Origin of the sequence: Rhodanobacter fulvus Jip2 (assembly GCF_000264315.1) — a bacterium.
Classification (GTDB): Bacteria; Pseudomonadota; Gammaproteobacteria; order Xanthomonadales; family Rhodanobacteraceae; genus Rhodanobacter; species Rhodanobacter fulvus.
In genome coordinates this window covers 171,616-228,251 of sequence record NZ_AJXU01000028.1, presented here as the reverse complement: position 1 = coordinate 228,251, position 56,636 = coordinate 171,616, and the positions used below count along the sequence as shown (strand labels likewise).

Here is a 56,636-nt window from a genome sequence, read left to right as displayed (position 1 = left end):
CAGCTGTTCTTCTGCCTTTACTACTTCATCACCGGCTTCCACAGCCTGCACGTGGGCATCGGCGTGATCCTGCTGCTGGTGATGGCCCGCCGCACCTGGCGCGCGCGATTCAGTGCGCAGTACTACACGCCGCTGGAACTGTCGGCGCTGTATTGGCATCTGGTCGACATCGTGTGGATCTTCGTCTATCCGCTGATTTACCTGGTGGGGCGCGCCGGATGAACGCGCCGACGACATCCGCCTCGCCACCTTCGCTGCGCCTGCACCTGATCGTGCTGGCGGCCTTGCTGGCGCTGCTGTTGACCAGCGCCGGCTGCGCGCTGTTGCCCCTGGGCGTGTTCAATACATTGAGCGCGCTGGGCATTTCCGTGATCAAGACGCTGCTGGTGATGGCGTTTTTCATGCGCCTGCGCCGCGGCCCGCCGCTGCTGCGGATCGCCGCGGCGGTGGGCTTTGCCTGGCTGGCCGTGCTGATCGGCATGACCGTGGCGGATGTGCTTACCCGAGTGGTGCTACCTTCGCCGTGGTGAAACGCCCGATGTGCTGACCCTCGCCCTTACATGACCCAAGGAAATGGAAATGAATCAGCCGCTCGACATCGCCCCCATCGTTGACGCGTGGAACCATTTCCACGCGGTCTCGCACGTCGGCCACATCGCGGATGATCAGGACCATGAGGCGTCCATCCAGCTGGTCGATGCGCTGATCAGTGAAGGTGCGATGGAGGAGACGCATCCACAGCATTCGCTGTTCATGATGCTCAACGATCTCATCTATGCCTACGACCAGCGGCACAACGCGATGTCGGCGCCGCAGAGTGCCCAAGTGCTGCGTTTCCTGATGGAGCAGCACGGCCTGAAGCTGGCCCAGCTGCCGGAAATCGGCCGCCAGAGCGAAGTCTCCGAGATCCTCGCGGGGCAACGCAGCCTCACGGCGCACCACATCCGCAACCTGTCCGCCCGTTTCGGGATCAATCCGAACGCATTCTTTTGATGCGCATGTGCGGCCGCGGGCAAAGGCCGCTGTTGGCTCATGAACAGCCATCCAGCCGTGCGCGCAGCCTGATGGCATCGAACGGCGCCTTCACCTTCATGTCGTTGTCGAAATAGCAGTAAACGTCGCGCGATTTCCGCGCCGGCGGCGGATCGCTGCTGGCACGGCGGGCACCGCGCGGCTGGCTGCCCCGCATCCATGCGCGAATGCGCCGCGCCCAGTCGTCCAGCGCTTCATCGCTGTAACCGCTGGCGTACAGTTTCTTGTCGCCGTGCAGGCGCAGGTACATGAAGCCGGCGGTCACGTCTTCCAGCAGCGGCCATTTGCCGGCGGTGTCGGCCACCACCAGGGCGACGCCGTGCTGGCGGAGCAGGGCGATGAAGTCCGGGTCGACAAAGCTGTCGTGTCGGATCTCCACCGCATGCCGCAGGCGATGCGATGTCTCCGGGAAACTTTCGGCAGGATGCTTCAGGTGGTTGTCGTGCTTCGCCGCCAACTGCACCGCCCGCTTCGTGGTGCGTGGCAGCAGCGCCAGGAAATCGCCGAACTGCTTGCGGTCATAGCGGAAATTGGGCGGGAATTGCCACAACATCGGCCCCAGCTTCGGGCCCAGGTTCAACACGCCGGAGGCGAAGAAGTTCGCCATCGGCCGTTCGATCTCGCGCAGGCGCAGCACATGGGTGATGAAGCGCGGACCCTTGACCGCAAACACGAAACCGCGCGGTGTCTGCTCGTGCCACTGGGCGTAGCTTTCCGGCCGCTGCAACGAATAGAACGAGCCATTGATCTCGATCGTGGGCACCTGCCGCGACGCGTAGTGCAGCTCGTCGCGCTGCACCAGCGATGCGGGGTAGAACTTGCCCCGCCACGGTGCATAACGCCAGCCGGAAATGCCGATGCGCGATTTGGCCATCACTGTTCCCTGTCGTCGATACCGCAGCCATGCAACGCGAGCCGCGGTGAGTCCGTGGTGAAAACGGCGGTATTCGCGCGCATTGAACGGCGCGTACCCGACAATCCGCCGCCCATCCTCGCCGGACCCGACGCCCATGGCGGATTGCCGATGAGGACGCTGACCTACCTGGGGTCGTCTCGGAAAACGGAAAATAAAGCACGCTAAGGACGTGCTGCTGGTGGAATCGGAGCACGACAAGATCGTGCCGCATCCCGTGCTCGGCAATTACCGGAACGCATGCATCGACGCGCTCTCGGTCACCTACCGCAAGATCCTCCTCGCCGACCATGCGCTTTCCGAGGAGCGCAGCCGCAGCAGCTATATATCGATCCTGGTGCATTGGCTGGAGGAGATGATGCTGGGCGCGCGCGGCCATTTGCGCAGCAAGACATCAATGGTCCCGGACAGCGCCGGACCCATCCATTCATCATCCCGACCGAAGCCCGGCGCGTAGACAGAAAACGCATGCGCTCTTAACGATACTGATTGCACGCTGCAACCTCCCGCCGAAGGAGCCACCATGTCCACCAACGACCGCAAAGATTCCCCGTGCCCCGACGAGAACCAGCCCAAGCACAACGAGACGGAGGCGGAACGCGCCGCGCGCAAAAAAGAGGAAAGCGAGAACCAGGACCACGCGCTGGAAGAAACCTTTCCCGCCAGTGACCCGGTTTCGCCGTTCATCCCGGCCAAGGCTCCCAGCGAGGATTGAGCGCGCCAATCCACCCACGCCGCGCACCGGCGTGGGTGGCCTGTTCATGCCGGCGCCCGCACGCTGGCGCCGGGCCCGATAGCCCGCATCTGCCAGCTCTTTCGACACGATCCGTGAACGACGACGTTGCCTTTCCCCGTTTCGCCAGCCGTGGACGGACCTATGTCTACGTGTTGCCATGCCGCGACGAGGACATCCTGAAAGTCGGCTTCTCGCGCGATCCCGTGGACCGCTTCCGCACCTTGCATCCGCGCTTTTTCGAGTTCTTCGACCTGGACCGCGGCCTGCTTATCCACACCGACCGCCTGCGCGACGCGCGCCGGATCGAACGGTTGTTCATTACCACCTTCGACGATTTCCGCGCACCGGCGCCGCTGGTGGTACCGCGATCGGCCGCCGGTCACACCGAGTGGTACCGCGGCGCCTACCTGCCCATCAGCATGCTGGCGCACAAGCTCTGCGTGCAGGAGGGGTTGACCCTGCACGCGCCGCTTGGCGATTGGGTACGTGCCCGCTTCGACGAATGGAGCGATCTCCTGTACGGCTGGTCGTCGCGCATGCTGGAGCTGATCGAGTACCAGCACTTCAATATCCCGCTGGACCAGCGCACCGGTCGCGGCGAAAAAGTGTTGCGTGACGTCCTCGACGCTTACGTCGCACTGGGAAGCGACTTGCAGGCGCTGGTGCCCGAGCCCGTGCTGGACTGGTATTACCGCTGCGGCTTTCCGGAGACGACGCGTTGGGATGATTGAGTGCGAGGCCGCGCTCGATGCCACAGGGATCAGTCGGCCTCGAGAAGGTTGAATGCCGTCATCCCAGCGAAAGCTGGGACCCAGCGCCCTTATGTGGCTAAGGAGGCACTGGATTCCAGCTTTCGCTGGAATGACGAGCAAAAAACCAGGCCGGCGTCGGCACAACGGCCGGCCGTATCAACCATCTCGCCAAACCAGCCAAGCTCGTCGGCCATCGTCGCTACCTGGCCGATGATCAGCAGGGCCGGTGCTTCGATGTGGTGCGCCGATGCCAGCGCGGGTAGGGTATGCAGTTCACCCCTGAGCACACGTTGCCGCGGCAGGGTCCCGTTTTCTATCAGCGCAAACGCGGTATCCGGATCGCGACCGTGAGCCAGCAGACGCTCGGTCAAATGAGTGAGCTGGGCCAGGCCCATGTACACCGCCAGGGTCTGTCGCTCGCCCGCCAGCGCGGCCCAATCCAGCGTGTCCATCGAATCCTTGCAGTGGGCGGTGAGCAGCCGCACCGACTGCGCGTGTTCGCGGTGGGTGAGGGAAATGCCCGCGTAGGCGGCGCAAGCCACGGCCGCGGTCACGCCGGGCACGATCGTGCAGGCCACGCCATGGCGGCGCAGGTACTGCATCTCCTCGCCGCCACGACCGAACACGAACGGGTCGCCGCCTTTCAGGCGCACCACGTAACGCCCGGCGCGGGCGTGTTGCAACAACAGCGCATTGATCTGCGCTTGCGGTGTGTGTCGACCGCCACCGCGCTTGCCGACGTCGATGCGCTCGGCATCGCGCCGCGTCATCGCCAGGACCTCGGGGCTGACCAGTTGATCGTGCAGGATCACATCCGCCCGGTTGAGCGCGCGCAACCCGGCAAGCGTCAGCAAGCCCGGATCGCCGGGGCCGGCTCCGACCAGCACGACCGAACCGGGAACCAGTGGGGCACCGTGATACAGCGCATCGAGCAATGCCGCCTCGGCTTCGGCGTGCCGGGCGTGGCGCAGCAGCTCCAGCACCGGGCCGTCATACAACGCATCGTAAAACCGACGCCGCGCGGCAAGATCGGGGAACGCGTCGACGATGGCCTTGCGATGCCGTTGCGCCAATGCCACCAGCGGGCCGATCGCCGGGTCCAGGTGCGACTCCAGCGTTTCGCGCACGCGGCGGGCGAACATGGGCGCGGCGCCCGCGGTGGAAATGCCGATGGTCAGCGGCGCCCGATCCACCACGGCTGGCACCTGGAAAAGCGACAGTGCCGGGTCGTCCACCACGTTGCTCAGGATGCGCCGTTCGGTGGCGCGGACGGCGATCTCTGCATTGAGCGCACGGTTGTCGGTGGCGGCGATCACCAGCCAGACATCGTCCAGCCATGAGGGCTTGAAGTCGCCGTCGAGGTGCGCGATGCGTCCATCGGCCACCTGTTCGGCCAGGGCCGGGAGCAAGTGCGGTGCACCAATACGGACCACGGCACCGGCCTCGAGCAGGGCGGCGACCTTGCGTTCGGCCACGTTTCCGCCGCCCACCACCAGCACCGGCAAGCCGTTCAAGTCCGCAAACAGGGGATACAGGCGCATGTCGTGTCTCCGGGCGGGGCTTTCCCCAATTCGGGGATTGCGTTGGTGTATTCGGGTGCATTTAAAGAAAATCATTTGGCCATCCATACGTCCGTATACGGATGCCAGGCAAGTGTGCAAAATGACACTCGCGCCGTGCTTTTCTTATAGCAGATCAATCAATAAATGTGGCAACGCAGCAATATGGATCGAGCCGGATTTGGAACATGGTCGTGCCGGCTTTGACGAATGGTGTTTCGCCGGCTGATGCGCGTGCTGCGTAGCAATAACACCGCCGGATGTTTAAACGCGTCATCACGGTCTGATGGAAATCGCACCTACCGATGTCCCTGAAAATCCTTCTCATCGACACTGACGCCGGCCGCGCGCGCGCGCTCGAGGCGATCCTGTGCGAGTCCGGTTTCGCCCAGGTGGTGCGGGTGCCGGAAGGGGCGGGGCGCATTGCCGCCGTCGAGGAGATCAAGCCGGATCTGATCATCGTCGACATGGCGTTGCCCGATCGCGACGCGCTGGAAGACTTGCGCCTGGTGTCGTCCGGCCACCCGATCGTGATGTTCGCCGGCAGCGACGATCCGGCGTTCGCCGAGGAGGCGATCGACGCGGGCGTGTGCTCGTACAACCTCTCCGGCGTACCGTTGCAGGACATCAAGCCGATCATGGCCTCGGCCATCGCGCTGTTCCGCCGATTGCGCAAGGTCGAGGGCGAACTGGCCGAGGCGCAAGCCATGCTGGAGGAACGCCGGCTTATGGAGCGCGCCAAGGCGCTGCTGATGCAGGGCCGCAGGATGACCGAACCGGAAGCGTATCGCTGGCTGCAGAAAACGGCGATGAACCAGAACCGGAAACTTGCCGAGGTGGTCGCGTCGTTCGTGACGCAGCATGACGCGCCCACGGATTCGCACAGGGAAAAGGGGAGACAGCCATGAACGCGCCGACACCATCGGGCAGCGGCACCGCGCCGAAACTGCGCATAGGCATGTTGCGCCTCACCGACAGCGCGCCGGTGGTCACCGCGCATGAGTTCGGCTTCTTTGCCGACGAAGGCGTGGAGGTGGAGCTGATGGTCGAGCCTTCGTGGGCCAACATCGCCGACAAGCTCGCCTTCGGTGCGCTGGACGCGGCGGTGATCGTGCCGCCGCTGGCATTTGCGGTGCAGTTGGGCCTGCGCGGCGTGGCGCAGCCCATGCTGATTCCCTACACGCTCAGCGTGGGCGGCGTGGCCATCACGCTGGAGCGCGAACTGGCGACACGGGTACGCGCGCTGGGCGAAAGCGATGACCTTGACCCGTTGCCCGCGCTGGCCGCCTGCCTGCGCCAGCAACCACTCACGCTGGGCGTGGTGCACGCGTTTTCCACCCATAACCTGCTGTGCCGCTACTGGCTTGCCAGCGTCGGCATCGAGGTGGACCGCGACGTGAAGCTGGCGGTGGTGCCGCCGTCGCGTGCGGTGGAAGCGCTGCGCGAAAAGCAGATCTCCGGTTTCTGTGCGGGCGCACCGTGGGGCGAGGTGGCGCGGCGCAACAGCGTGGGCCATTCGATCGCCGGCTCGCAGCAGATCTGGAGCAACGCGCCGGAGAAGGCCTTCGCCGTGAGCGCGCGCTGGGCCAACCAGCATCCGGAGGCGTTGTCCGGCGTGCTGCGTGCGCTGCACCGTTCGTCCCGCTTCTGCGACGACGCCGAAAATACGGCCTACATCGCCTCGCTGCTATCGCGGCGGCGTTATCTGAACCTCGGGTCGCACGCGATCCTGGCAAGCCTGCCCGGTGGTGCCGAGACATCGAACGGTTGCGTGTTCCATCGTGGCGCGGCCACGTTCCCCTGGCGCTCGCAGGGCCTGTGGTTTCTCAGCCAGATGCGGCGTTGGCAGTTGATCGACGACAGCATCGACCTGCGCAGCCTGGCCGAGCGCGTGTATCGGCCCGACCTGTATCGCGCTGCGCTGTCGGCGCTGGGGGAATCGCTGCCGCTGGCCGACTGGAAAGTGGAGGGCGCACATGCAGCACCGTGGTCGCTCGATGCCACGCCGCAGCCAATCCCGATGCCGCCCGACCGCTTCTGCGACGGCGCGATTTTCGACCCTGCCGCGTTGCCATCGCTGGGCGAGAGTGCGATGCCCATCCGCGCACGCAACGACGAGAACGACGCCACGCGTTGAGCGTGGAGACGAGTGACATTCGCGACGTAAAAAACGCTTGCCTTTGATGATTTGTTGCACTACAACATAAACCGTCGCCCGCGGTTTCCACACCGCCGGCACGATCGAGGAAGACAGCCTAATGGCGGGCTGCTCTGGCAACTGACAATGCAGTTCCTCGCGAGCTAATGGCGGTTCGCAACCGGTAGATCCGGCAGCGCTGCAAGCGCTGAAACCGCGAGCCATTGCCATGAGCAAAGCCTTCTTCAAGGCCGGTCATTTCCCCACGCTGGCCGTTTGCTTCCTGTATTTCGATCTCAGCTTCGCCGTCTGGGTGCTGCTTGCGCCGCTGGCGGTGCTGATCGCCAACGACCTGCATCTGCAACCGGACCAGAAGGGCCTGATGGTGGCCACGCCGGTGCTGGCCGGTGCGTTGTTGCGGGTGCTCAACGGCGTATTGATCGGCCAGTGGAAGGCGCGCCGGGTCGGCATCGCGATGCAGCTGGTGGTGATCGTCGGACTGCTGCTGGCATGGTGGCTGGGCCTGCATTCGTTCGGCCAGATGCTGACGCTGGGCATCGTGCTGGGCGTGGCCGGCGCTTCGTTCGCCATCGCCTTGCCGATGGTGTCGTACTGGTATCCGCCCGAACGCCAGGGCGTGGTGTTGGGGCTGGCGGGGGCGGGCAACTCCGGCACCGTTTTCGCGGCGCTGTTCGCACCCGCGCTGGCGCTGGCGATCGGCTGGCGCAACACCTTGGGCCTGGCGGCCTTGCCGCTGCTGGTCGTGCTGCTGGCGTTCGTGCTGTACGCCAGGGATAGCCCGACCTCGCCGCCGCCGAAGACGCTGGCGGATTACCGGCGCGTGCTGCGTACGCCCGATGCGTGGTGGCTGATGTTTTTCTACGGCATCAGCTTCGGCGGCTTCGTCGGCCTGTCCTCGTTCCTGCCGATCTACTTCAACGATCAGTACGGTCTGTCCGCGGTGACCGCGGGTTACTTCACGGCCGGCTGCGTCTTCGTGGGCTCATTCGTGCGACCGCTGGGCGGCGCACTGGCCGACCGCATCGGCGGCACCCGCGCGCTGTCGATGGTCTACGCGCTGGTGGCGTTGATGCTGGCGATCATCACCTTCGGCAACCAGCCGGCCTTCGGCGCGCTGGCTGCGCTGGCGCTGGCGATGACGGCGCTGGGCATGGGCAATGGCGCCGTGTTCCAGCTGGTGCCGCAACGCTTCCGTGGCGACGTCGGCCTGCTCACCGGCCTGGTCGGCATGACCGGCGGCGTCGGCGGCTTCTGCCTGGCTGCCGGGCTGGGTTATGCCCGGCAATTCACCGGCAACTACGGCTACGGCTTCGGCACGTTCGCGCTGCTGGCGCTGCTGGCCTGGGGCGGCATTGCCAGCGTGCGGCTGCGCTGGCGTGGCGCCGCGGCACTCGGCGGCGTGCGCGTCTGAGGACGCCGCGCATGGCCAACACCAACCTCATTCTCCCCAGCCCAACTCCCTCACCCAACCGGAGCGACTCCATGTACATCAACGACGATCTCGCCCGCCTTCCACCCGTCGCACAACTGGTGGTGATCGGCAATGGCATGGCCGCCATGCGCACGGTGGAGGAGCTGCTCAAGCATGAAGGCGGCAAGCGCTATCGCATCACCGTGTTCGGCGCCGAGCCCCACGTCAATTACAACCGCATCATGCTGTCCAGCGTGCTGGCCGGCGACAAGCAACTCGACGAGATCGTCATCAACCCGCGCGAATGGTACGAGGAAAACGGCATCCGCCTGATCACCGGCGACGAGGTCACCGCCATCGACCGGGATGCGCGCACGGTGACGTCGGCAAACGGTATCTGCGTGCCTTACGATCGCCTGCTGATCGCCACCGGCTCCAAGCCATTGGCGCCGCGCATTCCCGGCCTGGAGCTGCCCGGCGTGTGTGCGTTCCGCGACATCGCGGACGTCGACAAGATGCTGGCCGCTGCGCGCACGCACAGGCATGCGGTGGTCATCGGTGGCGGGCTGCTGGGACTGGAGGCGGCGTGGGGTTTGCGCCAGCGCGGCATGTCGGTGGCGCTGGTGCACTTGATGCCGACCTTGATGGAACGGCAACTCGATGCCGCCGCCGGCCAGTTGCTGCAGCGTGATCTCGATCGTCGCGGCATCGCCTTCTTCACCGAGGGCCAGACCAAGGAGATTACCGGTGTCGATCACGCCGAAAGCGTGCTGCTGGAAGACGGGCGCGAGATTCCCGCCGACCTGGTAGTGCTGGCGATCGGCATTCGTCCGCGCATCGAGCTGGCCGTTGCGGCCGGGCTGGAGATCAACCGCGGCATCGTGGTGGGCGACGACATGCGCACCAGCGACCCGCTCATTTTTGCCGTGGGCGAGTGCGTCGAACACCGCGGCCAGGTGTTCGGCCTGGTGGCGCCGATCTGGGATCAGGCCAAGGTATGCGGTGCGCGGCTGGCGGGCGACCAGGCGGCGATCTTCGCCAGCAAGGCGTTGTCGACCAGCCTCAAGATCACCGGCGTGGAAGTGTTTTCCGCCGGCGCGCTGATGGCGGCGGACGAGTCCGACGAAGAGATCATGCTGCGCGACGAGTCCAGCGGCGTCTACAAGAAGATCGTGCTGCGCGATGGACGCCTGGTTGGCGTGGTGCTGTACGGGCACGTCGTCGATGGCCAGTGGTATCTGAAACTGATGCGCGACAAGGAGGATGTTTCCGCCCTGCGCGAACGGCTGGTGTTCGGCAAGGTCTTCGCCGAGGCGGAAAGCGGCGGCGCGAAAGCGGTCGACTACGAGGCCATGCCCGATGACACCCAGATCTGCGGCTGCAACGGCGTGTGCAAGGGCGACATCGTCAAGGCGATCCGCACGCTCAAGCTGACCACGCTGTCCGAGGTTCGTGCGCACACCAAGGCCTCGGCCTCCTGCGGGCAGTGCACCGGCCAGGTCGAGGAGATCCTGGCGTACGCCGCCGGCGTGGATGCCAAGGCCACGAAGAAGACCGTGTGCGACTGCACCGAGGCCGACCACGACGAGGTGCGCGCCGCCATCCGCACGCAGCAGCTCAAGAGCATGGATGCGGTGCGCGCGGCGTTGGCGTGGAAGAAACCCGAGGGCTGCCACAAGTGCCGCCCCGCGTTGAACTACTACCTGCTGTGCGAATGGCCGGGCGAATACCACGACGACGCTAGCTCGCGCTTCGTCAACGAGCGCCTGCACGCCAACATCCAGAAGGACGGCACCTACAGCGTGGTGCCGCGCATGTGGGGCGGCCTGACCACGCCGGCCGAGCTGCACGCAATCGCCGACGTGGCGGAAAAATTCAACATCCCCACGGTCAAGGTCACCGGCGGCCAGCGCATCGACCTGCTGGGCGTGAAGAAGGAAGACCTGCCCGCCGTGTGGAGCGACCTGGGCCAGGCCGGGCTGGTCTCGGGCCATGCGTATGCCAAGGGGCTGCGCACGGTGAAAACCTGCGTCGGCAAGGAATGGTGCCGCTTCGGCACGCAGGATTCGACCGGGCTGGGTGTGAAGCTGGAAAAGATGTGCTGGGGCTCGTGGACGCCGCACAAAGTGAAGTTCGCCGTCTCCGGCTGCCCGCGCAACTGCGCCGAGGCCAGCATCAAGGACCTGGGCGTGATCTGCATCGATGCGGGCTACGACCTGCTGGTCGGCGGCAACGGCGGCGTCGACGTGCGCGTCACCGACCTGCTGGTGCGCGTATCCACCGAGGACGAGGTGTTGCAGTACGCCGGCGCCTTCATGCAGCTGTATCGCGAAGAGGCGCACTACATGGAACGCAGCGCGCCGTGGATCGCCCGCGTCGGCATCGACTACGTCAAGCGGCGGCTCGTCGAGGATGCCGAAGGGCGCGAGCAGTTGTGCCAGCGCTTCCTGTATTCGCAGACCTTCGCCCGGATCGACCCCTGGCACGAACGCGCCAGCGGCGCCGCGGCCGCGGCCTTTCAACCGTTGCCCGAACTTGCGGGAGCCTTGGCATGAACGCACACGACTGGAAGAACATCGGCCCGCTGGAAAGCATCCCGCGAAGTGGCAGCCGCCGCCTGTGCCTGCGCCAGGCTGGCCGGCCGATTGCGGTGTTCCGTACCCGCGACGACGAGGTGTTTGCGCTCATCGACGAATGCCCGCACAAGCGCGGGCCGCTGTCCGAAGGCATCGTCTCGGGCAAGACCGTCACCTGTCCCTTGCACAACTGGGGCATCGCGCTGGACTCCGGCGAGGCCGTGGCGCCGGACGAGGGCAGGGCAGGGTCGATACCGCTGCGCGTGGTGGACGGCAACATCCACGTCTACCTGCCCGAGCCGGCGGTTGAGGCCATCGCGTGAGTACGACCCGCACCACCTGTCCCTATTGCGGCGTGGGCTGCGGCGTGACGGTGGAGGGCGGTGTGCCGCGCGGCGATCGCGAGCATCCGTCCAATTTCGGGCGGCTGTGTTCCAAAGGCGCCGCACTGAAAGACGCGCTGAATCTGCCGGACCGCTTGCAGCAGCCGATGATGGATGGACGCGCCGCCAGCTGGGACGAGGCGCTGGATCGCATCGCCACCGAGTTCACCCGCATCCGCGACACCCACGGCCCCGATGCCATCGGCTTCTACGTCTCCGGCCAGTTCCTCACCGAGGATTACTACGTCGCCAACAAGCTGATGAAGGGCTTCATCGGCTCGGGCAACATCGACACCAATTCGCGGCTGTGTATGTCGTCGACAGTAGCCGGCCACGTGCGTGCGTTCGGCGAAGACGTAGTGCCGGGTTGCTACGAGGATCTGGAGGAGGCCGACCTGGTGGTGCTGGTCGGCAGCAACATGGCGTGGTGCCATCCCGTGCTGTACCAGCGCCTGATGGCGGCGCGCGAAAAGCGCGGCACGCAGTTGGTCAACATCGATCCGCGGCGCACCGCCACCGCCGACATGGCCGACCTGCATTTGCCGCTGGCCCCCGGTGGCGACGTGATGCTGTTCAACGGATTGCTGGTGCATCTGGTAGACGCGGGGAAGGTCGATCGCGACTGGGTGAGCGAGCATGTAGCCGGTTTCGACGAGGCGGTCGCCGCCGCCCGCGCCACGGCCGGCTCGGTAGAGCTGGTGGCCGCGGCCACCGATCTCGACCCCACCGACGTGCTGCGTTTCTACGACAGCTTCGCGCGCACCGAGCGCGTGATGACGCTTTATTCGCAAGGCGTGAACCAGTCCGCCAACGGCGCCGACAAGGTCAACGCCATCCTCAACTGCCACTTGGCCACGGCGCGCATCGGCCGCGCAGGCATGGGGCCGTTTTCGCTCACCGGGCAACCCAATGCGATGGGCGGCCGCGAGGTGGGCGGGCTGGCCAACCAGCTGGCCGCGCACATGGGTTTCGAGCCGGAAAGCGTGGATCGGGTCGGCCGTTTCTGGAACGCGCCGCAAGTCGCCCGCACGCCCGGCTACAAGGCGGTGGACCTGTTCGAGGCCGCGGCGGATGGGCGGCTGAAGGCGATCTGGATCGCCGCCACCAACCCGGCCGTGAGCATGCCGCGGGCGGATCTCGTGCGCGATGCCTTGCGCGCCTGTCCGCTGGTGATCGCCTCCGATGCCTGGCCCACCGACACCACGGCGCTGGCCGACATCGTGCTGCCCGCCGCCGGCTGGGCCGAGAAGGACGGCACCGTGACCAACTCCGAGCGCCGCATTTCGCGCCAGCGTCGCTTTTGCGCAGCACCGGGTGAGGCGCGCCCGGACTGGTGGATGTTTGCCGAAGTCGGCAAGCGCATGGGGTGGCGCGAAGCGTTTGCATTCGAGACGCCGGCGGCGATCTTTCGCGAGCATGCCGCGCTCACCGCGTTCGAGAACAACGGTCGGCGCCGGCTCGATCTGGGTGCGCTGGCCACGCTGGACGATGCGGCCTACGAGGCGCTCGAACCGGTGCAATGGCCGTGTCCTGCATCAGGGCAGGGCGCCGGCAATTCGCGGCTGTTTGCGCGTGGCGGTTTTTCCACTGCCGACGGACGCGCGCGCATGCTGCCGCTGGCGATCCGCGCCGACGCAAAACTGGCCGGCTTTCCGCTGATCCTCAACACCGGGCGCGTGCGCGACCAGTGGCACACCATGACCCGCACCGGGCGCATCCCTCACTTGATGACGCACAGCCCCGGCCCGCGACTCGCGCTGCATCCGCGCGATGCGATGCTGCGTGGCATCGTCGATGGCGGCCTGGCGCGGGTCACCAGTGCGCAAGGGCAGACCAGCCTGCGGGTGGAAATCGAGCCGGGCCTGCGCCAAGGCCAGGTGTTCGCGCCAATGCACTGGACCGACCAGTTCGCCTCCAGCGGCCCCACCGATCGACTGGTGCATGCGCTGACCGATCCGGTATCGGGCCAGCCGGATCTCAAGGGCACACCGGTACAGGTCGTGGCGCTGTCCGAAACCTGGCGCGGTGTACTGCTGCGGCGTCGCGACGGGCAACTGTCGCTGGGCGACGACGGGCTCTGGAGCAAGGCGCCGATCGCCACGGGTTTCCGCTACGAGCTGTCCGGCCTCACCGCGTTGCAGGCGCTGATCGATTCCGAACGGACGCTTCGCCAGCTGCTGCAGATCGATGCCGCCGCCGAGCTGATCTCCTACGCCGACCCCAAGAAATCCGTCTTCCGCTACGCCGGCCTGGTCGATGGAAAGCTCGGCGCCTGCGTGTTCTTCGCCGCGCCGCAGGCAATGTTTCCCGAGGCCGACGCCGCCAGCGCCTTGCTCGGCCAGCCGCTCGACGCGTTGAAGCGGCTGGGCCTGCTGGCTGGCCTGGAAGCAGGGCCGCAAACGCCGGGCAACATCGTTTGCTCGTGCATGTCGGTCGGCGAGGCCAGCATTCGCAAGGCCATCCGCGAACATGGTTTGACCAGCACGGCCGAGATCGGCGCATTGCTGGGCGCTGGCACCAACTGCGGTTCGTGCCTGCCCGAGCTGAAGAAAATGCTGGCGTTGAACGTCATCGAGAACGGAGTGCAGGCATGACCAGCGGACCGCTCGCCCAGTTGCGCATCCTGGTGCCGGAAAGCCGCGAGCTGGATCTGTTCGCCGGCATGCTGGAGAAAAAGGGCGCCACCACACGCCGCTGTCCGCTGGTTCAGATCCTCGATCTCGAGGACAGCACCGAGGCCGAGGCGTGGATCGGGCAACTGCTGGCCGGCGATTTTCGCGACGTGATCTGGATGACCGGCGACGGGCTCCATCGGCTAATTGGCATCGCCGAAAAAATCGGCCGGCGCGATGCGGTGATCGCCGCACTCAAGCGCAGCCGCGCCATCACCCGCGGCCCCAAGCCCACGCGTGCCCTGCGCGAACTGGGCCTGCCCGCACCGTGGCTGCCGGCACCGGAGCCCACCTCGCAAGGTGTGTTGCAGGCGTTTGCCGCGGAGGACCTGACCGGCCGACGGCTCGGCCTGCAACTCTACCCGGGCGACGGCGGCCAGCCGCTGCTCGACGGTTTGCGTGCGCGCGGCGCCATCGTGTTTCCGGTGACGCCTTACCGCTACGCCTCCGACAGCGACACCACCGAGGTGCTGCAAGCCATCAAGGAACTGGTCGGCGGACAACTGGACATGGTGGCGTTCACCAGCTCGGCCCAGCTTACCCGGCTGCTCGGCGTGGCCAGGGACGCTGGCCTGCGCGACACGCTGCTGCACGCGCTCATCCGCATGCCGATCGCTGCTATCGGCCCGGTGATCGAGACGACATTGCGCGAACTCGGCGTCCGCACCATTCTGCGCCCCGAGCGCAACTTCCACCTGAAACCGCTGGTCAACACGATTGCCGCAGCATGGCAGACGTCGCGCTTGCCGCACGGCGGTGCAGCTTGATGAAGAACCTGCTGAGCGCGGCCAAAGCGGAGCAGCGCATCCACGCGCACATGCCGTCATTCGGCACCGAGCGCGTGGCGCTGGATGCGGCGACGGGTCGCGTCCTGCGCCAGACCGTGCAGGCCGAGCGCGACCAGCCGCCGTTCGACCGGGTGATGATGGACGGCATCGCGATCGCTGCCGGTGCCAGCCCTTTCTCCTCCCCCTGCTCTGCAGGGGGAGGTCGGGAGGGGGTAAAGCTTTTGCCTTCAGGATCAGGAGCAACCCCTCCCCAGCCCTCCCCTGCGTTGCAGGGGAGGGAGCAAGACTCGTTGCGTCGCTTCCGCTCCGCCGGGCTGGCACTGGCGGGCATGACAGAGCAGGCGCTGGACGACCCCGCCGCCTGCTTCGAAGTCACCACGGGCGCGATGTTGCCGCACGGCTGCAACTGCGTGACTCCCATCGAGCACACCCGGCGCGAGGGCGAAGCGTTCGTGCTGATCGACGGTTATGAACCCGCGCGCGGCCAGTTCATCCATCCCCGCGGTGCCGACTGTCGCGAAGGCGAGATCCTGCTGCAATCGGGCACGCGCATCCGCGCACCCGAGGTCGCCGTGCTGGCAGCCAATGGCGTGGCGCAGGTCGAGGTGGCGAAGCGGCCCTCGGTGACGATCGTCGCTACCGGCGACGAATTGCGGGAGGTCGATCAGGCACTGGCGCCGGGGCAGATTCGTCGCTCCAACGATCGGGCCCTGGCCGCGGCCTTGGCGGCGCGCGGCTTCAATAACGTGGAATTGGCCTGGATGCCTGACGATCTGGACGTCGCCACAAAAACGCTTGCCCGCCTGCTGGCAACCCGGCAGGTGCTGGTGTTGAGCGGTGGCGTTTCGGTGGGCCAGCGTGACTTCGTGCCAGCGGCATTGCATGCGCTTGGCGTGCAGGAGGTGTTGCACGGCATCGCGCAGCGGCCGGGCAAGCCGATGTGGTTTGGCATCGGGCCGCAGGGGCAGGTGATCTTCGCGTTGCCGGGCAACCCGGTGTCGGCGCTGGTGTGTGCCGTGCGCTACCTGCTGCCGGCGCTGGAGCGCGCCATCGGCCTGGTTGCAGCCGCGCCGGTTAAGGTCGTGCTGGCGGACGCGGTCGCCACGCATCCGACCCTGACCTGTTTCGTTCCGGTGCACGTGCGATATGACGATGACGGCCGAGCCATGGCGCGGCCGCAACCCAGCCCCACCTCGGGCGACTTTTCCTCGCTGCCGCAAACCCACGGCGTGGTCGAGCTGGCGCCCGCTGCAGGCGCCGCACCCGCCGGCACTATTGCCGTTCTGCACAGGTGGTGACATGAGCGTTCCACCCGCCCGCACCGATATCTTCCCCGCGTCGCCCGCGCTGAGGGATCAGCGTGGCCGGCCGCTGCACGACCTGCGCATATCAGTGATGGACCGCTGCAATTTCCGCTGCACCTATTGCATGCCTGAGTCGATCTATGGCGACCACTACACCTTCCTCAGCAACCAGCAACGGTTGAGCTTCGACGAAATCGAGCGGCTGTGCCGCATCGCCGCGTCGCTCGGCGTCAGCAAGCTGCGACTGACCGGCGGCGAACCGCTGCTGCGCCCGAAGCTGCACGAGCTGGTGGCGCGCTTGCGCCAGATCGACGGCATCACCGACCTGGCCATGACCACCAACGGCGTGCTGCTGGGGCGCCATGCCACGGCGCTGCGCGAGGCCGGGCTGGACCGGGTGACGGTGAGCCTGGATACGTTGGACCCGGCGCTGTTCCATCGCATGAGCGGCAACCGTGGCGCACTGGACGAGGTGCTGGCCGGCATCGAGGCGGCGCAGGCAGCCCGCTTCCCGCATGGGATCAAGTTGAACACCGTGGTGCAGCGCGGCGTCAACGACCACACGGTGCTCGACCTGGTGCAGCGTTTCCGCGGCAGCGGCATCGTGCCGCGCCTGATCGAATACATGGACACCGGCAACCACAACGACTGGCGCCGCGATGCGGTGGTGCCATCGGCCGAGCTGATCGCGGCCATCGACGCGCGCTGGCCGTTGGATCCGCTGCCGCCCCGTTGCGATGGCGAGGTGGCGACACGCTTCCGCTTCCGCGACGGGCAGGGCGAGATCGGCGTGATCTCCTCGATCAGCGCACCGTTCTGCGGCGACTGCTCGCGAGCGCGGTTGTCGTCCGAAGGCTCGCTCTACACCTGCCTGTTCGCGGCACAAGGCACCGACCTGCGCAGCCTGCTGCGCGACGGCAGCAACGACGAGGCCTTGCGCGAACGCCTGCGCCACACCTGGCTTCGCCGCAACGACCGCTACAGCGAGGAACGCATGGAGCGCCGCCTGCGCGCCGTGCGCAAGATCGAAATGCATTACATCGGTGGCTGACTTCCCCCACGAACCCCTGTCCGAGAACGCCCATGACCGTTGCCGCACAAACGCTTTCCCACGTCGATGACGCGAACCGGCCGGCGATGGTCGATGTCGGCGCCAAGGCGGTGACCCGGCGCACCGCGCAGGCGCTGGCGCGGGTGCGGTTTCCGCCCGAAGTCGCCGCGCAATTGCATCGCGCCGGACATGTCACGGCCAAGGGCGCGGTGCTCACCGTGGCCAACATCGCCGGCGTGATGGGCGCCAAGGCCACCGCGCAGCTGATACCGCTTTGCCATCCGCTGGCGCTGGACCGCTGCCACATCGACATCACCATGCAGGGCGACGACGCACTGATCGCCTGCTCCGTGTCGTGCCAGGGGCGAACCGGCGTGGAGATGGAGGCGCTCACCGGCGCCAGCGTCGCCGCGCTCACCATCTACGACATGTGCAAGGCGCTGTCGCACGACATCGTGATCGCCGAGATCCGCCTGCTGGGCAAGACCGGCGGCAAGCGCGATGTCGACCACAGCGCGGGAACATCCGCATGAGCGCCGCGCCACTCCACGGCCTGTTGCTGTGCGGCGGTGCCAGCCGTCGCATGCGCCGCGACAAGGCGCAACTGCACTACAGCGGCGAGCCGCAACTGTTGCGCGCATGGCGGTTGCTGACGGCGTTCACCGATCGCGCCTTCGTTTCCGTGCGCGACAGCCAGCACGACGAGCCATTGCGCGCCAGCCTGCCGCAACTGATCGATACGTACGACGCGGTCGGCCCGGTGGCCGGCATCCTTTCGGCGCACGATGCCTTCCCGGACGCGGCCTGGCTGGTGATCGCCTGCGACCTGCCATTGCTGGATGAAACCACGCTGCGCACGCTGATCGCCGCACGCGATCCGGCGAAAGAAGCCACCGCCTTCGCCAGCCGCTTCGACGGCCTGCCCGAGCCGCTGTGCACGCTGTGGGAGCCACCGATCCACCAGCGGCTCAAACAGCGCTATGAGGCCGGCAGCTATTGCCCGCGCAAGGTGCTGATCCAGGCCGACATCCACTTGCTGCCGCCGCCGGGCAACACGCTGGACAACATCAACACGCCACAGGAATTCGAACAGATGCAACGCCAGTTGGAGGTGCTTTCATGAGCCGGATCACCGTGCAGTACTACGCCCAGTTGCGCGAACAGGCGGGCGCCAGCATCGAACAGATCGATACCGCGGCGGCCACGCTGCGCGACCTCTACGACGAATTGTGCGGCCGGCATGGCTTCACGCTGCCCACCGACGCGCTCAAGGTGGCGGTGAATGTCCGCTTCAGCGATTGGGGCAGGGCGGTCGACGACGGCGACACCATCGTCTTCATTCCACCGGTGGCCGGTGGATGACGCGCTTCACGCTCGCCACCGAACCCGTCGACGTCGCCACATGGCGCGATGCCCTCAAGCATTCCGGCAGCGGCGGCTTCTGTTCATTCGAAGGCTGGGTACGCAACAACAACGAAGGGCGCGACGTCAGCGGCCTGGCCTATGAAGCCTATGCCGAGCTGGCCATCAGCGAAGGCGAGCGCGTGGTGGACGAGGCCATGGCGCGCTTCGGCGTGCTGGCCGCGCACTGCGTGCACCGCGTGGGCGACCTGAAGATCGGCGACCTGGCGGTGTGGATCGGCGTGTCCGCCGCGCATCGCGACGAAGCGTTCCGGGCCTGTCGTTACATCATCGACGAGATCAAGCACCGGTTGCCGATCTGGAAGAAGGAGCAATACATCAATGGCGACACGGCCTGGGTCGCCTGCACGCACGGGGCACATGCCGAAACAGACGACCATCCAGACGGCCACTCGCACGAAAGCCACCTACACGCGCCATCCACCTTCACGCCCGACTATTCGCGCCAGACGCGGCTGCGCGACGTCGGCGATACCGGCCAGGCGAAACTCGCCGCGGCCCGCGTGCTGGTGATCGGCGCGGGCGGGCTGGGTTGCCCGGTTATCAGCTACCTCGCCGGCGCGGGCGTGGGCACGTTGGGGATCGTCGATGGCGATGTGCTGGACGCGAGCAACCTGCATCGCCAAGTGATGTACGACGCGCGCGATATCGGTCAGCGCAAAGTCGATCTCGCGGCACGGCGGGTGGCGGCGCTCAATCCCGCGGTCACGGTGCAGACCTTCGCCGAGCCCCTGCGTGCGGACACCATCGCGGACGTCTTCGCGCAGTTCGACCTGGTGGTCGAATGCACCGATGACCTGGGCAGCCGCTACCTCGCCAACGACGCTGCCGTACTCACCGGCACGCCCTTGATCCTCGCCAGCGTCTACCAGTACGAAGGTCAGTTGCAAGTGGTCAGCGCGCTCTCCGGCCACGCCTGCCTGCGCTGCCTGTGGCCGGTACCACCTTCGCCAGCCCTGGCCGGGAGTTGCGCCGAAACCGGTGTACTGGGTCCGGTGCCCGGCGTGCTCGGCACCATGCAGGCGATGGAGACGCTGAAGCTGCTGCTCGGTCTGCCTGGCGCCGGCGACCCGTCGCTGCAACTGGTCAATCTGCTCGACGGCACCCGCCAACGCCTGCCGATCGATGCCGCCACTGGCTGCGCCTTGCACGGTGGTTGCATGACCGTGGCGCAACGGGCACTCGATGCCGCCAAGGTGGATATCGATCAGCGTTTCGACGATCTGGTGGATGCGGTGGCCCGTGGCTTCGTGGTCGTCGACGTGCGCGATGCGGACGAAATCGATGCGTCACCGCTACCGATCGCATCACTGTGCGTCCCTGCCAGCGAGATCGTCACGTATCCGCTCGATCCCTTCCATGGCGACATGCTGCTGGTATGCAACAGTGGCAAGCGCAGCCACCATGCCGCGCGACGACTGCGCCAGCGTGGCGTCGAAGCGTACTCGCTGGTGGGCGGCCTGAACGCGCTGCGTGACAGCGCCGTATGCGCATGATTGGAGCGTTTGGACGGCCATGATTTCCTACCGCGACGCCATCGAACGCCTGCTCGCGCCGCTGTCGGTCCTGCCATCGGAAACCTACGCGCTCGCCGATGCCACCGGCCGCGTGCTCGCCGATACGGTAACCAGCCCGTTGGCCTTGCCGTCCTTCGATCATGCGGCCATGGACGGCTACGCGCTGAAGGCGGGCGCGTCGTCACGCGGCGGTTCCGAGCATCACGTCCACGGTTCGCAGGCGGCGGGCGACAGTGGCCAGCTCGCGGGAGCGGGCGTCTGCGAAATCATGACTGGCGCCCGACTGCCGCAGGGATTCGATGCGGTGGTCGCGGTGGAGCGCACCGAGATCTTGCAGACGCGGCCAGATGGCACGCCGCAGCGCATCCGGCTGCTCGATGACATCGCGCACGGTCGGAACGTGCGCCGCATGGGCACGGACGTGCCGCGCGGTGCGAACGTGCAGGCCGGGGGGGCAACTATCGAGCCGGCGCAGATCATGTTGCTGTCGGCGCTGGGCATTGCTCGCGTCGCCGTGGTCCGGCGCCCGCGCGTGGCGATCATCTGCACTGGCAAGGAATTACAGACCGGTCCGCCCGCACCGTTGAGCGATGGCCATATCCACAACTCCAACGGCCCATACCTGACGGCGGCACTCAAGCGTGCGGGCGCCGACGTGGTGTCTTGCGAGACGGTCGACGACACAGTGCACCCGTACCTGGAGGCCTTGCAGCACGCCGTCGAGGCGGGCGTCGACCTGGTGATCAGTACTGGCGCGGTATCCATGGGTCGCTACGATTTCGTGCCCGCGGCGCTGCGCCACTTTGGCGCGCAGGTGCTGTTCCACAAGGTCGCCATGCGCCCGGGAAAACCCTTGCTCGCCGCGCGCCTGCACGCCAGCCCGCTGGTGCTTGCCTTGCCCGGCACGCCGATGGCGGTGGCCGTCGGCGCCCGCTTTTTCGTGGCGCCCGTGTTGCGTGCGATGTGTGGGCAGGGCAGTGAGCCGCCCCTTCGCGCCGTGCTGGCTTCGGCGCAGCATCCCAAACCCGGGTTGCGCCATTTCCTGCGCGCCACGCTGTGGCTGGACGATCGCGGCCGGCTGCAGGCACGCGCCGTCGATCAGCAAGAGCCGTTTCGCATCCAGCCTTTTGCAAACGCGGACGCCTGGATCGTGCTGGACGAGCAGGGCGGCGATTGTGCTGCCGGCATGTCGGTGGAAGTCGCCAGCCTCGAGCTGGCGACATCGCTGCGCATAAGCGCGGGGCCGCCAACCATCAACCCGTGATACCCGATGTCCGCGCGTCGCCATGGATGCGCCCGTCGCGGATCTCCAGCACGTATTCGCCCAGTGCCTCAACGTCGGACGGGTCGTGGGTAATCATCAGCATCTGCAGGCCCAGCCGCGATTGCAACGCGAGCAGGTGCTCGCGCATGCGTGCGCGCAACGGTGGGTCCAGCGCGGCGAAGGGTTCGTCCAGCAACAGCAGTTGCGGGTGCGGCGCCAGCGCGCGCGCCAATGCCACGCGCTGTTGCTGTCCGCCGGAAATCTGCCAGGGGTAGCGATCGGTCAGACCATCCAGCTCAAGCGCTTCCAGCCAATGCCGCGCCGCCTCGGGCAATGAACGGCGCGACGGATTGCGCCACCCTGCGCCAAGCCCGAACGCCACGTTCTGGCCCACGGTGAGATGGGGAAACAGCGCGTAGTCCTGAAACAGATAGCCCACCCGACGCGCCGGGGCGGGCAGGCAGATGCGTTGGTCGGCATCGAACCAGGTCTGCCCATGCACCACGATGCGGCCGCGATCGGGCGTGACCAGCCCGGCGATAGCCCGCAGCGTGAGGCTCTTGCCCGAGCCGGACGGCCCGTACAGAACGATGCGCGCGTGCTCCGCGCGAAACCGCACGTCCAGCGTAAACGGCCGATGTGGGCCGGCCAGCGTGCGGTGAATGTCGACGTCGATCGCCATGCTCAAACCACCCGCTGCGGGGCATGTCCCCGGGTGAGTCGACCGGCGAGCAACAGCACCACGATGCAGGTGAGCGAGGCGACCACCACCAGGGTATTGGCGCCCGCTTCGTCACCGGCTTCGATCGCCGAATAGATCGCCACCGACAAGGTCTGCGTGCGTCCGGGCAAGTTGCCGGCGATCATCAAGGTGGCGCCAAACTCGCCCAGTGCCCGTGCAAAGGTCAGCAGGGCGCCGGCCACGATGCCGCGCGATGCCAGCGGCAGCGAGACCCGGAAAAACACCGCAAGGCGCGACAAGCCCAACACCCGCGCCGCACTTTCCAGCTGCGGATCGACACCCTCGAACGCCGCCCTGGCGGCCTTGTACACCAGCGGAAACGCGGCCAGGGTAGAGGCGATCACCGCGCCCTGCCAGGTGAACACGGGGTTGATCCCCCAATGTTCCAGCCACGCGCCGAATGCCCCGCGCCGGCCCAGCAGCACCAGCAGGTAATAACCCAGCACGGTCGGCGGCAACACCAGCGGCAGGGTGAACATCGCATCGAACAAGTTGCTCAGCCGCGATCGCCAGCGCGACAGGGCAAAGGCGGTCGCCACGCCCAGCAACAGGTTCAGGCCGGTCGCCCACAGCGCCACTTTCAGCGACAGCAACAACGGCTGCCAGATATCCAGCGCCATCAGTGCGGTTTCAGGAAACCGTACTTCGCCAGCAGGGCCTGCCCGTCAGCGGAAAGCACGAATTGCTGGAACGATTGTGCTTCGGCCGCATGCGCCGCCTGAGCCACGATCGCCATGGGATAGGTGATCGGCGTAGGCGACGCCAGGCGCAAGGCGATCCGCACCCGGTCGCGCGCCATCGCCGCATCGGTGGCATAGACGAAACCCGCGTCCACCTCGTCGCGACTGACGTAGTCGAGGCACTGGCGCACGTTCTGCGCCAGTACCGCTCGCGACTCAAGCGCATCGGCAAGCCCCGCATCTTCGAGTATGCGCCGCGCATAACGTCCCGCCGGCACCGAAGCGGGGTTGCCCCAGGCAACGCGCTTGAACGCCGGCCCAAGCAGATCATCCAGTGCGTCGACGCGTGCATGGCTGGAAGAAGGCACGATCAACACCAGCTGGTTGGCCGCGAAATCGACGCGGCTACCGGCGCTCAGCACGCCCTGCGCCTGCGCGCGATCCATGGCGATCTGGTCCGCCGACGCGAACACATCCACCGGCGCGCCCTGCACGATCTGGCGCATCAAGGTATCGGACGAGGCGAAATTCAACACCACCTGCGTTTCCGGATGGACGGCCTCGTAGGCACGCGCCACCTCCTGGAAGGCATTGGTGAGGCTGGACGCCGCAGAAACCACCAGATCCGCCGCACAGGCGGTAACGCTGATGCACGCCATCGGCAGCACGAATATCAGCGCGAGGCATCGACGCCCGGTTTGTGTCATGCGGCCATCCCGTTTGAATGTCGTTGAATATATATCCCCCGGAATGCGCGGTCATCCGCCATTGCGATGGCATGCGTGTCGCCGCGGCAGCGGTGTGGCGCGTTGTCACGCCGGCCGCTTTTTTCGTGCGGATTTGACGGCGGTCAAACGACACCACTCAACCTGCGCAGAGACTGCTCCCCATCCACACGGGAGCATGGTGATGAAGGTGAAACACAAGGTTCTTTCGGCAAGCTGCCTGCTGGCAATGAGCATGCTGACGCTGCCTGCGCAGGCGGCAGAAACGGATACAGCGGCCGCCCCACTGCAAGTGGAATGGGACATGCGCGCCCGCCACGAACAGGTCGACAACGACGCCTTCAGTCGCGACGCCCGCGCCGATACGCTGCGCCTGCGGCTGGGCCTGCGTGCCAGTTTTGGCGATGGCTGGAGTGCGCTGCTGGAAGGCGCCGGCGTGGCCAGTGCGGGCAACGATTACAACAGCGGGGCGAACGGACACACGCAGTATCCGGGCATCACCGATCCCCGCGGCAGTGAGCTCAACCAGGCGTGGCTTGCCTGGCAGGGCGACAGCTTCGGCGTGACCGCAGGGCGCCGCCGTCTGCTGCTGGACAACCAGCGCTGGGTGGGCAACAGCGGTTGGCGTCAGCACGAACAGACCTTCGACGGCATCGGCGTGCAATGGCAACCGGCCAGCGGCTGGACCCTGCGCTACGACTGGCTCGATCGGGTGCATCGCGTGGCCGGTCGCGACGCGTTGAACCCGCAGGCGCGCGAGCGCCGGCTCGACACCCATCTGCTCAACGCCAGTTATGTGCACGGCCAACAACAGTGGACCGGCTACACCTACCTGCATGACGACCGCGATGTGGCCACCGCCTCCACGGTGACCTCGGGGCTGCGCTGGACCGGCAAGCCCGCCGCGACGGATGGCGGTTTTGGCTGGGCACTGGAGGCGGCGCAGCAGCGCGACTACGCCGACAACCCGCAATCGTTCGCGCACACGTACTGGCTGGCGGAACCGTCGTGGACGCAGCGCGGCGTCACCGCAAAGCTGGGCTGGGAGCACCTCGGTGGCAACGGTCACCATGCCTTGCAAACGCCGCTGGGGACGCTGCATGCGTTCAACGGCTGGGCCGATCAGTTCAACGTCACGCCGGCCGGCGGACTGGACGATCGCTATGTGGCGTTCAACGGCAATCTCGGCCAGCGCGGCATCGCGGCCCGGATCGGTTGGGTGGTGGGCTGGCACGACTATCGCGCCACGCACCGTACGGATGGCGACAGGCATTACGGCAGCGAGTGGAATGCGTCGCTCTCTGCGCCGCTGGCGGACGGGCTCAGCGCGCTGGTGAAAGTGTCCGACTACCGTGCCGATGGTTTCGGTCGCGACGATGCGCGGCTGTGGTTGCAACTGGAATGGCATGGCAGGCAACCCTTGCTGCGTTGAACCCAACGCCGCCCGCGTTGACCCAGATCAGCGCACGGCAGCGGCCATGCCACTGCAATGGCGGCATGGCTTTCTTCCCCAACCGATCCACGGTCGCCTCGCCGGTACCGATGCCTGCCGAGGCGACACGCGCCACCACCACCGGCGCGCTCGACCTGCGCGCGCTGCCCATGCCCGAACCGATGGAGCGCGCACTGGCCGCCGCCGATGCGTTGCCACCCGGCGGCGCGCTGAGCGTGCTCACCCCGTTCATGCCGATGCCGCTGTTGGAGGTGTTGGCCGAACGTGGTCTGCACGCCGACGCGGAGTTGCTGCCCGACCATGGTGCACGCGTATGTATTCGCCGCCCCGATCCGCATGGCCCGGCTGACGATTGAGCGGGCGCCGGCGCCCGCCTTGCCGCGACGTTTCCTGCTTTGCATGCCGTGGTGGGGCATGTTCGCGGGGCTGTTGCTGATCCTCGATGGCGACGCACTGCTGCGCTCGCGCTGGAACCCGGGCACGCTGGCGCTGGTGCATGTGTTCACGCTCGGCGTGCTGGGCAACGCGATGTTCGGCAGCGTGCTGCAATTCCTGCCGGCCGCCGCTGGCGTGCGGGTGCGTGGACTGCGCTGGGGCAGGTGGCTGCATGGCTTGTTCAATCTCGGCAGCGTGTTGCTGGTGGTCGGCCTGCATCATCACTGGCGCTTTGCGCTGGGTGCCGCCGGTGTGCTGTTGCCCGCAAGCTTCCTGCTGCTGGCCGGCATGACCTTGCCCGGCTTGCTGACCGCGGCGGCGCAACGTCTGTTGCGGGCGGGTTTCGTCGTGGCCCTGCTTGGCGCGGTTTTTACGGCATTGCTGGGCGGCGGCCTCACGCTGGCGCTGGGCGGCTGGCTGACATGGCCGACGTTGGCGCTGACCGATGTGCATGCCAGTTGGGGCGTGTTGGGCTGGGTAGTGGTGCTGATCGCCACGGTGTCGCGCGTGGTGATGCCGATGTTCCAGGGCACCGGCACGTTGCCTTCGGCCGTCCAGACGGTCTGGCTGGTCGGCGTGGTGATCGGCTTGCCGCTCGCTGCCGCATGGCGCCTGCAGCAGGGCGGTGACATCGGCCTGCGGTTGATGCTCGGCGTGTTCGGCATGCTGTTGGCGGCCGCGCTGCTGTGGTTGCAATGGCGCGCGCCGCGGCCACGCCGCGGCCCCTTGCTGCATGGCTGGCGTGCAGGTCTCTGCGTGCTGTTGGCGGCCTCACTGGCGCTGCTGCTTGGCAATGGCCGGCTCGCCGCGGCGCTTGGCGTGGGTATCGCGCTGCCGCTGCTGGTGGCGTGCATGGCGATGGAGATCGTGGCGTTCATCGGCTGGATCGAGCTGCATCGCCACTGCGGCCGCGGCGTGCAGGTACCTGGCGTGCAACGGCTGCTGCCGGAGGGCGACAAGCACCGGGTGCTGCTGGCGCATGTGCCGCTGCTGCTGTTGCCCGCGGCGGTACTGTGGCCGTCGCCGTGGCTGGCACGGCTTGCCGGTGTGGCGGTCATGCTGGCGTGGCTGGGTGTGTGGCTGGCGATGCACGGCGTACGCCGCCGCGCCCGCCGTTTCGTGGCAAGTCGGGAGATGTCAACGATGGAGAACAACGCATGAGTACTTCAATGCCGCTGGTCTATTCCTGCTCGGGCTGTTCCAGCGCCGCACAGATGGCCAATGATCTCGCGCTGAAGCTGGATCGCGAAGGCGTTGCCGAAATGTCGTGCATCGCCGGCGTCGGCGGCGGTGTCACCGCTCTGGTGCGCACCGCGCAAAGCGGCCGCCGCATCCTGGCGCTGGATGGCTGCGTGCTGAAATGCGTCTCGGCCTGCCTGGCCAACGCCGGCGTGGTGGCCGATACGCATCTGGTGTTGTCCGACTACGGCATCAAGAAGCGCAAGCACGCCGACTTCGATCCGCTGGAGGCGCGGCAGGTCTACGCCAGCAACGTGTTGCCGGCGGCACATGAATTGGCCGCGGCGGCGGGGCACATCGTCGATGCCACCGATTGACGCAGAACATGCCTGTCTGCCGCGTTGTTGATGTGGGTCAAGGCAGCACCCTTCACATCGCGGCGATGATGCGCGCCATCATGCCCACCGCCAACTTTTTGCCACAGCCATCCAAACGCCTCGCGCCGCAACTGCTGCGCCTGCTGCCGCCGCCACGGCGTTTGCAACCGGTGCTGCGCATCGTCGTGCCGCAGCGCTGGCAACGCGCATGGCTGGAGGCGGCCATGGCGCGCGTGTTGGCCACGCCGATACACGACGGCTCACTCGACTTCATGCGCGGGCGCAAGCTGGGCATCGAAGTGACCGACCTGGGCCTGCGCTGGGTGCTGACCCTGCGTGGTGATCGCCTGGGCGTCGTCGATGAAGATCCCGAAGCCAGCGTCCGCGGCAGTGCCACCGATCTGTTGCTGCTGGCCAGCCGGATGGAAGACGCCGACACGCTGTTCTTCCAGCGCGCACTGGTGCTCACCGGCGACACCGAGCTGGGCCTCACCGCGCGCAATCTGCTCGAACGGCTGCCGTGGGAATCGGTACCGCTGGCGCTGCGCATCGCGCTGAACCGGGGCGCGCGATTTGCCCGCAGCGCCCGCGCCGCCCATCGCGGCCAGGCTGCCTGACCTCCACCATTCCCCGTTGGCGATCCGCATGACCGTAACCGACACCTTGCCCGTGCCTGCCTGGCGCGACGACTTGCCGCTCGAATACGCCGCGCTGGTCGAGCGCCTGGAACCCTTGCTGCCGTGCCTGGAGGTGCCGATGCACCTGCCGTGGATCGACGCGATCAACGCGCTGAAGAAACAGCGTGGCGCGGTGATCATGGCGCACAGCTACCAGTCGCCGGAGATCTTCCACGGCGTGGCCGACATCACCGGCGATTCGCTGGGGCTGGCCCAGGCGGCGGCCGACTGCGATGCGGATCTGATCGTGGTGTGCGGCGTGCACTTCATGGCCGAGAGCGCAAAGATCCTGGCGCCCGGCAAGACAGTGCTGATTCCCGATCTGGAAGCCGGCTGCTCGCTGGCCTCGTCGATCACCGCCGCCGATGTGTTGGCGCTGCGCGCGCAGCATCCGGGCGTGCCGGTGGTCAGCTATGCCAACACCTCCGCCGCGGTAAAGGCGGAGTCCGACGTCATCTGCACCTCGGCCAATGCGGTGCAGGTGGTGGAATCGCTGGGCGTGCCCAGGGTGATCTTCCTTCCCGACGAATTCCTGGGCCGCCACGTGGCCGGCCAGACCCAGGTCGAGCTGGTGCTGTGGCATGGCCGCTGCGAGGTGCATGAGAAATTCACCGCACAACAGGCGCGGCATGCGCGCGAGCAGTTCGACGCGAAGCTGGTGGCGCATCCGGAATGCTCGCCCGAGGTGCTGGCCGAGGCGGATTTCGTCGGCTCCACCACCGCGATGGGCAAATGGCTGGAACGCGAGAAACCGGCGCGGGTGGCGATGATCACCGAGTGCTCCATGGCCGACAACCTGCGCGCGCAGTTTCCGACCACGCAGTTCATCAAGCCATGCAACCTGTGCCCGCACATGCAACGGATCACCCTGCAGAACATCTACACCTGCCTGCGCGACCTGCAGCATGCCATCGAGATTCCCGCCGACGTCAGCGCACGGGCGCGCGCCGCGTTGCAACGCATGCTGGCGGTGGGCCGGCGCGAACGCGTGTGAAACATCCACGCGCGCCCATCGTGGTGATCGGCGGTGGCGTGGCCGGGCTGGCCACGGCGCTGGCGGCGGCACCGTCGCCGGTACGCCTGTTGTGCCGCGCCATCGACGGCACCGGCAGTGCCAGCGCGCTGGCGCAGGGCGGCATCGCCGCCGCGCTCGATCCTGACGACAGCCCGCTGGCCCACACCGAGGACACACTGGTGGCCGGCGCCCATCACAACAACGTGGCCATGGTCCGCTGGCTGTGCGCGCAAGCGCCCGAGGCAATCGCCTGGCTGCAGGCGCAAGGCGTGGTGTTCGACCGTGACGCCGGTGGTGCGCTGAAACTCGGACGCGAGGGCGGTCATCGCGTGGCGCGCATCGTCCATGCCGGTGGCGATGCCAGTGGTGCGGTGCTGTTGCGGGCCTTGCTGGCCAAGGCGCAATGCGCCGCGCATATCCAGTGGCGCGGTGGACTCGATGCCGATGCCTTGCTGCTGCGCGATGGCGTGGTGTGCGGTGTGCGCGCCATCGACGGGCAGGGGAGGCAGCACGTGATCGAAGCATCGGCGGTGGTGCTGGCCACCGGCGGCATCGGCGCGCTGTTCGCATGCACCAGCAATCCACCCGGCGCCGATGGCAGCGGGCTGGCGCTGGGCATGGCAGCCGGCGCGCGGGTGCGCGACCTGGAGTTCGTGCAGTTCCATCCCACCGCACTGGACGTGAGCGGCGCCCACTGCCTGCCGCTGATCACCGAAGCCTTGCGCGGCGCCGGGGCGCGCCTGCGTGATGCCGGTGGTCGCTTGTTGATGGAAGGCCTGCATCCACTGGGCGACCTGGCCCCGCGCGACGTGGTGGCACGGCGCGTGTGGCAGGCACGGCGCGACGACGGCCGCGTATGGCTCGATGCCAGTGCAATGGAGGGGGAATGGGAGAGCGCGTTTCCCACCGTGCTGGCGGCCTGCCTGAAGCACGGCATCGATCCGCGCCATCAGCCGATCCCGGTAACGCCGGCGGCCCACTTCCACATGGGCGGTCTTGCCGTGGATGGCGATGGCCGCACCAGCGTGCCCGGCCTGTACGCCGCCGGCGAGGTGGCCTGCAACGGCGTGCATGGCGCCAACCGCCTGGCCAGCAACTCGCTGCTGGAAGGCATCCTCTGCGGCCGCCGTCTCGGTGCCGTGCTGGCGGCAACGCCGGCGGCCGCCGGCCGCGGCGAACACCGCTGGGCGGAACGCGGCAGCGTGCTGGCGGCAGACGATTTGTCCCGCCTGCGCGACCTGTTGTGGCAAACCGCCGGGCCGGTGCGTCGAACCGAATCGCTGCGCCATTACCTGCTGCAGTTGATGGCCTGGCCAGCGCAGGGCTGGCAGGCGCGGCTGGCGCAATCGCTGCTGGACGCGGCCTTGCAACGTCATGAAAGCCTCGGCGCCCACTACATCGCAGCACCCGAAATGGACGTCTGAACGTCCGATCGTTGAACTTCCATTCCCACAGGCTTGCTCATGTCGACATCTGCCATACCCGAATCGCGCCCCTCGACCATGGGCGAGGAAATCGCCAACAGCATCAGCCACGGATTGGGCGTGCTGCTGGCGATCGTGGGTTTGCCGATCCTGGTGGTCAACGCGGTACGCATCGGCAGCACCGCGGCGATGGTGGGGGCCGCGGTGTTCGGCGGCAGCGCCATCCTGCTGTACATGGCCTCGACCCTGTATCACGCGGTGTCCCACGTGCGCGCCAAGGCGTGGCTGCAACGCCTCGACTATGGCGCCATCTACCTGCTGATCGCCGGCACCTACACGCCCATCGCACTGGGCGTGTTGCGCAACAGCTGGGGGCTGGCGTTGCTGGCGGTGATCTGGAGCCTGGCCCTGCTGGGGCTGGTGTTCAAATTGCTGGTGGGCGCGCGCTTCGAGCGGCTGTCCACCGCACTGTATGTGGGCATGGGCTGGATGGCCCTGATCGCCATCCGCCCGCTATGGCAGCACATGCCCGCTGGCGGCTTGATGCTGCTGTTCGGCGGCGGTGCCGCATACACGCTGGGCGTGGTGTTTTTCCTGCTGCACGAACGACTGCGCTACAGCCACTTCATCTGGCATCTCTTCGTGCTCGCCGGCACCGGCTGCCACTACTTCACCGTGCTGGGTTATGCGTTTTGAACCGGGCGCCGGCTCAAGCAGGGAAAACTGGCATCATCCAACGTCGAGCACACCTCTGACCGAGAAGACATCATGAAACATCGTTTGCCCCGTTTGCTGCGCACCCTCGTCCTGGGCGCGGCCCTGTCGCCCGTCGCCGCTGTAGCCATGACCAGTGCCATCGAGATCTACCACGACCCCTCGTGCGGTTGCTGCGTCAACTGGATTCGCTACATGGAATCGCAGGGCTACACGGTCAGCTCGCACGAGGAGTCGGCGATGGCCGCCGTCAAGACCCGCCTGGGCGTGCCGGCCAACGCTGCGTCCTGCCACACCGCGAAAATCGGCGGCTACGTGATCGAAGGCCACGTACCCGTGGAAGACATCCGGCGCCTGCTGGCCGAGCACCCCGACGCACGGGGCCTGGCCGCGCCCGGCATGCCGATGGGTTCACCCGGCATGGAAATGGGCGCGCCGCAGCACTATGACGTGGTGCTGATCGGAAAGGATGGAACCACCCGGGTGTTCGCCAGCCATGGACCGAAGGCCTGAGCGCCCAACCGACGCGTGATTGTCAGTGCGTCGAAATAGGATAGGGGAGTCGAGCCCGCATTCGATGGCGACGCGGGCTCACCTTTCTCCGCCGTTCCTCCCGATGCATCTGCCAAGGGATACCTCGCTGCCGCCTGATACCTGAGATGGGTGATGCAGGCCGCGCGCTCGCTGCGTCGAAGCCCAGGGGAAACCCCGATCGATCGCCTTCCTGCCCGTCATTCCTGCGAAAGCAGGAATCCAGCGCCTTGTTCACGGGATGGGAGGCGCCGGATCCAGCTTCCGCCGGATGACGAGCAAAATCGGATTTGCGCTGGAATCCTCGGCCTTCAACCTATGGAAACGGCTTCAACCGGCCGCATCCCCGGCTCGCCATGCCAGTAACCATTGCGGGCACCAATGCGCGGTGGCGCCACCGGCGAGCGGCGGACGAGGTGGTAGTGGTCGACGATGTCGGCCATGCCTTCGGCCTGCGGATACAGCCGCAGCACGTCCACGCCGAGTTCTCGCAATTGAAGAATTTCGGGGCCGAGGTCGGTCACTTCCTCGCCCTGGATCTGGATGCCGTTGATGCGCAGGAACGGGCGGCCCTCGCGCGTGGCCAGCGGCATGCCGTCGGGGTATTCGATGCAGCGGAAGTCGCATTGGTCCTTGGCCACGTCCAGCGCGCGGGCGGTGAAGCAGCGCGCCGAGTAGGCCAGGGGCAGGCGGCCGAAGGCGATCACCTCGAGTTCGGGCATCGGTTGTTCCTCGGCCTGCATCGCGTCGCGCAATTCGCGCAACAGGGTGTAGCCCTGTTCCACGCCGGGCACCCAGCGGCGCAGGCCGTCGTCCATCAGCATGGCCAGCGCGTGGTGGTTGTAGATGTTGAGCGTGGGGCCGGCGACGAACGGCATGCCGCGCTCGCGGCACAACTGCACGGCGGAAAGATCGTTGGCTTCGATCCAGCAGCCGCCCTCGTCGATCAGCCGCTGCAGCACGCCCAGTTCGGACTCGGCTTCGATCAATGCCAGCGACGACAGCACGATCTGCTTGCCGCTTTCGACCAGCTCCGCCGCCAGCGCAATCCAGTCGCGCGTGCCCAGCTCACGGCGTTTGCTGCACACCGTCTCGCCCAGGTAGATGATGTCCAGCGGCCAGCCGGCGGCTTCGTGATAAAACGCCAGCGTGCGTTCGCGCGGCCAGAAATATTGCAGCGGGCCCAGGCTCAGTTTCATCATCGTCATCGGTTCAATGCCAGGAGCGGTGATAGGGACCGAGCGTGGTCTGGTGACCCTCGGCGTGCCGGGACAGTGACGATTGCCATTGCGGCTGCAGTTTCCACGCGGCGGGCGCGGCGGCATGCCGGTCCAGCGCCTCGCGCCAGGTGCGGGTAACCGAGGCCACATAGGCGACGCCACGCTGGCGGCCTTCGATCTTCAATGCGGCGACGCCGGCCTGCGCCAGGCGCGGCAGCAGCTCCAGCGTGTTGAGGCTGGTGGGTTCCTCCAGCGCGTGGAAGATCTCGCCGCCGACGTCGAAGCGGCCCTTGCACACGGTTGGGTAACCGGCCGGTTCGGCGGGTTCGAACTTGTCCATCAGCACCTGGTTCAGGCGCACGCTGCGGCGGCCGTCGTCGTGCTCCTCCCAGCGCACGAAGCTGGCGGGCGAACACACGCCGTGCCGGTTCGGCGAGGCGCCGGTGACATAGCTGGAGAGCTGGCAGCGACCCTCGACCATGATGCAGAGGCTGCCGAACGCGAACACCTCGATCGGCACCGGCGAGCCTTCGCACAGCCGCTCCACCTGCTGGATCGACAACACCCGCGGCAGCACCGCGCGGCTGATGCCGAAGCGTTCATGCGCGTAGCGCAGTGCCGGCGCGGTGGTGGCCGAACCCTGTACCGACAGATGCCGTTTCAGCGATGGATGCCTGCGCGTGGCGTAATCGAGCACCGCCATCTCGGCCGCGATGATCGCATCGCAACCAAACTCCGCCGCCTTGTCCACCGCGGTGTACCACTGCTGCAGCCGCGCGCTGTCCGGGTAGGTGTTCAACGCCAGGTACACCTGCCGCCCGCGCTGGTGCGCGTAGGCAATGCCCGCGCGCAATTCCGCGTCGCTGAAGTTGAGGCCGGGGAACGCGCGCGCATTGGTCTGGTCGCGGAAACCCGCGTAGACCGCATCGGCGCCGGCGTCGATCGCCGCTTGCAGCGCGGGCAGATTGCCGGCAGGACAGACCAGTTGCATGAGCACCTCGACACCGTGAGTTCGGCGCGCATCGTGGCGGTTGTCTTGCGCGGCTGCGTTGACGTGGGTCAGTTCAGCGCGTGTCCGTGCATCGAATTTTTTCGATGCGGCCCGCGAACCGGCTCAGCCGCGCTTCCGGCTGCCGCGCTTGCGGGCGCGGGCATCGGGCGCGCAATAGATGTCGTACAGCGCGGCGATGATGGCTTGTGCCGGCCCCGGAGGCAGCGCGTACCACACGGTTTGCGACTCGCGCCGGGTGGCCACGAGGTTGTCGCTGCGCAGCCGAGCGAGGTGCTGGGACAACGCCGACTGGCTGAGTTCGGGCAGCCGCTCGTTGATCTGTCCCACCGACATCTCCGTATCCAGCAGCAGGCAGAGCACGCGCAAGCGCTGCGCGTTGCCAAGCGTCTTGAGCAGTCGCGCGGCGTCTTCGGAACGCGACTGCATGAGATTCATATCCGCATTGGCAGGCAGGTTCATGCTGGGGCCCTGGTGATGGATGGCAGAGGCTGTTTCATGCGGTTGACTTTAGCATGAGCAACTAATTAAGCTAGTTCTAATGTAGTAAGTTCTTTACTTCAAGGTGCGTCGAAGCAGCCCCGCCGGGGCGGACGCGCCGCGAAGGTTTTCCACCACAGGAGCCTCGGGTCATGAATGTCGATCGCATCGTCATCGGTTTTGCGGGCGCGGTTGTGCTGCTGGGTATCGCGCTGGCGCATTTTGTGGCGCCGGGCTGGATCTGGCTGTCGGTGTTCGTGGGCGCCAACCTGCTGCAGTCATCGTTCACCGGTTTCTGCCCGCTGGCGTTGTTGCTGAAGAAGCTTGGCCTGAAGCCTGGCTGTGCGTTTCCGTCCCGCGTTGCCTGACCCCGAGTGAGGTGAGCCATGTATTACATCGTTGAAACTGCCAAGTCGCCAGCACAGGCGGCAACCGATCTGACCGAGGCGGTGGCGCGCAACGGTTTTGGTTTGCTGCACGTGCACGACCTGGGCACGACCTTGCGCAGCAAGGGCATCGCGTTCGAGCGCGAGTGTCAGGTTTTCGAGGTGTGCAACCCCAAGCAGGCGGCGGGCGTGCTGGCCGCCGACATGCGGATGAACATGGCTTTGCCGTGTCGTGTTTCGGTTTATACCGACGGTGGGAAGACCTGGATCGGCATGATCCGGCCGGCGCCGATGCTGGCCATGCTGTCCAGCGACCCCGCGCTCGCAGCGATTGCGGGCGAGGTGGAACAGACGCTGACCCGCATCATCGACGAAGCACGCTGACAGCGCGCTGCCAATGCTGCCGGGATGTTTTGTCGCGACTGCCGCCCGTCACCGAATTGACCAGCATCAAGTCCCCGCCAGGTGCACCAGCCCATGCTGTGGGCACCGACCAAGCAGGAGTCTGTCATGAGTGACGTCATCATAATGGGTGCAGGTTTGGGTGGGATGAGCGCGGCGTACGAGATCAAGGACGCGCTGGGCAGCGGGCATCGGGTGAAGGTGGTGGGTGAGGGCGGCCAGTTCTCCTTCACACCGTCCAACCCCTGGGTGGGCATCGGCTGGCGCAAGCCGGGCGAGGTGCAGATCGACGCCGCCGCGGCACTGGCTCGGCACGACATCGCTTTCTACGACTCGCCAGTCAGCGCGGTGCTGCCGACGCAGAACCACGTGCAGTTGCAGGATGGACGCTCGCTGCATTACGACTACCTGGTCATCACGACCGGACCACGCCTGGCCTTCGATGAGATCCCCGGCTTCGGGCCGAAGAATGGCTACACTCAATCGGTATGCACCACACCACATGCCACCCGTGCATGGGCCGCCTACGAGGCGTTTCTGAAGGCGCCCGGGCCCATCGTGGTGGGTGCGGCGCAAGGTGCCAGTTGTTTTGGCCCGGCGTACGAATTCGCGTTCCTGCTGGATACCGACCTGCGTCGACGCAAGCTGCGCGACAAGGTACCGATGACCTTCGTGACACCGGAGCCGTACATCGGCCACATGGGCCTGGGCGGCGTGGGTGATTCGAAGGGCCTGCTGGAGAAGCAGCTGCGCGAGCGTCACATCAAATGGGTGACCAACGCCCGTGTCGACAAGGTCGAGCCCGACCAGATGCTGGTCAGCGAGCACGATGCCCACGGCCAGCCGGTGCAGCAGCACGCATTGCCGTTTGCATATGCGATGCTGATTCCGGCATTCACCGGGGTGGCGGCGGTGCGCGGGGTGGAAGGCCTGGTCAACCCGCGCGGCTTCGTGCTGATCGACAAGTACCAGCGCAACCCGACCTTCCCCAACATCTATTCCGCTGGCGTCTGCGTGGCGATTCCTCCGGTGGAGGTGACGCCCATACCGACGGGCGCACCGAAGACCGGCTTCATGATCGAATCGATGGTCACGGCGCTGGCGACCAACATCAAATCCGCCATCGAGGGCAAGCCGGCAACCGCCGAGGCCACCTGGAACGCGGTGTGCCTGGCCGACATGGGCGACAGTGGCGCGGCGTTCGTGGCCATTCCGCAGATACCTCCGCGCAACGTGACCTGGGCCAGGGAAGGCAAGTGGGTGCACCTGGCGAAGGTGGCGTTCGAGAAATACTTCATGCACAAGATCCGCATGGGCAAGACCGAGCCGATCTACGAGAAATACGTGATGAAGGCGCTTGGCATCGAGCGGCTCAAGCCGACGCAAAAATCCCCGTAGCCTCCTTGCCGTAACTTGAGCACCGCCCCTAAACCCTTAGCCCGAGAGACTCTGATGAACTGGAACAACACCACCAACCGCTACGGCTCGCTGTCGATCAGCCTGCACTGGCTGATGCTGGCATTGCTGATTGGCGTCTACGCCTGCATCAACCTGCACGAACTGGCGCCGCGCGGCAGCGACGTGCGCGCGGACCTCAAGACCTGGCATTTCATGCTGGGCCTGACGGTGTTTGCGCTGGTGTTCCTGCGCCTGGCGGTGCGCTTGGTCACGCCGTCGCCGCAGATGAATCCGCAGATAGCAGCGTGGCAGCGACACCTGGCGCACCTGATGCACGGCGCCTTGTATGCGTTCCTGATCCTGATGCCGCTGCTTGGCTGGCTCACGCTGAGTGCCGCGGGCAAGGTGATCCCGTTCTTCGGGCTGGAGCTGCCCGCACTGATCGGACCGGACAAGGCGTTGGGAGAATCCATCGAGGACATCCACAGCACGATCGGCACCGTCGGCTACTACCTCATCGGCCTGCATGCAGCGGCGGCGCTGTATCACCACTATTTCGTGCAGGACGACACCCTGCGCCGGATGCTGCCGCTGCGCAAGAAATCCTGAGCGCGGCTGTCCGTGTACCTGTCTCCCTTCATTCCCCGGCAAGAGTACGTCTTGATGAAGCCCGTCCTGCGCCATGTCGTCATGTCGCTCGCCGTTGTGGCCTTGACCGCTTGCGGCAAAGGCCAGCCAACGGCTGAGCACGCCGGCACGCAGCCTGCACTGGCCGGCATGGTCGTGCGGGCCCAGTCGGCGCATGACGAGCAGGTCTGGGATGGCGTGGTGGAGGCAGTGAACCAGGCCACCATCACCGCACAGACGAATGCGCGGGTGCTTGAACTGCCGCATGACGTCAACGACGTGGTGGCCAAGGGCGATGTGCTGGTGCGCTTCACCGACGTGGAGCAGAAGTCGTCGCGCAGCGCCGCCCAGGCGCAAGTGGCGGCAGCGGAGGCCACCTACCGCGAGGCGCTGGCCGCATACGACCGGATCGAGAAGGTCTACGCCAAGGGCTACGTGTCCGGCGCGCAGATGGATCAGCAACGCGCCCAGCGTGATGCCGCACAAGCGGCGTTGGCGGCAGCACGGGCGCAGCGCGAGCAGGTGGGGCAGGCGCTGGACTATACGGTGCTGCGTGCACCGTATGCGGGCATCGTCACCCGCCGTTTCGTGCAGGTAGGCGAGGCGGTGCAGGCCGGGCCGCCATCACCGCAGCCGTTGATCGCGCTGCAATCGCTGGATGCGCTGCGGGTCAACGTGCAAGTACCGCAGGCTGCCGTCGAGGCGATCCGCCACTATGGGGCGGCCCAGGTACTGCTTGATGGCGACGGCGGGAAGCGCGTCAAGGCCACCAATGTCAGCGTGTTTCCATATGCCGATCCACAGACGCATACCTTCAACGTGCGCCTGTTGTTGCCCGCCGTCACGGCCGGGTTGTACCCGGGCATGACGGTGAAGGTGGCCTTTGCCCGCGGCGACGCCAGCCGCCTGCTGCTGCCGGCCAGTGCATTGGTGCAGCGTGGCGAGTTGCTGGGGGTGTACGTGCTGGGCGAGCACGACGCGTCGTTGCGCCTGCTGCGCATCGGTCACCGTTACGGTGACAAGGTCGAGGTCCTGGCAGGACTGGAAGATGGCGAGCGCATTGCCACCGATCCGGCGGCGGCCGCGCGCTGGTTGGTCGCGCATCGTGCGGAAACCGCGCCATGAGCGAACCGCGACTGGGCTTCTCCGGCCTCATTGCGCGCGCGTTTCAGGCTTCGCCGTTGACACCGATCCTGGCGATCGCGGCGCTGTTGCTGGGGCTGGCGGCGGTGCTGACTACGCCGCGCGAGGAAGAGCCGCAGATCGACGTGACCATGGCCAACGTGATGGTGCCGTTTCCCGGTGCCGACGTGCACGACGTCGAGAACCTGGTGGCCTATCCGCTGGAGCAGAAGCTGTCGGAGATCGAGGGCGTCAAGCACGTCTATTCGGTGAGCCAGCCGGGCATGGCGCTGATGACGGTGGAGTTCCAGGTGGGTGTGCCGCGGCAGGCGGCGATCGTGCGGCTGTACAACCAGGTATTCCAGAACCGCGATTTCGTGCCACCCAACCTCGGCGTGGGCCAGCCGCTGGTGCGGCCGATGGGTATCGATGACGTGCCCGTGATGGCGCTGACGCTGTGGAGCGACAACCCGGCCCACGGCCCGCTGCAACTGGCCGAAGTGGCGCACACGCTGGAGACCGAACTCAAGCGCGTGCCCGGCACGCGTGATGTCTACACCATCGGTGCGCCCAAACGCGCCGTGGTGGTGCAGTTGGATGCGGCCAGGCTGGCGGCCTACGGCATGGCGGTAGGTGACCTGTCGAACGCCTTGCGCGCGGCCAACGTGGTCATCGAGGCGGGTGACCGGGTCAGCGGCGACCGCGACACGCCGCTGACGGCGGGGCGTTTCCTCGCCAACGCGGCGGAGGTGTCGCAACTGGTGATCGGCCTGAAGAACGGTCAGCCGGTATTCCTCTCCGATGTGGCCGATGTCCATCAAGGCTCCGACCTGCCGACCAGCTACGCATGGTTCGGCGCACCGGCGGGCAAGCCCGGGCCGGCTACCGGCCAGGCGCCGGCGGTGACCCTTGCAGTGGCCAAGAAGCCCGGCAGCAATGCCGCCGACATCACCCGTGCCATCGCGGCGCAGGTGCAGGCGTTGCAAGGTGTGGTGATTCCGGCCGGCATGCATGTCACGGTCACCCGCGACTACGGCCAGACCGCCACCGACAAGGCCAACAAGCTGATCCAGAAGCTGGTCTTCGCCACGTTGTCGGTGGTGCTGCTGGTGCTGCTGGCGATGGGCTGGCGCGAGGCGCTGGTGGTGGGCAGCGCCGTGATCATCACGCTGTCGCTGACCTTGTTCGCCTCATGGGCGATGGGCTTCACCATCAATCGCGTGTCGCTGTTTGCGCTGATCTTCGCCATCGGCATCCTGGTCGATGACGCCATCGTGGTGGTGGAGAACATCCACCGGCACATGGCCCTGGGCGGCCGCACGCTGCGCGAGGTGATTCCGCAGGCGGTCAGCGAAGTGGGCGGGGCAACCATCCTGGCCACGTTCACGGTGATCGCGGCGCTGCTGCCGATGGCCTTCGTGTCCGGCCTGATGGGGCCGTACATGCGGCCGATCCCGATCAACGCCTCGGCCGGCATGGTGCTGTCGCTGGCGGTGGCGTTGATCGTGACACCGTGGCTGGCGCTGAAACTTTTGCGGCGCCATGGCGCTGCCGAAAGCACACCCGTCGACAGCCACGCCGGCGATGGTGGCCGCACGCACCGGCTGTTCCATCGCGTGATGCTGCCGTTCCTCGATGGCGCGCGGGCACCGCGCCGGCGGCATCTGCTGTTTGCCGCGATGGGCGTGCTGGTGCTGACGGCGGTCGGCCTGGTGGTGGTCAAGGCAGTGGTGTTGAAGATGCTGCCGTTCGACAACAAGTCCGAGTTCCAGATCGTGGTGGACATGCCCGAGGGCAGCACGCTGGAGCGCACCAACCGCCTGCTTGGCGAACTGGCGCAGAGCGTGGCGACCCTGCCCGAAGTGAAGGACTGGCAGGGCTACGCCGGCACCGCCGCGCCGATCACCTTCAACGGCCTGGTGCGCCAGTACTACCTGCGCCGCGGACCGATCGTGGGCGACCTGCAGGTGAACCTGGTCGACAAGCACGAGCGCTCGCGCCAGAGCCACGCCATCGCACTCGCCGTGCGCCCGGCGCTGGTTGCCGCGGGCGCGCGTTATGGCGCGGCGGTAAAACTGGTCGAGGTGCCGCCCGGACCACCGGTGATGGCGCCGATCGTGGCCGAGATCTACGGCCCGGATTACGCCGGCGTGCGACGCATGGCGGGCGAGCTGGAGATCAAGTTCAAGGCCGACCCGGACATCGTCGACGTGGACACCAGCGTGGAGGCGGAGGCCCCGCGCGACGTGGTGGTGGTTGATCGTGCACGCGCGGCGCGGCTGGGGCTGGATCAGGCTGCGATCGCGCAACTGCTGCGTACGGCGTTGTCCGGCGATGACGCCACGTACCTGATGGACGGCCAGGCGAAGTACGCGGTGCCGATCCGCCTGCGTCTGGGCGCGGGCGACCAGGCCTCGCTGGGCCAACTGCTGGCGTTGCGCGTGCGCGCTGCCAGCGGTGTGCTGGTGCCGTTGTCCGAGGTGGTCAGCGTGCAGCCGGCCCAACGCGAGCAGGTCATCTACCACAAGGATCTGCTGCCTTATGCCACGGTCACCGGCGACGACGCCGGCCGCACCGACAGCCCCTTGTACGGCATGTTTTCACTGGTCAGCCAACTTGGCCACGAACGATTGGACGGCCAGTTGCTGCAACAGCATTTCATCACCCAGCCCACCGACACCACCCACGCGGCGATCAAGTGGGATGGCGAATGGCAGATCACCTACGAGACCTTCCGCGACATGGGCCTGGCCTATGCGGTTGGCCTGGTACTGATCTACCTGCTGGTGGTGGGCCAGTTCAAGAGCTACATGGTTCCGCTGATCATCATGGCGCCGATCCCGCTGACCGTGATCGGGGTGATGCCCGGGCACGCGCTGATCGGCGCGCAGTACACCGCCACCTCGATGATCGGCATGATCGCGCTGGCCGGCATCATCGTGCGCAACTCGATCCTGCTGATCGACTTCATCAACCATGCACTGGCGGCGGGGCAGCCGCTGCGCGAGGCGGTGGTCAATGCCGCCGCGGTGCGCGCCAAACCAATCGTGCTGACCGGGCTGGCGGCGATGATCGGTGGCTTCTTCATCATCGATGACCCTATTTTCCAGGGCCTGGCGGTGTCGCTGATCTTCGGCATCCTGGTGTCCACCGCGCTGACCCTGCTGGTTATTCCGCTGCTGTACTACGTATGGTTGCAGCGTCACCCGGCGCCCCGCACATCCACGACCGAAGGAGCTTGAGCATGAGCGAGACCCAGGCATTCACGCTGACCCTGACCCAGGAGTCGGATTACGTCTTCCGGATCGAGTTCGACGACACCGCGATCCCGGCGCTGCATACCGACGAGTCCGCACCACTGGGCAACGACAGCGGCCCCAACCCGTCGCGCATGCTGGTGGCGGCGGTCGCCAACTGCCTCAGTGCCAGCCTGCTGTTCTCGCTGCGCAAGTACAAGAACACCCCCGGCACTATCGTGACCCGCGCGCGGGCGACGCTCGAGCGCAACGAACAGAAGCGCCTGCGCGTAGCCCACATCGACGTGGTGATCGAATTGCCGGACGCCGCTGCCGACTACGCGCAGATCGAGCGCCTGTTGCAGCAGTTCGAAAACTTCTGCGTGGTGACCGAAAGCGTGCGGCATGGTGTCGCGGTGGATGTCAGCGTGCGCGACAGGAACGGCGCCACACTGCATGCCAGCGGCGGTTCCTGAACACACGCGCCGCCACGGCGCGAGGGCATTGACGTGGGTCAGCCGTGATCCGCGCCCGGTGCACTAGCATCAATTCATCCGCGGCATTCGTGCCGCATGCCGGAGTACTCCACATGAAACTCGTGAAGTCGGTTCTTGCACTGGCCTGTGGCCTCGGCCTGGCTGTTTCGGTACAGGCAGCACCGCAGCATGCGCATGGTGATGTTGCGCACGCGGCTGAACATGACGCCGCACACAACGCCGCACACAACGCCGTGCCGGTGCCGGCGCAGCGCTGGACACCCGATGCGCCACTGCGCGAGGGCATTCGCCGGGCGCACGTTGCGGTCGACCAGCTGAGCCATCATGAAAAGGGGCACATGAGCACGTCGATGACCGTCGATCGTGCGGCCGAGGTGGAGCAGGCGGTGATGTTCATGTTCGCCAACTGCAAACTGACCACCGAGCCCGATGCCGCATTGCACGGCGTCCTGGTGCCCTTGCTCACCGCCGCCCAGTCGCTGAAGGCCGACCCGGAGAACGTCAAGCCGGTGGCGGAAATGCGCGAGGCCCTCTCCAGCTATCCGCGCTATTTCAACGACCCGGGCTGGGACAAGCCGGCGGTGGCCGATACACAGGACTAAGCGGTGCGTCAGCGCGGCAGGGCGGTTGACCGCAATGCCGCCCACAATGCATCCACACGCGCTTCCACGGCGGCATCCGGCACGATCGGCCGGCTCCAGGCGCGCGTGGTTTCGGACGGCCATTTGTTGGTGGCGTCGATACCGAGCTTGGAGCCGAGCCCCGCCATCGGGCTGGCGAAATCGAGGTAATCGATGGGGGTGTTCTCCACCAGCATCGCATCGCGCGCCGGGTCCACCCGCGTCGACACCGCCCAGATCACCTGCGACCAGTCGCGCACGTCGATGTCGTCGTCCACCACGATCACGAACTTGGTGTAGGTGAACTGGCGCAGGTACGACCACACACCCATCATGATGCGCCGCGCGTGGCCGGCGTACTGCTTGCGGATGCTGACCACGGCGATGCGGTACGAGCACGCTTCCGGCGGCAGGAAGAAGTCGACGATCTCGGGAAACACCTTCTGCAGGATCGGCACGAAGACGTCGTTCAAGGCCATCGCCAGCACGGACGGTTCGTCGTGCGGCGCGCGGCCCATGTAGCTGCCGTGGTAGATCGCATCGCGGCGCAGGCGCATGCGTTCGATGGTGAATACCGGGAAATGATCCTGCGCGTTGTAGTAGCCGGTGTGGTCGCCGAACGGGCCTTCCAGCGCGGTGTCGTGCGGATGGATGAAGCCTTCCAGCAGGATTTCCGCGCCGGCCGGCGCATCCAGGCCGGTCAATTCGCTATGCCATACCTGCGTGCGCTGGCCGCGCAGCAGTCCCGCGAATTCGTACTCGGACAAGGTATCGGGCACCGGCGCCACGGCCGCGAGCAGGGTGGCCGGATCGGCACCGATCGCCACCAGCACGGGGAAGGGCTGCTGCGGATGGGCGGCGCACCAGTCGACGTAATCCAGCGCACCGCCGCGATGCGGCAGCCAGCGCATGATCACCCGGTTCGGCCCGATCACCTGCTGGCGGTAGATCGCCACGTTCTGCCGCGGCTTCTGGGTGCCACGTGTCACCACCAGGCCGAAGGTGATCAGCTTGCCGGCGTCGCCGGGCCAGCAATGCTGGATGGGCAGGCGCGAAAGATCGATGTCGGCGCCACGCAGAGTCTCTTCCTCGAACGCAGCATCGCGAACCCGTCGCGGCGCCACATGGGCGAGTTGCGCCAGCTCCGGCCAGGTGGACAAGGCCTGGCGCAGGCTGGATGGCCAGCGTGGTTCCTTGATCGCGGCGAGCAACTGACCCAGCTCCCGCAGCGAGGCCAGCGGGCGCCCGGCCAGTGCCAGTTCGATGCGCCGACGATGGCCAAACAGGTTGCCGAGCAGCGCGTGGTTCGAACCCGCCGGCTGCGTCATCAGCAAGGCAGGGCCACCTTCGCGCAGGGCGCGCAGCGACAGGGCGGTGGATTCCAGGTGCGGGTCCACCGGCACCTCCACGTGCTGCAGCAGACGCTCGCGTTCGAGCCGGGCCAGAAATGCGCGCAGGTCGTGGAAGCTCAACTCCGCAGATTCCGTGTCATGTCAACCATGCAACCAGCCCAACGGGTGGTGCATGCGCGCCACACCCAGCATGAAGAGATAGGTGCCAAGCGCCAGCGCGAAACAGATTGCGCGCGCCCGTCGACTGTTCGCGCGCTTCAGCGCCAGCGTGGCCAGCACCACATAGACAACCAGCAACACCATCTTGGTGGCGAGCCAGCCATTGGCGAACAGCGCGCCGGGCAGGATGGTCAGCAGCATCAATGCTGCGGTGAGCAAGGTAGTGTCGATGCTGTAACTGAGATAGCGCACCGGCGCCCATTGTGCGGCACCGTTGCGACCGGCCAGCACCATCGCGCCGCGCAGGGCGAACAAGGCGCCGCTGAGCAGGACGCAGAGGATGTGTACCGCCTTGATCTGGGGGTAGAACTCAAACATGGGGATCGTTGCTCGGTATTCGGGGTGGTTGTTCACTCGCTTGGGGACGCTTGAACAGCTTCATCAAGCAGAGGGAGCCGCGCGCGAAATCTGCTCCTTCCCCTGCTGGTTGGCGACCGCAGGGAGTCCTTTGGGTGAGGGGGTAGAGCTCTTGCTCTTGCTGCTCACTTGCCACCAGGAGCGACCCCACCCCAACCCTCCCCTGCGAGCAGGGGAGGGGGCACCAGCACGTGCTTCAATGACGGAATCTTTCGGGACCCCAACACATCACGCTTCCTCAAGCTCCTTACGTTCGACCGCCACCAGCACGGGCCGCTCGCGCACCAGCGGCTCGGTCGGCGTGCGCCGATCCTTCAGCAGCCACAGCGAAGCCACGAACACCGATATCAGCACCGCACCCACCGCGAACAAGGTGTCGCCCGGCACGCGCATCCACACCAGCATGTGGATCAGCGGGCGATCCATGAACTCGGCCGAGCGGGCGAACCAGTAGCCGTGCTCCAGCACCGCCTTCAGTTGCAGGATGCCCAGCGGCAGCAGGGTCAGCACCGCCATCAGCGACAGGCCGATGTTGAGGCACCAGAACGAGCCGCGCAGCCAGCCTTCGCGCCACGGTGCCTCCGGCTTGATGCCGCGCAGGCAGAACAGCATCAGGCCCAGGCCGAGCATGCCGTACACGCCGAACAGCGCGGTGTGACCGTGCGTGGCGGTGAGGTTGAGGCCTTGCATGTAGTACAGCGCCAGCGGCGTGTTGACCAGGAAACCGAACATGCCCGCGCCCACCAGGTTCCAGAAACTCACCGCCACGAAGAACATGATCGGCCAGCGGTAGCGCGCCATCCACGGCGCGACGTGCTGCTTCTTCCAGGTGTCGTAGGCCTCCAGACCGATCAACGCCAGCGGCACCACTTCCAGCACCGAGAAACTGGCGCCCAGCGCGATCACCGCGGTGGTGGTGCCGGTGAAGTACAGGTGGTGCAACGTGCCCAGCACGCCGCCGGCCATGAACACGATGGTGGCGAACAGCACGCCGACGGTGGCGGTGTGCGGACGGATCAGGCCGAGCTTCAGGAACAGGTAGCTGATGACCGCGGTGGCGAACACTTCGAAGAAGCCTTCCACCCACAGATGCACCACCCACCAGCGCCAGTATTCGACCATCGCGATGTGGGTGTGCTCACCCCACATCAGGCCGGCGCCGTAGAGCAGGCCGATCGCCACGGTGGACAGGAACAGCAGGCCCACGATCGAGGACGTCGCCGTCTTGCTGCGCATCACCGGCCACAGCGCGCGCCCCACCAGGAACACCCACAGCATCAGGCCGATGAACAGGAAGATCTGCCAGAAACGACCGATGTCGGTGTATTCCCAACCCTGGTGACCGAACCAGAAATTGTGTTCCAGGCCCAGCTTGTCCATCACCGCCAGCCACTGGCCGGCGAACGAACCGACCACGATCACCAGCAGGCACACCCACAGGAAGTTCACCCCGAAGCGCTGGAATTTCGGCTCGTAGCCGGAAATCATCGGCGCGATATACAAGCCCGTGGCCAGCCAGGCGGTGGCGATCCACAACACCGCCAGCTCGGTATGCCAGGTGCGTGTCAGTGAATAGGGCAGATAGTTGGCCAGTGCAAAACCGTAGGCTTCCTGGCCTTCCACCTGGTAGTGCGCCGTGGTGGCGCCCAACAGGATCTGCGCCAGGAACAACGCCAGCACGGTCCAGAAATATTTCGCCGTGGCCTTCATCGACGGTGTCGGCTTGAGATCGGCCAACGGGTCGCGCACGGGAATCGCCGGCAGCGGTTCATCGCTGACGTGACGCGCGTGATGCCAGGCCAGCAGGCCGATGCCCATGATCATGAACAGCACGCTGAAGATCGACCACATGAAGCCGGTCGGCGTGGCCACGTTGCCCACCACCGGATCGAACGGCCAGTTCTGCGTATAGCTGATGGTGCTGCCGGGACGTTCGGCGGCGGCGGCCCAACTGGTCCACCAGAAGAACGCGGTGACCATGCGGCGGTGTTCCATCTCGGCGATGGTGTTGTCGCGCATCGCATAGTTTTCGCGCAGCTTGGCCGTCGCCGGGTCGTTGCTGAACAGGCTCATGTAGTGCGCCCCGACGATCGCCATCGCCTGCGCCCGCAGCGGCGACACGGTGATGGTGTCGGTGGCCGCGTCGTAGGTGTTGTGGCGCAGCTCCGGCTGGATGCGTGCCTTCAACGCGGCCTGGTGTTCCGCGTCCAGCGACGCGAACGAGGCGGCGCCTTCGTCACGCGCCAGCAATTCCAGCATGGCCATCGCTTCGCGATGCAGCCAGTCGGCGCTCCAGTCCGGCGCGAGCAGGGCGCCATGGCCCCAGATCGAACCCAGTTGCTGACCGCCGATGCTTTGCCACACTTGCCGACCTTCCTGCAGGTCGGCACGGGTGTAGAGCGTCTGGCCCTCGCTGGTGACTACCGCTGTCGGCAGCGGCGGCGCCTCCTGGTGCACCACATCGCCAACCCACAGCAATACGGCAAAAGACGATATCAGCAAGGCCGCCAGGCCCAGCCAGAGTTTTCGAGTGGTACTCATCGCGCATCTCCCTGTGATGCGCGCATGCTGGCGGCAAGCCCCGTCGGCATTCTTGATTCAAGTCAGGTTGCGCGAGCCGCTCGCTGTGAGAAATTGTCGCAGGCCGTGATCGGCAGGCAGGCGCGATGACGACAGGCATCGCTGCTGCTGCAGATTGCCGCAACGCTTTCATGGCGACGTTCTGCCAGCCGCGAACCCGGTAGCATGATTGCGCGATCGACGAGCGCGGCCACCGATACGGCAATGTGCGATGGCAGGGGAGTGGAGTGCGGCAAGGCACTCGCGGTCACGAAACAACAGCACGCAAACAAGAATCCGGCAAACAAGAGTCCGAGCAACGATGATCCGTCCGCTGATATCCAGGTGGTTGCCGTTGGCAACGCTTGCCTTCGCACCACTGGCACATGCCCAACTGCTGACCGACACGCAACCGAAAACCGTGCAGTCGGTGCTGGAATCGGTGGATCGCTATTGCAGTGGCTGCCACAAGATACCGCCCCCCAACGTCATGCCGAAGAGCGGCTGGCCGCGCGTCGTGCAAGGCATGGCGGACATGGCCGCTTCAAAAGCCGGCCATGAAGCGATCCCCGCGGACGTGGTCAGGGACATCACCGCCTTGTATGTGGGCAGCAGCCCGGCGAGCCTGCCGCGGCTTCCCTATTTCACCCGCGAAGGCAGCCCGCTGACATTCGGCATGACGGAGCTGGGGGAAAAATCGCCGGTGCCGCTGATCCTCAACATCAACGCGACGCCGCTGCACGATGGCACGAACCCGGAGTTCATCATCTGCGACGGCTCCGGCAAGAAGGTAGTGCTGCTGCAGAAGAAGGGCCGCGCCTGGCGCGAAACCGCGCTCGCGGATATCGACATACCCCTGCATACCGACGTCGCGGACATCGATGGCGACGGATACAAGGACATCATCGTGGCGGACCTGGGCACGTTCCCGCCGTCACCGGCGCTGACCGGAAAAGTCGTCCTGCTGCGACAGCTGCCGTCGGGGAAATTCGAGAAGCTGGTGTTGCTGGACAAGGTGGGCCGGGTGACCGATGCGCGCGCCATGGACATCGACAACGACGGCGACCTCGACATCGGCGTGGCCATCTTCGGCGGCGGCGACGTGGGCGAACTGGCGTGGCTCGAAAACCTGGGCGGCGGCAAGTTCGCGCCACATCGGATACTGAAGGTCACCGGCGCACTGAACCTTTCCCCGGTCGATCTGGACAACGACGGCAAGATCGACTTCGTGAGCCTGATCGCGCAACAGCACGAGGCGGTCGTGGCCTTCATGAACAAGGGGCAGGGCAGTTTCGCCTACACCGCGCTGTACCGCGGGCCGCATCCGATGTTCGGATCGACCAGCATGAAGGTGATCGACATGGATGGCGACAAGGACCCCGACATCCTGTTCACCAATGGCGACGCGCTCGACTACCAGCCCGATCCCAAGCCCTATCACGGCGTGCAATGGCTGGAGAACAAGGGTGACCTCACGTTCGAGTACCACGACATCGGTCGCTTCTACGGCACCGCCATCGCCGACGCCGGCGATCTCGATGGCGATGGCGACATGGACGTCGTGGCCGGCAGCTGGCTCAACTATTGGGACGACCCGCAACGCCAGAGTCTGGTGTGGTTCGAAAACGACGGCGCCCAGAACTTCACGCCGCACGCCGTCATCAGCCGGCCCGCCGGTGTCGTCGCGCTGGCGCTGTCCGACGTCAACCACGACCATCGCGCGGACATCGTGGCCGGTATCTTCGAGCTGGATCTGCTGGGTGAATTCGTGAAAAAGGATGGCGCGGATGAGGGCGCCCAAGACATCGCCAAGCCCGCCAGATCCGCATTGAAGCCGCGACTGATCCTGTTGCAGGGCGAACTCGCCAAGCCAGCGCATTGACCTGAAGCGAGTGGCGTTGAAACGCCTGATCCGGATCAATGAGCCACTGCCCGTGACTCCGCATCATGCGCGCTGCGCATGATGCGGCAGCGCTTTCGAACCACATACACACAAAGCCACCACGTTCACCGTGGGTCGAACGGTGGCCGCTATCCACACAAGAGTAAACGCATGAAGTTCAGCCTATTGCCGGTGCTGGTGAGCCTGATCGCCACCCAGGCCATCGCCGCCACCGACGAAGTCATCGTGACCGGTACCTACAGCCCCGTAACCGCCGAGCAGTTCGCCTCCTCCGCCACGGTCATCGATCACCAGCAACTGCTCGCGCTGAGCAACCACAGCCTTGCCGATGCCTTGCGACAGGTACCCGGCGTATGGGTCGCGGCGCAGGGCGGCCCCGGTGGCCTCACCACGATCAGCCTGCGCGGCGCCGAAGCCAATCACACGCTGGTGCTGGTCGATGGCATCGAAATGAATGACCCCACCAACACGCGCGGCGGCGCGTTCGATGTCAACGACATCAACATCGCCTCGATCCAGCGAGTGGAGATCATCCGCGGCGCCCAATCCGCCATCTACGGATCGGACGCCCTGGCCGGCGTCATCCACATCATCACCGCCGAACCCACGCCGACCGTTCAACAGCATCTTTCCCTGTCCGCCGGCGAGCATGGTTACCGGACCGGCAGCTTCAGCAGCACCGGCACGGTGGACAACACCGGCTACGTGCTGCGACTGCTGGACAAGCGCGCCGGCACGCCCATTGAAGGCAGCAGCGCCAACAACCGGGAAGCTCTGATAAAGCTCGACTCCACCCTCGGCGCGCACCAGTTGGACTTCACCTGGCGCCACATGGAGGGAGAAAAAACCACCTTCCCCGAACAAAGCGGCGGCCCACTGTTTGCGCGCAGCCGTGATCTGGATCGAAGCCGCTACACCGACCAGAACGCCGCCGCCTCATGGGCGTGGGCGATAAGCAACGGCTGGACCAGCACACTCGCCGCGACATGGTCCAACCGCGATCAGCACATCGACTCCCCCGGCATCATTCCCTTCGATGCCGTGCCGCCCAACGGCGCCCGGACGGATTTCACTCGCGCCAACATCAAGTGGATCAATACCCTGGGCGACAAGCAGGGCAGCTGGGCCAACATCGGTTTCGAAGGCAGACACGAGACCGGGGAGAGCAGGGGATACCTCGTCTACGGCGAGCGGATGCCCACGGATTTTCGCCTCAGCCGCTCCACCCGAAGCGTCTTCCTCAACCTCAACAGCTACCTCACCGAGCACCTGTTCGTGGGCGCAAGCGTCCGTTCGGACAGCAACGCCCACTTCGGCACACGACAAAGCGTGCAGGGTGGTTTCCGCTATCAGCTGAGCGACAACCTCAGCTGGTTCGCCAACGCAGGCACCGGCTACAAACTGCCAAGCTTCTTCGCCCTGGGCCATCCGCTCACCGGCAACAAGGACTTGAAGCCCGAGCGGTCAACCACCCGCGACACTGGCATCGAATGGACGGCCAGCAACACCGTCCTCAACCTCAGCTACTTCGTGAACGACTACAAGGACCTGATCGATTTCGACAGCGAGCTGTTCCGCAACGTCAACCGCGCCCACACCCGAATGAAAGGCGTCGACATCGACGCCCGCTGGCACAGCAACGATCAGAAATGGATCCTGGCCGCGCACGGCAGCTACACCGACATCGACGCGGAAAGCCCCTTGCTGGGCCGGCCACGAATCAAGGCCGGCGCCACCGCCACCTATGCGCCCAACGACCGCTGGCAATTCGACCTCAACTACCTCTGGACCGGCCAGCGCTTCGAAGCCAGCCGCTACAGCGGCGACGTCGTCAACGAAACCATGCCCGAATACGACCGCCTGGATGCCCGCGTGAAATACCGCATCAACCCGCAACTGGTCGTCAACCTCAGCATCGAAAATGTCACCGACAGGAAGCACATGGACGACATCGGCTTTCCGGCCGTTGGCACCACCGGCTTCGTCGGCATCGATTTCGACTTCTGACGGTGTTGACCGAAGCCGGAAATCGACCCGGCAGCACAGCTTGCCGACCGTCCAGCAGAAGCTGGAACAACGGACGCAAAACTCCACGAATAGAACGTCGCTCGCGAACAGGGCATTGATCCGTCGAGAGCCGATTTCCGGCCGCAACGTGGGCGGAGCTGCCTTGGAGGCTCGCTTCGCAATTTGACATAATAGACATTATGCGAAATTACGGACGAGGCCGGCCGGAGGTGCTGAACCGGCTGTCGTCACCCAGTTAACCGTGTCATCTAAGCAGCTAACCCTGTCATACCGCTTTACCGTGTCACCCTTTGGCAGGATCGCATCAAGCGGCATCTGAGAACGGCGAAAAGCCTTCTAGAGGGAACAATCGAGCCCGAATCCCGCCAGTGTTTTGTTTGGTCGCCTGTCGGGGTTGGCAGATGGTTCTGACGTTATTGCATGCCTGTGAGCTGTAGCCGGTGCAGACTGTAGGTGCTCTGCAACTCGACCCATGTTTTAGCGTTGCTGATACCCGCCTTTTCGAGGCCCAGGGCCATTTTGCGACTAATGTCGGCACGCCCGGCTAGCACCTGGGACAGTTCAGACGGAGGTACGCCCAACAACACTGCCGCTTGATCAACATCCAACCCGAGTGGCTCAAGAACATCAGCCTTCAGAATCTCACCGGGATGTACGGGGGCGTTGATCATTGCAACATCCTTTCAAAGTCAGAATCGAGCATGTTATATCGGTGGCCACGTTTGCTACGGCAAATCTAGCTCGCCCCTGACATACTCCTCGGCTTCCTTTTCTTGGCCGCCGACTTGATCTTCGCGTCTGCCGTCGCGCGATCCAACTTGGCTTGGAGCGCCCCTTCCCGTTGCGTACTCGCTTTCAATGCTTGCTGAGCTGCCAGTAGCACCGCCGAAAGGCCATCCATCCGGGCCAGTTGCTGCTCCAAGGCTTTGGCGCGAGCCCCCTGTTCGGTAGCCGAGCGCTCGGCAGCCCGAGCGGATTCCGAGGCCTTCTCCAGTCTCGAAGCCGCTGCAGATAATTCCCGTTCCTGCCGCTGCAGCGTCGCTCGGGCGGTTTTGGTTTCTTCCCGCGCCCGATCGATTTCCGTGTGCGCCCGATCTTCCACTGCCCGAACGTGTGCTGCTTGAGCCTCACGTTCGGCGACCATTGCGCGTTGATGGGTGTCGAAGGCCTCTGCAAGATGCGTCGCTCGTTGCTGCAACCCATCGCGTTGTTGTATCAGTTCCGCCAGTTGTCCCGCCTGTTGCTCCACGAGACGCTGAACGTCTGCCAGTCGTGTCTCAGCCACGTTACGGGCCTGATCCGCCCTTTGCGCTTGCGCTTGGGCTTCGGTAATCGCGATCTCCCAGAGCTTGCGCTCTTGCGTGAGTGACGTTTGGGCGGCCAGCAGGGCGTTCTGCTCTTGAGCGAATGAGGCTTGGACCACGGACTCTGCATGGGTAACGGCGAGGCGCCATACCTCGGCAAACGCCTGCCCCACGTTCCCCGGTATCTCGGGCAACGCGAGCACCTGGCTCAGCCGTGTGGCGAGCATGCCGCGCCAGGTGTCCAGCATACGGGTCACGGTATTGGGCGAGCCCGTACCGAGCTGCGCCCGAATCTTCTCGACCGTCGGCCGCTCGCCGGCGGTCACCAGCGCGTCGGCCGCGGCGTTGACCTGTTCTTGGGTGATGCCTCTGGCCATCGCTGATGTCTCCCCTGTCGGCGCCCTGCCCGTTAGTTGACGTACTGGTGATAAGTGATGATTATCGCCAGTAGACGCCCTATTTCGTATTATACATTACATATAATGAAGCATAAACGCGACTTGCCTGCCCTCGCCGCACCCGCTGCCGGCCTCGTGCTGCCGGAACAACTGGCCCAGCAAGCGGCCGACGCCGTGCGCGAACTACTGGCCGAAGCGGCCGCCGCCAACACCACCCGCAGCTACGCGGCCGCCCTGCGCTACTGGGCCGGCTGGCACCAGGCCCGCTTCGGCGTCGAGCTGACCCTGCCGGTCAGCGAGGCCGTGGTGATCCAGTTCCTGGTCGACCACATCCAGCGCAAGAACAAGACCGGCCTGGTCAGCGAGCTGCCGCCGGCGATCGACCAGGTGTTGGTCGCCGCTGGCCTCAAGGCCAAACTCGGGCCGCTCAAGCTCGCCACTGTGGTCCAGCGCGTGGCCGTGCTGTCGACCGCCCACAAGCTCAAGCGCCTGACGAACCCGTGTGAGCTGGCCAGCGTGCGCACACTGCTGAGCCGCGCCCGGCGCGCCGCGGTCAAACGCGGCGAGCGGCCGACCAAGAAGACCGCGATCACGCGCCCGGAGCTCGAGGCGATGCTGGCGACCTGCGACGATTCCTTGGCGGGTTTACGCGATCGGGCCCTGCTCTGCTTCGGCTTCGCCAGCGGCGGTCGCCGGCGCAGCGAGATCGCCGCGGCGGACTGGCGGGACCTGCGCAAGGTCGGCGAGGACGGCTACATCTATAGGTTGGAATATTCGAAGACGCAGCAGGCGGGGGTGACGGCGGATTCGACGCCGGACAAGCCGATCCTAGGGATTAGCGCCGAAGCGCTGACGGCCTGGCTGGCGGCGGCCGAGATTCGCGAGGGGGCGATCTTCCGGCGCATCTGGAAGGATCGGGTTGAGGTTCGGCCGGGATTCTGGAAATTTTCGCAGAACGGACAATAAGTCGTTGAGGCTACAAGGTAAATTTGATGTCTTTGGCCATGGAACTCTGGTACCGATCCAAGTCCAGTGAGTAGTGGCCTAGCCGATTGATATGCTCTCGCCGGTATGGTGACAGCCGGTTCAGCAGTTCTTCGCTGAGCGGAACGCCCTGCTCTTGAAGGACTTTCAGCGTCCGCGACATCGTATGGACGTTGTGCAGGATGACCATGTTGGCCACGAGGTGGTTGTATTTCACGACCTTTCGCTGCTCGTGGCGAATGTTTTCCGCAATGATTCCGTCATTCGCGAAGTGCAACCATTGGGCGAAGTCGTTGAACTGCTCGCTTTTGTTCGTCGACTGGTGGATCACACGGCGCAGCTCGACATCGTTGATGTAGTTCAGTAGGAACTTGGTTCGTATTGCTCGACCGAGTTCGCGGAACGCGAAATACAGCTTGTTCTTCCGGCTGGCCACACCTAGGCGCCGAAGAATCATTGAAGGAGTAATCCGCCCTGCCTTGATCGAGATGGCCACGCGCAGCATGTCCGGATAGTGGCGCTCGATGAGCTCCCAGTTGATCGATTCGGTGAACAAGCTATTGATGTGCCCGTACTTGGCCTTCCGATCAGGCTTGTAGAACACCAGCTGCTTGATGCCACGGATGCGCGGCATGAGACGGATACCCAACAGGTGCGACAAGCCGAACACGGGCGCACTCTGGGCTTGGGTGTCACCGTGGATCGTGTCCGGCTGGACATCAGATTCGTTCTTGATCAGACCGTCGAGGATATAAACCGCCTCATGCACGCCACACGGAATGAAGTTGCTGAAGAGCGCGATGTACATATCCGAGACGTGGTAATAACCGATGCCACCGTAGCCACCATAACGAACGTGGTACTCCGACAGCAGGTTCTGCTCGTAGATGCTCCACTTCGTGCCGTCGGCCGAGACGTGTTTGCCGGTACCCCAGAATTTGGGCAAAGCGAAGGTGTTGAAGGCATTGATCACCCGCACGATTGCGTTGTCCAACCGCTCCTCGGTGATATGGCGAAGATTGAGCCAGGCTACCTGTTTTCGGCTCAGCCCCTGCACCGAGCGCGCCGTCTGCGTGGGACCCAGATTGCAGCCGTAGCAAAACAAGGTCGTGATGAAGCGCTTGCGTGGATCGTCGATCTTGGCTTCAAAGCCGGACAACGGCCCGAACAACCGGTGCAGGTTGAGCCACTGCTCAGCCTCGGTCAGCAGGTCCAATATGTTGACGGAGGGCATATCCTCCTTGAGTCGCGCTTCCAACAAGGCCAATTCCGGTGGATCCTGCTTGCGGTCAAGCCGCTGAATGACCAAACCGTTGTCACCGATCCGTACGAACTCGTTCTCTGGAAAGCTGTCGTCCACCTGCTTGGCCAGCGTCGACATCTCAGCCTTGAGCTGTGCAACAAAACCCGGGCCATCCTTCGGCAGCGAGGTGATATCGCAGTAGCGGCCCAGTTCCCCGCCGTACTCGTCCCACGACACAAGGTGTTCGCGGTAGTCATCGAAATCGTTGCTGTGTGCCGAGTACAGATCGCCGGACTGCAGGTCTTTCATGATCGACATGCAGACGAACAGTTCAAGATATTTTCGATGGATCCGCGACTCACCTTCCGGTGATGTCACCGCAACCAGACGATACCAGCCATCGGGCAGCCAGCGCTTCAGGTCGATCCCGGTGGGAAGCACGGCAACATCGAGGTGCTCGCGGCGTGCCGTGCGCCATTCCCGGAGCCACGCGATGGCTCGTACCAGCGTATCGTCTTGCGAGCTGGACTGAAGTTCGAGCACCTCCAGGCACTGGTACAGCAATGCACGCTTGTCGCTGTAGGGTTTCAACATGAAAGGCAGATAGTTATTCCCCGCAAAGGCGGCATGCTCATCGCATTGGATGATCCATTGTTCCGGATCATCGCCCAGCACCCGTTCCATATTTGCCACGCGCTTCTTGGCCGATTCGCCTTCTTGCATGGCGGCCAGCACCTCGCGAAACTGGCCAATCAGGCGATCGGTCTGCTCAGCATGATCCAATCGGTACTGGCGCAGCCGCTCCTCGGCTTGGTTGTCGATACCGTGCATGATCTTGATGAAAATGCTCGCAACGTCGTCAGTGGCTTTCTCCAACTGCGACTGGATCAGCAGCACGGCCAGCGTATGACGTTTGATCAGCTTGACGGTTCGGAGGTCCTTCGCGTCCAACGCCCGAGCTTCCAGCATCAATTGATGACGTTTGGTTACTGCCATTTCGCGGGTATCGGGTAATCCATGGCCCAGGCTCTTGAGCCAACGGATATGCTCAAGGAACTTTGCCACCTCACGCACCGTGGGTCTTTTCGGTTCGCGCTTGAGTTGGTCCCAGAGGGTGACCCCACGTCGCTGCAGGATCAGGTCGTCCAGCATCTGGCACTGCTCGGCCGACAATTGCTCCGTGACCGATTTGAAGATCGCGGTGTTGACAGTGTTACGCGCCGCCCGTGCGGCGCGTACGAGTTGGGTGAACCCGGGTAGTTCGAATTTCTGCCGAACGAGTTCCTCAATGAGGACATTAATGATGTCCTCCAACTCCTGTTTGGTCGAGGCGGCCTCGCGAGCAACCTGATCCAGCCAAGGCCAATCGGTGTCCACAAACCGCCGCACACCGATGAAGTCACGGATCTTCTGCAGATGCTGCGAGCGGCTTCCCGACGCGTCGTAAGCCTTCAATTCGCGCATGGTGGGAACACGTATCTGGACACTGCTACATACGTGATCGATGATCACTCGCGGCAACGTCGACAGTGGCTCGAAGTAACCCAAACGCTGAAGGATTTTGAGCTGGATCAACAGCAATGCTTGGGTCGGCTTACGTGCGGACACACCCATGGCGAAAGCGGACTCATCGGCCGTGGGCGTGTATATGGCCGCCAGTTCACGGGCGCTGAGATCCTTCTTCAATTGGGGATAGGCAGTGTCCTGAATCGTGCTCATGCGAATCCACGATGCGACATGCTTGCCGCAGCCAAAAAAGACGAAACTAGAGCAATTTGATCCCGAAGGGCTTGACGGCCAGC

54 protein-coding genes and 2 pseudogenes (2 of these 56 only partly in view) are annotated in these 56,636 nt (G+C 65.5%); 41 read left to right on the top strand and 15 right to left on the bottom strand.

Annotation, left to right across the window (positions count from 1 at the left end):
- The 3 genes in view from UU9_RS06395 to UU9_RS06385 are tightly spaced (at most 49 nt apart) and all read left to right on the top strand, a layout consistent with a single transcriptional unit that may run on beyond the window.
- Positions 1 to 222: the 3' end of a cytochrome c oxidase subunit 3 family protein gene (locus tag UU9_RS06395; protein WP_007080915.1), read on the top strand. It extends 426 nt beyond the left edge of the window; the window shows 222 of its 648 coding nt (coding positions 427-648); the start codon falls outside the window, past its left edge; it ends in the stop codon at positions 220 to 222.
- Complete coding sequence (locus UU9_RS06390) at positions 219 to 530, top strand: cytochrome C oxidase subunit IV family protein (protein ID WP_007080914.1); 312 nt, start codon at positions 219 to 221, stop codon at positions 528 to 530. Before UU9_RS06395 ends, UU9_RS06390 begins: the two co-directional genes overlap by 4 nt.
- A 49-nt stretch (positions 531 to 579) precedes the next feature.
- Positions 580 to 993 carry a helix-turn-helix domain-containing protein gene (locus UU9_RS06385; RefSeq protein WP_007080913.1) on the top strand — a complete coding sequence of 138 codons (414 nt, stop codon included), beginning with the start codon at positions 580 to 582 and terminating at the stop codon, positions 991 to 993.
- 37 nt (positions 994 to 1,030) lie between these two features.
- Here UU9_RS06385 and UU9_RS06380 read toward each other — a convergent pair whose 3' ends face one another.
- Entirely contained in the window at positions 1,031 to 1,906 is an 876-nt protein-coding gene (locus UU9_RS06380; protein WP_007080912.1) for a DUF72 domain-containing protein, read from the bottom strand.
- A 211-nt stretch (positions 1,907 to 2,117) separates the two neighbouring features.
- Here UU9_RS06380 and UU9_RS06375 point away from each other — a divergent pair, with 211 nt between their 5' ends.
- The 3 genes from UU9_RS06375 to UU9_RS06365 all read left to right on the top strand — a co-directional run bounded on the left by UU9_RS06375 (position 2,118) and on the right by UU9_RS06365 (position 3,412).
- Entirely contained in the window at positions 2,118 to 2,402 is a 285-nt protein-coding gene (locus tag UU9_RS06375) for a hypothetical protein (RefSeq protein ID WP_007080911.1), read from the top strand.
- Positions 2,403 to 2,468: 66 nt separating this feature from the next.
- A complete protein-coding gene (locus UU9_RS06370) occupies positions 2,469 to 2,660 on the top strand; it encodes a hypothetical protein (RefSeq protein WP_007080910.1) in 192 nt (63 codons plus the stop codon).
- Positions 2,661 to 2,773: 113 nt separating this feature from the next.
- Positions 2,774 to 3,412 carry a GIY-YIG nuclease family protein gene (locus UU9_RS06365; protein ID WP_007080909.1) on the top strand — a complete coding sequence of 213 codons (639 nt, stop codon included), beginning with the start codon at positions 2,774 to 2,776 and terminating at the stop codon, positions 3,410 to 3,412.
- An 89-nt stretch (positions 3,413 to 3,501) separates the two neighbouring features.
- Here the strand turns inward: UU9_RS06365 and cysG are convergent, their stop codons facing one another.
- Positions 3,502 to 4,974, bottom strand: a complete 1,473-nt coding sequence (cysG, locus tag UU9_RS06360; protein ID WP_007080908.1) for a siroheme synthase CysG — start codon at positions 4,972 to 4,974, stop codon at positions 3,502 to 3,504.
- A 323-nt stretch (positions 4,975 to 5,297) separates the two neighbouring features.
- Here cysG and UU9_RS06355 point away from each other — a divergent pair, with 323 nt between their 5' ends.
- From UU9_RS06355 to UU9_RS06290, 15 genes and pseudogenes are all read left to right on the top strand, one after another.
- Positions 5,298 to 5,900: an ANTAR domain-containing response regulator gene (locus UU9_RS06355; RefSeq protein ID WP_007080907.1), complete on the top strand. Its 603-nt coding sequence runs from the start codon at positions 5,298 to 5,300 to the stop codon at positions 5,898 to 5,900.
- Positions 5,897 to 7,129, top strand: a complete 1,233-nt coding sequence (locus tag UU9_RS06350) for a CmpA/NrtA family ABC transporter substrate-binding protein (RefSeq protein WP_007080906.1) — start codon at positions 5,897 to 5,899, stop codon at positions 7,127 to 7,129. The genes UU9_RS06355 and UU9_RS06350 overlap by 4 nt, the downstream gene beginning before the upstream one ends.
- A gap of 229 nt (positions 7,130 to 7,358) precedes the next feature.
- Complete coding sequence (locus UU9_RS06345; RefSeq protein WP_007080905.1) at positions 7,359 to 8,561, top strand: nitrate/nitrite transporter; 1,203 nt, start codon at positions 7,359 to 7,361, stop codon at positions 8,559 to 8,561.
- Between the two features lie 71 nt (positions 8,562 to 8,632).
- A complete protein-coding gene (gene nirB / locus UU9_RS06340; protein WP_007080904.1) occupies positions 8,633 to 11,116 on the top strand; it encodes a nitrite reductase large subunit NirB in 2,484 nt (827 codons plus the stop codon).
- Positions 11,113 to 11,460, top strand: coding sequence for a nitrite reductase small subunit NirD (gene nirD, locus UU9_RS06335; RefSeq protein ID WP_007080903.1), 348 nt, complete (start codon positions 11,113 to 11,115; stop codon positions 11,458 to 11,460). Before nirB ends, nirD begins: the two co-directional genes overlap by 4 nt.
- Entirely contained in the window at positions 11,457 to 14,114 is a 2,658-nt protein-coding gene (locus UU9_RS06330; RefSeq protein ID WP_007080902.1) for a nitrate reductase, read from the top strand. Before nirD ends, UU9_RS06330 begins: the two co-directional genes overlap by 4 nt.
- Positions 14,111 to 14,959, top strand: coding sequence for a uroporphyrinogen-III synthase (locus tag UU9_RS06325; RefSeq protein ID WP_007080901.1), 849 nt, complete (start codon positions 14,111 to 14,113; stop codon positions 14,957 to 14,959). Before UU9_RS06330 ends, UU9_RS06325 begins: the two co-directional genes overlap by 4 nt.
- Complete coding sequence (locus UU9_RS06320) at positions 14,959 to 16,278, top strand: molybdopterin molybdotransferase MoeA (protein ID WP_050982396.1); 1,320 nt, start codon at positions 14,959 to 14,961, stop codon at positions 16,276 to 16,278. The genes UU9_RS06325 and UU9_RS06320 overlap by 1 nt, the downstream gene beginning before the upstream one ends.
- Position 16,279: 1 nt before the next feature.
- The gene (gene moaA / locus UU9_RS06315; protein ID WP_050982395.1) at positions 16,280 to 17,335 is read left to right on the top strand and encodes a GTP 3',8-cyclase MoaA; all 1,056 of its coding nucleotides are present in this window, start codon (positions 16,280 to 16,282) and stop codon (positions 17,333 to 17,335) included.
- 32 nt (positions 17,336 to 17,367) lie between these two features.
- Positions 17,368 to 17,868: a cyclic pyranopterin monophosphate synthase MoaC gene (gene moaC / locus UU9_RS06310; protein WP_007080898.1), complete on the top strand. Its 501-nt coding sequence runs from the start codon at positions 17,368 to 17,370 to the stop codon at positions 17,866 to 17,868.
- The gene (locus tag UU9_RS06305; protein WP_007080897.1) at positions 17,865 to 18,458 is read left to right on the top strand and encodes an NTP transferase domain-containing protein; all 594 of its coding nucleotides are present in this window, start codon (positions 17,865 to 17,867) and stop codon (positions 18,456 to 18,458) included. The genes moaC and UU9_RS06305 overlap by 4 nt, the downstream gene beginning before the upstream one ends.
- On the top strand, positions 18,455 to 18,697 hold the full coding sequence (locus UU9_RS18240) for a MoaD/ThiS family protein (protein WP_007080896.1): 243 nt from the start codon (positions 18,455 to 18,457) through the stop codon (positions 18,695 to 18,697). The genes UU9_RS06305 and UU9_RS18240 overlap by 4 nt, the downstream gene beginning before the upstream one ends.
- A pseudogene (locus UU9_RS18535) lies at positions 18,694 to 19,098 on the top strand (molybdenum cofactor biosynthesis protein MoaE); the annotation flags it as partial. The gene UU9_RS18240 and the pseudogene UU9_RS18535, both read left to right, overlap by 4 nt.
- A complete protein-coding gene (locus UU9_RS06295; protein WP_337453942.1) occupies positions 19,075 to 20,253 on the top strand; it encodes a ThiF family adenylyltransferase in 1,179 nt (392 codons plus the stop codon). The pseudogene UU9_RS18535 and the gene UU9_RS06295, both read left to right, overlap by 24 nt.
- Positions 20,254 to 20,272: 19 nt before the next feature.
- Entirely contained in the window at positions 20,273 to 21,538 is a 1,266-nt protein-coding gene (locus tag UU9_RS06290) for a molybdopterin molybdotransferase MoeA (protein WP_007080894.1), read from the top strand.
- On the opposite strand, the gene UU9_RS06285 is transcribed toward UU9_RS06290, so the two are convergent.
- From UU9_RS06285 to modA, 3 genes are read right to left on the bottom strand one after another with little or no spacing between them, the layout of a single operon-like run.
- Positions 21,528 to 22,220 (bottom strand): sulfate/molybdate ABC transporter ATP-binding protein, encoded by a 693-nt coding sequence (locus UU9_RS06285; protein ID WP_040670382.1) that lies wholly within the window; start codon positions 22,218 to 22,220, stop codon positions 21,528 to 21,530. The two genes, UU9_RS06290 and UU9_RS06285, sit on opposite strands and share 11 nt — an antisense overlap.
- 2 nt (positions 22,221 to 22,222) lie before the next feature.
- On the bottom strand, positions 22,223 to 22,900 hold the full coding sequence (modB, locus tag UU9_RS06280) for a molybdate ABC transporter permease subunit (protein WP_007080892.1): 678 nt from the start codon (positions 22,898 to 22,900) through the stop codon (positions 22,223 to 22,225).
- A complete protein-coding gene (modA, locus tag UU9_RS06275) occupies positions 22,900 to 23,667 on the bottom strand; it encodes a molybdate ABC transporter substrate-binding protein (RefSeq protein WP_007080891.1) in 768 nt (255 codons plus the stop codon). The genes modB and modA overlap by 1 nt, the downstream gene beginning before the upstream one ends.
- A 202-nt stretch (positions 23,668 to 23,869) precedes the next feature.
- On the opposite strand from modA, the gene UU9_RS06270 reads away from it, so the two are divergent.
- The 9 genes from UU9_RS06270 (at position 23,870) to UU9_RS06230 (ending at position 31,472) form a co-directional block, all read left to right on the top strand.
- On the top strand, positions 23,870 to 25,117 hold the full coding sequence (locus UU9_RS06270) for an alginate export family protein (RefSeq protein ID WP_007080890.1): 1,248 nt from the start codon (positions 23,870 to 23,872) through the stop codon (positions 25,115 to 25,117).
- Between the two features lie 65 nt (positions 25,118 to 25,182).
- Positions 25,183 to 25,494 (top strand): DUF2249 domain-containing protein, encoded by a 312-nt coding sequence (locus tag UU9_RS06265; protein WP_007080889.1) that lies wholly within the window; start codon positions 25,183 to 25,185, stop codon positions 25,492 to 25,494.
- Positions 25,439 to 26,734, top strand: coding sequence for a hypothetical protein (locus tag UU9_RS06260; protein ID WP_007080888.1), 1,296 nt, complete (start codon positions 25,439 to 25,441; stop codon positions 26,732 to 26,734). Before UU9_RS06265 ends, UU9_RS06260 begins: the two co-directional genes overlap by 56 nt.
- A complete protein-coding gene (locus UU9_RS06255) occupies positions 26,731 to 27,129 on the top strand; it encodes a putative zinc-binding protein (RefSeq protein WP_040670380.1) in 399 nt (132 codons plus the stop codon). Before UU9_RS06260 ends, UU9_RS06255 begins: the two co-directional genes overlap by 4 nt.
- A gap of 80 nt (positions 27,130 to 27,209) precedes the next feature.
- A complete protein-coding gene (gene ubiT, locus UU9_RS06250; RefSeq protein ID WP_237710233.1) occupies positions 27,210 to 27,746 on the top strand; it encodes a ubiquinone anaerobic biosynthesis accessory factor UbiT in 537 nt (178 codons plus the stop codon).
- A gap of 28 nt (positions 27,747 to 27,774) precedes the next feature.
- Positions 27,775 to 28,800, top strand: coding sequence for a quinolinate synthase NadA (nadA, locus tag UU9_RS06245; protein WP_007080885.1), 1,026 nt, complete (start codon positions 27,775 to 27,777; stop codon positions 28,798 to 28,800).
- Entirely contained in the window at positions 28,797 to 30,245 is a 1,449-nt protein-coding gene (nadB, locus tag UU9_RS06240; RefSeq protein WP_007080884.1) for an L-aspartate oxidase, read from the top strand. Before nadA ends, nadB begins: the two co-directional genes overlap by 4 nt.
- Positions 30,246 to 30,284: 39 nt before the next feature.
- Entirely contained in the window at positions 30,285 to 30,941 is a 657-nt protein-coding gene (trhA, locus tag UU9_RS06235; protein WP_040670378.1) for a PAQR family membrane homeostasis protein TrhA, read from the top strand.
- A 72-nt stretch (positions 30,942 to 31,013) separates the two neighbouring features.
- Entirely contained in the window at positions 31,014 to 31,472 is a 459-nt protein-coding gene (locus tag UU9_RS06230) for a DUF411 domain-containing protein (protein ID WP_007080882.1), read from the top strand.
- Positions 31,473 to 31,801: 329 nt separating this feature from the next.
- Here the strand turns inward: UU9_RS06230 and UU9_RS06225 are convergent, their stop codons facing one another.
- From UU9_RS06225 to UU9_RS06215, 3 genes are all read right to left on the bottom strand, one after another.
- Entirely contained in the window at positions 31,802 to 32,689 is an 888-nt protein-coding gene (locus tag UU9_RS06225) for a U32 family peptidase (RefSeq protein ID WP_040670440.1), read from the bottom strand.
- 13 nt (positions 32,690 to 32,702) lie between these two features.
- Complete coding sequence (gene ubiU / locus UU9_RS06220; protein WP_007080880.1) at positions 32,703 to 33,701, bottom strand: ubiquinone anaerobic biosynthesis protein UbiU; 999 nt, start codon at positions 33,699 to 33,701, stop codon at positions 32,703 to 32,705.
- Positions 33,702 to 33,824: 123 nt separating this feature from the next.
- The gene (locus UU9_RS06215; RefSeq protein ID WP_007080879.1) at positions 33,825 to 34,148 is read right to left on the bottom strand and encodes an ArsR/SmtB family transcription factor; all 324 of its coding nucleotides are present in this window, start codon (positions 34,146 to 34,148) and stop codon (positions 33,825 to 33,827) included.
- A 203-nt stretch (positions 34,149 to 34,351) separates the two neighbouring features.
- Between UU9_RS06215 and UU9_RS06210 the strand changes: the two genes are divergently transcribed.
- The 8 genes from UU9_RS06210 to UU9_RS06175 all read left to right on the top strand — a co-directional run bounded on the left by UU9_RS06210 (position 34,352) and on the right by UU9_RS06175 (position 42,469).
- The gene (locus UU9_RS06210) at positions 34,352 to 34,567 is read left to right on the top strand and encodes a YgaP family membrane protein (RefSeq protein ID WP_007080878.1); all 216 of its coding nucleotides are present in this window, start codon (positions 34,352 to 34,354) and stop codon (positions 34,565 to 34,567) included.
- Between the two features lie 18 nt (positions 34,568 to 34,585).
- The gene (locus UU9_RS06205) at positions 34,586 to 34,969 is read left to right on the top strand and encodes a DUF302 domain-containing protein (RefSeq protein WP_007080877.1); all 384 of its coding nucleotides are present in this window, start codon (positions 34,586 to 34,588) and stop codon (positions 34,967 to 34,969) included.
- Positions 34,970 to 35,095: 126 nt separating this feature from the next.
- On the top strand, positions 35,096 to 36,385 hold the full coding sequence (locus UU9_RS06200; protein ID WP_040670375.1) for an NAD(P)/FAD-dependent oxidoreductase: 1,290 nt from the start codon (positions 35,096 to 35,098) through the stop codon (positions 36,383 to 36,385).
- 54 nt (positions 36,386 to 36,439) lie between these two features.
- Complete coding sequence (locus UU9_RS06195) at positions 36,440 to 36,994, top strand: cytochrome b (protein WP_007080875.1); 555 nt, start codon at positions 36,440 to 36,442, stop codon at positions 36,992 to 36,994.
- A 54-nt stretch (positions 36,995 to 37,048) separates the two neighbouring features.
- Complete coding sequence (locus UU9_RS06190) at positions 37,049 to 38,137, top strand: efflux RND transporter periplasmic adaptor subunit (RefSeq protein WP_007080874.1); 1,089 nt, start codon at positions 37,049 to 37,051, stop codon at positions 38,135 to 38,137.
- Entirely contained in the window at positions 38,134 to 41,376 is a 3,243-nt protein-coding gene (locus UU9_RS06185; protein ID WP_007080873.1) for an efflux RND transporter permease subunit, read from the top strand. Before UU9_RS06190 ends, UU9_RS06185 begins: the two co-directional genes overlap by 4 nt.
- Positions 41,377 to 41,378: 2 nt before the next feature.
- Positions 41,379 to 41,846 carry an OsmC family protein gene (locus UU9_RS06180; protein ID WP_007080872.1) on the top strand — a complete coding sequence of 156 codons (468 nt, stop codon included), beginning with the start codon at positions 41,379 to 41,381 and terminating at the stop codon, positions 41,844 to 41,846.
- A 113-nt stretch (positions 41,847 to 41,959) separates the two neighbouring features.
- Positions 41,960 to 42,469 (top strand): hypothetical protein, encoded by a 510-nt coding sequence (locus UU9_RS06175; protein WP_007080871.1) that lies wholly within the window; start codon positions 41,960 to 41,962, stop codon positions 42,467 to 42,469.
- 8 nt (positions 42,470 to 42,477) lie between these two features.
- On the opposite strand, the gene UU9_RS06170 is transcribed toward UU9_RS06175, so the two are convergent.
- From UU9_RS06170 to UU9_RS06160, 3 genes are all read right to left on the bottom strand, one after another.
- Complete coding sequence (locus UU9_RS06170) at positions 42,478 to 43,959, bottom strand: UbiD family decarboxylase (RefSeq protein WP_007080870.1); 1,482 nt, start codon at positions 43,957 to 43,959, stop codon at positions 42,478 to 42,480.
- 21 nt (positions 43,960 to 43,980) lie between these two features.
- Positions 43,981 to 44,376 (bottom strand): SirB2 family protein, encoded by a 396-nt coding sequence (locus UU9_RS06165; protein ID WP_007080869.1) that lies wholly within the window; start codon positions 44,374 to 44,376, stop codon positions 43,981 to 43,983.
- A 267-nt stretch (positions 44,377 to 44,643) separates the two neighbouring features.
- On the bottom strand, positions 44,644 to 46,956 hold the full coding sequence (locus tag UU9_RS06160; RefSeq protein WP_007080868.1) for a nitric-oxide reductase large subunit: 2,313 nt from the start codon (positions 46,954 to 46,956) through the stop codon (positions 44,644 to 44,646).
- 373 nt (positions 46,957 to 47,329) lie between these two features.
- On the opposite strand from UU9_RS06160, the gene UU9_RS06155 reads away from it, so the two are divergent.
- Entirely contained in the window at positions 47,330 to 48,856 is a 1,527-nt protein-coding gene (locus tag UU9_RS06155; RefSeq protein WP_162098770.1) for an FG-GAP repeat domain-containing protein, read from the top strand.
- Positions 48,857 to 49,027: 171 nt separating this feature from the next.
- On the top strand, positions 49,028 to 50,884 hold the full coding sequence (locus UU9_RS06150) for a TonB-dependent receptor plug domain-containing protein (RefSeq protein WP_007080866.1): 1,857 nt from the start codon (positions 49,028 to 49,030) through the stop codon (positions 50,882 to 50,884).
- A gap of 434 nt (positions 50,885 to 51,318) precedes the next feature.
- Here UU9_RS06150 and UU9_RS06145 read toward each other — a convergent pair whose 3' ends face one another.
- On the bottom strand, positions 51,319 to 51,576 hold the full coding sequence (locus UU9_RS06145) for a HigA family addiction module antitoxin (RefSeq protein WP_007080865.1): 258 nt from the start codon (positions 51,574 to 51,576) through the stop codon (positions 51,319 to 51,321).
- A gap of 65 nt (positions 51,577 to 51,641) precedes the next feature.
- Entirely contained in the window at positions 51,642 to 52,586 is a 945-nt protein-coding gene (locus UU9_RS06140; protein ID WP_007080864.1) for a DNA-binding protein, read from the bottom strand.
- 105 nt (positions 52,587 to 52,691) lie between these two features.
- Between UU9_RS06140 and UU9_RS06135 the strand changes: the two are divergent.
- Positions 52,692 to 53,528, top strand: a pseudogene (locus tag UU9_RS06135) (integrase); the annotation flags it as partial.
- 55 nt (positions 53,529 to 53,583) lie between these two features.
- On the opposite strand, the gene UU9_RS06130 reads toward UU9_RS06135, so the two are convergent.
- Both UU9_RS06130 and UU9_RS06125 read right to left on the bottom strand, forming a co-directional pair.
- Positions 53,584 to 56,553 carry a Tn3 family transposase gene (locus UU9_RS06130; protein ID WP_007080862.1) on the bottom strand — a complete coding sequence of 990 codons (2,970 nt, stop codon included), beginning with the start codon at positions 56,551 to 56,553 and terminating at the stop codon, positions 53,584 to 53,586.
- 46 nt (positions 56,554 to 56,599) lie between these two features.
- Positions 56,600 to 56,636 carry the end of a DUF3147 family protein gene (locus tag UU9_RS06125; RefSeq protein ID WP_007080861.1) on the bottom strand. It continues 314 nt past the right edge of the window, so only the last 37 of its 351 coding nucleotides appear in the window; its start codon lies beyond the right edge, outside the window; its stop codon occupies positions 56,600 to 56,602.

Excerpts from the sequence above, each read along its gene's own strand:
- UU9_RS06390 (WP_007080914.1), top strand. The coding sequence starts at position 219 with ATGAACGCGCCGACGACATCCGCCTCGCCACCTTCGCTGCGCCTGCAC.
- UU9_RS06385 (WP_007080913.1), top strand. The coding sequence starts at position 580 with ATGAATCAGCCGCTCGACATCGCCCCCATCGTTGACGCGTGGAACCAT.
- UU9_RS06380 (WP_007080912.1), bottom strand. The coding sequence starts at position 1,906 with ATGGCCAAATCGCGCATCGGCATTTCCGGCTGGCGTTATGCACCGTGG.
- UU9_RS06370 (WP_007080910.1), top strand. The coding sequence starts at position 2,469 with ATGTCCACCAACGACCGCAAAGATTCCCCGTGCCCCGACGAGAACCAG.
- cysG (WP_007080908.1), bottom strand. The coding sequence starts at position 4,974 with ATGCGCCTGTATCCCCTGTTTGCGGACTTGAACGGCTTGCCGGTGCTG.
- UU9_RS06355 (WP_007080907.1), top strand. The coding sequence starts at position 5,298 with ATGTCCCTGAAAATCCTTCTCATCGACACTGACGCCGGCCGCGCGCGC.
- UU9_RS06350 (WP_007080906.1), top strand. The coding sequence starts at position 5,897 with ATGAACGCGCCGACACCATCGGGCAGCGGCACCGCGCCGAAACTGCGC.
- UU9_RS06345 (WP_007080905.1), top strand. The coding sequence starts at position 7,359 with ATGAGCAAAGCCTTCTTCAAGGCCGGTCATTTCCCCACGCTGGCCGTT.
- nirB (WP_007080904.1), top strand. The coding sequence starts at position 8,633 with ATGTACATCAACGACGATCTCGCCCGCCTTCCACCCGTCGCACAACTG.
- nirD (WP_007080903.1), top strand. The coding sequence starts at position 11,113 with ATGAACGCACACGACTGGAAGAACATCGGCCCGCTGGAAAGCATCCCG.
- UU9_RS06325 (WP_007080901.1), top strand. The coding sequence starts at position 14,111 with ATGACCAGCGGACCGCTCGCCCAGTTGCGCATCCTGGTGCCGGAAAGC.
- UU9_RS06320 (WP_050982396.1), top strand. The coding sequence starts at position 14,959 with ATGAAGAACCTGCTGAGCGCGGCCAAAGCGGAGCAGCGCATCCACGCG.
- moaA (WP_050982395.1), top strand. The coding sequence starts at position 16,280 with ATGAGCGTTCCACCCGCCCGCACCGATATCTTCCCCGCGTCGCCCGCG.
- moaC (WP_007080898.1), top strand. The coding sequence starts at position 17,368 with ATGACCGTTGCCGCACAAACGCTTTCCCACGTCGATGACGCGAACCGG.
- UU9_RS06305 (WP_007080897.1), top strand. The coding sequence starts at position 17,865 with ATGAGCGCCGCGCCACTCCACGGCCTGTTGCTGTGCGGCGGTGCCAGC.
- UU9_RS18240 (WP_007080896.1), top strand. The coding sequence starts at position 18,455 with ATGAGCCGGATCACCGTGCAGTACTACGCCCAGTTGCGCGAACAGGCG.
- UU9_RS06290 (WP_007080894.1), top strand. The coding sequence starts at position 20,273 with ATGATTTCCTACCGCGACGCCATCGAACGCCTGCTCGCGCCGCTGTCG.
- UU9_RS06285 (WP_040670382.1), bottom strand. The coding sequence starts at position 22,220 with ATGGCGATCGACGTCGACATTCACCGCACGCTGGCCGGCCCACATCGG.
- modB (WP_007080892.1), bottom strand. The coding sequence starts at position 22,900 with ATGGCGCTGGATATCTGGCAGCCGTTGTTGCTGTCGCTGAAAGTGGCG.
- modA (WP_007080891.1), bottom strand. The coding sequence starts at position 23,667 with ATGACACAAACCGGGCGTCGATGCCTCGCGCTGATATTCGTGCTGCCG.
- UU9_RS06270 (WP_007080890.1), top strand. The coding sequence starts at position 23,870 with ATGAAGGTGAAACACAAGGTTCTTTCGGCAAGCTGCCTGCTGGCAATG.
- UU9_RS06265 (WP_007080889.1), top strand. The coding sequence starts at position 25,183 with ATGGCTTTCTTCCCCAACCGATCCACGGTCGCCTCGCCGGTACCGATG.
- UU9_RS06260 (WP_007080888.1), top strand. The coding sequence starts at position 25,439 with ATGGTGCACGCGTATGTATTCGCCGCCCCGATCCGCATGGCCCGGCTG.
- UU9_RS06255 (WP_040670380.1), top strand. The coding sequence starts at position 26,731 with ATGAGTACTTCAATGCCGCTGGTCTATTCCTGCTCGGGCTGTTCCAGC.
- ubiT (WP_237710233.1), top strand. The coding sequence starts at position 27,210 with ATGCCCACCGCCAACTTTTTGCCACAGCCATCCAAACGCCTCGCGCCG.
- nadA (WP_007080885.1), top strand. The coding sequence starts at position 27,775 with ATGACCGTAACCGACACCTTGCCCGTGCCTGCCTGGCGCGACGACTTG.
- trhA (WP_040670378.1), top strand. The coding sequence starts at position 30,285 with ATGTCGACATCTGCCATACCCGAATCGCGCCCCTCGACCATGGGCGAG.
- UU9_RS06230 (WP_007080882.1), top strand. The coding sequence starts at position 31,014 with ATGAAACATCGTTTGCCCCGTTTGCTGCGCACCCTCGTCCTGGGCGCG.
- UU9_RS06225 (WP_040670440.1), bottom strand. The coding sequence starts at position 32,689 with ATGAAACTGAGCCTGGGCCCGCTGCAATATTTCTGGCCGCGCGAACGC.
- ubiU (WP_007080880.1), bottom strand. The coding sequence starts at position 33,701 with ATGCAACTGGTCTGTCCTGCCGGCAATCTGCCCGCGCTGCAAGCGGCG.
- UU9_RS06215 (WP_007080879.1), bottom strand. The coding sequence starts at position 34,148 with ATGCAGTCGCGTTCCGAAGACGCCGCGCGACTGCTCAAGACGCTTGGC.
- UU9_RS06210 (WP_007080878.1), top strand. The coding sequence starts at position 34,352 with ATGAATGTCGATCGCATCGTCATCGGTTTTGCGGGCGCGGTTGTGCTG.
- UU9_RS06205 (WP_007080877.1), top strand. The coding sequence starts at position 34,586 with ATGTATTACATCGTTGAAACTGCCAAGTCGCCAGCACAGGCGGCAACC.
- UU9_RS06200 (WP_040670375.1), top strand. The coding sequence starts at position 35,096 with ATGAGTGACGTCATCATAATGGGTGCAGGTTTGGGTGGGATGAGCGCG.
- UU9_RS06195 (WP_007080875.1), top strand. The coding sequence starts at position 36,440 with ATGAACTGGAACAACACCACCAACCGCTACGGCTCGCTGTCGATCAGC.
- UU9_RS06190 (WP_007080874.1), top strand. The coding sequence starts at position 37,049 with ATGAAGCCCGTCCTGCGCCATGTCGTCATGTCGCTCGCCGTTGTGGCC.
- UU9_RS06185 (WP_007080873.1), top strand. The coding sequence starts at position 38,134 with ATGAGCGAACCGCGACTGGGCTTCTCCGGCCTCATTGCGCGCGCGTTT.
- UU9_RS06180 (WP_007080872.1), top strand. The coding sequence starts at position 41,379 with ATGAGCGAGACCCAGGCATTCACGCTGACCCTGACCCAGGAGTCGGAT.
- UU9_RS06175 (WP_007080871.1), top strand. The coding sequence starts at position 41,960 with ATGAAACTCGTGAAGTCGGTTCTTGCACTGGCCTGTGGCCTCGGCCTG.
- UU9_RS06165 (WP_007080869.1), bottom strand. The coding sequence starts at position 44,376 with ATGTTTGAGTTCTACCCCCAGATCAAGGCGGTACACATCCTCTGCGTC.
- UU9_RS06160 (WP_007080868.1), bottom strand. The coding sequence starts at position 46,956 with ATGAGTACCACTCGAAAACTCTGGCTGGGCCTGGCGGCCTTGCTGATA.
- UU9_RS06150 (WP_007080866.1), top strand. The coding sequence starts at position 49,028 with ATGAAGTTCAGCCTATTGCCGGTGCTGGTGAGCCTGATCGCCACCCAG.
- UU9_RS06145 (WP_007080865.1), bottom strand. The coding sequence starts at position 51,576 with ATGATCAACGCCCCCGTACATCCCGGTGAGATTCTGAAGGCTGATGTT.
- UU9_RS06140 (WP_007080864.1), bottom strand. The coding sequence starts at position 52,586 with ATGGCCAGAGGCATCACCCAAGAACAGGTCAACGCCGCGGCCGACGCG.
- UU9_RS06130 (WP_007080862.1), bottom strand. The coding sequence starts at position 56,553 with ATGAGCACGATTCAGGACACTGCCTATCCCCAATTGAAGAAGGATCTC.